Source organism: Cupriavidus phytorum, assembly GCF_003254285.1.
Classification (GTDB): domain Bacteria; phylum Pseudomonadota; class Gammaproteobacteria; order Burkholderiales; family Burkholderiaceae; genus Cupriavidus; species Cupriavidus phytorum.
Genome location: NZ_QKZN01000008.1, coordinates 134163 through 191833 on the forward strand (window position 1 = coordinate 134163; position 57671 = coordinate 191833).

At 64.1% G+C, this 57671-nt stretch carries 47 protein-coding genes and 2 pseudogenes (1 of these 49 only partly in view); 25 read left to right on the top strand and 24 right to left on the bottom strand.

The annotated features are described in order from the left end of the window. Positions 1–477, top strand: a 477-nt coding sequence (locus C7416_RS20405; RefSeq protein ID WP_146604299.1) for an EAL domain-containing protein, incomplete at its 5' end; no start/stop codon positions are given. Positions 478–617: 140 nt separating this feature from the next. Here C7416_RS20405 and C7416_RS20410 read toward each other — a convergent pair. The 4 genes from C7416_RS20410 to C7416_RS20425 all read right to left on the bottom strand — a co-directional run bounded on the left by C7416_RS20410 (position 618) and on the right by C7416_RS20425 (position 4268). Further along, positions 618–716 (bottom strand): DUF1484 family protein, encoded by a 99-nt coding sequence (locus C7416_RS20410; protein ID WP_309250942.1) that lies wholly within the window; start codon positions 714–716, stop codon positions 618–620. A 55-nt stretch (positions 717–771) separates the two neighbouring features. Continuing rightward, positions 772–1032 carry a hypothetical protein gene (locus tag C7416_RS20415; protein ID WP_258401136.1) on the bottom strand — a complete coding sequence of 87 codons (261 nt, stop codon included), beginning with the start codon at positions 1030–1032 and terminating at the stop codon, positions 772–774. Between the two features lie 36 nt (positions 1033–1068). Next, positions 1069–2274 (bottom strand): McrC family protein, encoded by a 1206-nt coding sequence (locus C7416_RS20420; protein ID WP_258401138.1) that lies wholly within the window; start codon positions 2272–2274, stop codon positions 1069–1071. Positions 2275–2384: 110 nt separating this feature from the next. Next, positions 2385–4268: an AAA family ATPase gene (locus C7416_RS20425; protein ID WP_258401139.1), complete on the bottom strand. Its 1884-nt coding sequence runs from the start codon at positions 4266–4268 to the stop codon at positions 2385–2387. A gap of 321 nt (positions 4269–4589) precedes the next feature. Here C7416_RS20425 and C7416_RS29000 point away from each other — a divergent pair, with 321 nt between their 5' ends. Further along, on the top strand, positions 4590–5270 hold the full coding sequence (locus C7416_RS29000) for a PIN domain-containing protein (protein WP_146604296.1): 681 nt from the start codon (positions 4590–4592) through the stop codon (positions 5268–5270). A gap of 444 nt (positions 5271–5714) precedes the next feature. Here the strand turns inward: C7416_RS29000 and C7416_RS20430 are convergent, their stop codons facing one another. From C7416_RS20430 to C7416_RS20445, 4 genes are read right to left on the bottom strand one after another with little or no spacing between them, the layout of a single operon-like run. Further along, complete coding sequence (locus C7416_RS20430) at positions 5715–6995, bottom strand: TIGR02679 family protein (RefSeq protein ID WP_111520611.1); 1281 nt, start codon at positions 6993–6995, stop codon at positions 5715–5717. Continuing rightward, the gene (locus C7416_RS20435; protein ID WP_258401140.1) at positions 6992–11164 is read right to left on the bottom strand and encodes a TIGR02680 family protein; all 4173 of its coding nucleotides are present in this window, start codon (positions 11162–11164) and stop codon (positions 6992–6994) included. The genes C7416_RS20430 and C7416_RS20435 overlap by 4 nt, the downstream gene beginning before the upstream one ends. Positions 11165–11175: 11 nt before the next feature. Continuing rightward, complete coding sequence (locus C7416_RS20440) at positions 11176–12444, bottom strand: TIGR02678 family protein (RefSeq protein ID WP_111520613.1); 1269 nt, start codon at positions 12442–12444, stop codon at positions 11176–11178. Beyond that, positions 12441–13967, bottom strand: coding sequence for a TIGR02677 family protein (locus C7416_RS20445; protein WP_111520614.1), 1527 nt, complete (start codon positions 13965–13967; stop codon positions 12441–12443). The genes C7416_RS20440 and C7416_RS20445 overlap by 4 nt, the downstream gene beginning before the upstream one ends. Positions 13968–14151: 184 nt before the next feature. Between C7416_RS20445 and C7416_RS20450 the strand changes: the two are divergent. Next, a pseudogene (locus C7416_RS20450) lies at positions 14152–14763 on the top strand (EAL domain-containing protein); the annotation flags it as partial. A gap of 163 nt (positions 14764–14926) precedes the next feature. Here the strand turns inward: C7416_RS20450 and C7416_RS20455 are convergent. Then, positions 14927–15256 carry a DUF1484 family protein gene (locus C7416_RS20455; protein ID WP_111520615.1) on the bottom strand — a complete coding sequence of 110 codons (330 nt, stop codon included), beginning with the start codon at positions 15254–15256 and terminating at the stop codon, positions 14927–14929. A gap of 505 nt (positions 15257–15761) precedes the next feature. Here C7416_RS20455 and C7416_RS20460 point away from each other — a divergent pair. Continuing rightward, positions 15762–17174 carry a DNA methyltransferase gene (locus tag C7416_RS20460; protein ID WP_181461284.1) on the top strand — a complete coding sequence of 471 codons (1413 nt, stop codon included), beginning with the start codon at positions 15762–15764 and terminating at the stop codon, positions 17172–17174. Between the two features lie 11 nt (positions 17175–17185). Next, positions 17186–18781 carry a TRM11 family SAM-dependent methyltransferase gene (locus C7416_RS20465; protein WP_181461285.1) on the top strand — a complete coding sequence of 532 codons (1596 nt, stop codon included), beginning with the start codon at positions 17186–17188 and terminating at the stop codon, positions 18779–18781. A 2-nt stretch (positions 18782–18783) separates the two neighbouring features. Here the strand turns inward: C7416_RS20465 and C7416_RS20470 are convergent, their stop codons facing one another. Then, on the bottom strand, positions 18784–20106 hold the full coding sequence (locus tag C7416_RS20470) for a phospholipase D-like domain-containing protein (protein ID WP_111520618.1): 1323 nt from the start codon (positions 20104–20106) through the stop codon (positions 18784–18786). A 789-nt stretch (positions 20107–20895) separates the two neighbouring features. Here C7416_RS20470 and C7416_RS20475 point away from each other — a divergent pair. Then, positions 20896–21225: pseudogene (locus C7416_RS20475) on the top strand (transposase); the annotation flags it as partial. Between the two features lie 142 nt (positions 21226–21367). Here the strand turns inward: C7416_RS20475 and gyrB are convergent. The 3 genes from gyrB to dnaA all read right to left on the bottom strand — a co-directional run bounded on the left by gyrB (position 21368) and on the right by dnaA (position 27409). Beyond that, a complete protein-coding gene (gene gyrB / locus C7416_RS20480; protein WP_111520620.1) occupies positions 21368–23893 on the bottom strand; it encodes a DNA topoisomerase (ATP-hydrolyzing) subunit B in 2526 nt (841 codons plus the stop codon). A 253-nt stretch (positions 23894–24146) separates the two neighbouring features. Continuing rightward, positions 24147–25262: a DNA polymerase III subunit beta gene (gene dnaN / locus C7416_RS20485; RefSeq protein ID WP_012351345.1), complete on the bottom strand. Its 1116-nt coding sequence runs from the start codon at positions 25260–25262 to the stop codon at positions 24147–24149. A 368-nt stretch (positions 25263–25630) separates the two neighbouring features. Continuing rightward, a complete protein-coding gene (gene dnaA / locus C7416_RS20490) occupies positions 25631–27409 on the bottom strand; it encodes a chromosomal replication initiator protein DnaA (protein ID WP_111520621.1) in 1779 nt (592 codons plus the stop codon). 811 nt (positions 27410–28220) lie between these two features. On the opposite strand from dnaA, the gene rpmH reads away from it, so the two are divergent. The 5 genes from rpmH to tam all read left to right on the top strand — a co-directional run bounded on the left by rpmH (position 28221) and on the right by tam (position 31978). Continuing rightward, complete coding sequence (gene rpmH, locus C7416_RS20495; RefSeq protein WP_008650850.1) at positions 28221–28355, top strand: 50S ribosomal protein L34; 135 nt, start codon at positions 28221–28223, stop codon at positions 28353–28355. A 61-nt stretch (positions 28356–28416) separates the two neighbouring features. Then, entirely contained in the window at positions 28417–28932 is a 516-nt protein-coding gene (gene rnpA / locus C7416_RS20500; RefSeq protein WP_373424915.1) for a ribonuclease P protein component, read from the top strand. Positions 28933–28942: 10 nt separating this feature from the next. Next, positions 28943–29224: a membrane protein insertion efficiency factor YidD gene (gene yidD, locus C7416_RS20505; RefSeq protein WP_012354399.1), complete on the top strand. Its 282-nt coding sequence runs from the start codon at positions 28943–28945 to the stop codon at positions 29222–29224. A gap of 21 nt (positions 29225–29245) precedes the next feature. After that, positions 29246–30916 carry a membrane protein insertase YidC gene (gene yidC, locus C7416_RS20510; RefSeq protein ID WP_111520623.1) on the top strand — a complete coding sequence of 557 codons (1671 nt, stop codon included), beginning with the start codon at positions 29246–29248 and terminating at the stop codon, positions 30914–30916. A gap of 291 nt (positions 30917–31207) precedes the next feature. Then, complete coding sequence (gene tam / locus C7416_RS20515; protein ID WP_111520624.1) at positions 31208–31978, top strand: trans-aconitate 2-methyltransferase; 771 nt, start codon at positions 31208–31210, stop codon at positions 31976–31978. 7 nt (positions 31979–31985) lie between these two features. Here the strand turns inward: tam and C7416_RS20520 are convergent, their stop codons facing one another. Next, positions 31986–32372, bottom strand: coding sequence for a VOC family protein (locus C7416_RS20520; RefSeq protein ID WP_012354396.1), 387 nt, complete (start codon positions 32370–32372; stop codon positions 31986–31988). Between the two features lie 39 nt (positions 32373–32411). Continuing rightward, positions 32412–32849 carry a PaaI family thioesterase gene (locus tag C7416_RS20525; RefSeq protein WP_062796033.1) on the bottom strand — a complete coding sequence of 146 codons (438 nt, stop codon included), beginning with the start codon at positions 32847–32849 and terminating at the stop codon, positions 32412–32414. A gap of 176 nt (positions 32850–33025) precedes the next feature. Between C7416_RS20525 and C7416_RS20530 the strand changes: the two genes are divergently transcribed. From C7416_RS20530 to C7416_RS20555, 6 genes are all read left to right on the top strand, one after another. Then, on the top strand, positions 33026–33844 hold the full coding sequence (locus C7416_RS20530) for a CHAD domain-containing protein (RefSeq protein ID WP_111520716.1): 819 nt from the start codon (positions 33026–33028) through the stop codon (positions 33842–33844). Positions 33845–33924: 80 nt separating this feature from the next. After that, a complete protein-coding gene (mnmE, locus tag C7416_RS20535) occupies positions 33925–35352 on the top strand; it encodes a tRNA uridine-5-carboxymethylaminomethyl(34) synthesis GTPase MnmE (RefSeq protein WP_111520625.1) in 1428 nt (475 codons plus the stop codon). Between the two features lie 17 nt (positions 35353–35369). Next, positions 35370–37007 carry an ATP-binding protein gene (locus C7416_RS20540; protein ID WP_111520626.1) on the top strand — a complete coding sequence of 546 codons (1638 nt, stop codon included), beginning with the start codon at positions 35370–35372 and terminating at the stop codon, positions 37005–37007. Between the two features lie 332 nt (positions 37008–37339). Then, the gene (locus C7416_RS20545) at positions 37340–37924 is read left to right on the top strand and encodes an OB-fold putative lipoprotein (protein WP_111520627.1); all 585 of its coding nucleotides are present in this window, start codon (positions 37340–37342) and stop codon (positions 37922–37924) included. A 32-nt stretch (positions 37925–37956) separates the two neighbouring features. Next, positions 37957–38157, top strand: a complete 201-nt coding sequence (locus C7416_RS20550; RefSeq protein WP_111520628.1) for a hypothetical protein — start codon at positions 37957–37959, stop codon at positions 38155–38157. Between the two features lie 142 nt (positions 38158–38299). After that, positions 38300–38842: an Sbal_3080 family lipoprotein gene (locus C7416_RS20555; RefSeq protein WP_111520629.1), complete on the top strand. Its 543-nt coding sequence runs from the start codon at positions 38300–38302 to the stop codon at positions 38840–38842. Positions 38843–38930: 88 nt separating this feature from the next. Here the strand turns inward: C7416_RS20555 and C7416_RS20560 are convergent, their stop codons facing one another. The 3 genes from C7416_RS20560 to C7416_RS20570 form a co-directional block, all read right to left on the bottom strand. Beyond that, positions 38931–39908, bottom strand: a complete 978-nt coding sequence (locus tag C7416_RS20560) for a M14 family metallopeptidase (RefSeq protein WP_111520630.1) — start codon at positions 39906–39908, stop codon at positions 38931–38933. Positions 39909–40256: 348 nt separating this feature from the next. Next, on the bottom strand, positions 40257–41237 hold the full coding sequence (locus C7416_RS20565) for a Bug family tripartite tricarboxylate transporter substrate binding protein (RefSeq protein WP_111520631.1): 981 nt from the start codon (positions 41235–41237) through the stop codon (positions 40257–40259). Between the two features lie 129 nt (positions 41238–41366). Beyond that, positions 41367–42332: a LysR family transcriptional regulator gene (locus C7416_RS20570; protein ID WP_111520632.1), complete on the bottom strand. Its 966-nt coding sequence runs from the start codon at positions 42330–42332 to the stop codon at positions 41367–41369. Between the two features lie 102 nt (positions 42333–42434). Between C7416_RS20570 and C7416_RS20575 the strand changes: the two genes are divergently transcribed. Beyond that, the gene (locus C7416_RS20575; RefSeq protein ID WP_111520633.1) at positions 42435–43271 is read left to right on the top strand and encodes a MerR family transcriptional regulator; all 837 of its coding nucleotides are present in this window, start codon (positions 42435–42437) and stop codon (positions 43269–43271) included. A gap of 193 nt (positions 43272–43464) precedes the next feature. On the opposite strand, the gene C7416_RS20580 is transcribed toward C7416_RS20575, so the two are convergent. From C7416_RS20580 to C7416_RS20605, 6 genes are all read right to left on the bottom strand, one after another. Beyond that, positions 43465–43629: a rubredoxin gene (locus C7416_RS20580; protein WP_111520634.1), complete on the bottom strand. Its 165-nt coding sequence runs from the start codon at positions 43627–43629 to the stop codon at positions 43465–43467. Next, entirely contained in the window at positions 43626–44501 is an 876-nt protein-coding gene (locus C7416_RS20585) for a metal-dependent hydrolase (protein ID WP_111520635.1), read from the bottom strand. Before C7416_RS20585 ends, C7416_RS20580 begins: the two co-directional genes overlap by 4 nt. 23 nt (positions 44502–44524) lie before the next feature. Continuing rightward, on the bottom strand, positions 44525–45484 hold the full coding sequence (locus tag C7416_RS20590) for an alpha/beta fold hydrolase (RefSeq protein WP_111520636.1): 960 nt from the start codon (positions 45482–45484) through the stop codon (positions 44525–44527). Beyond that, positions 45481–46371, bottom strand: a complete 891-nt coding sequence (locus C7416_RS20595; protein WP_111520637.1) for an SDR family NAD(P)-dependent oxidoreductase — start codon at positions 46369–46371, stop codon at positions 45481–45483. Before C7416_RS20595 ends, C7416_RS20590 begins: the two co-directional genes overlap by 4 nt. 61 nt (positions 46372–46432) lie before the next feature. After that, positions 46433–48025 (bottom strand): flavin-containing monooxygenase, encoded by a 1593-nt coding sequence (locus tag C7416_RS20600; protein ID WP_111520638.1) that lies wholly within the window; start codon positions 48023–48025, stop codon positions 46433–46435. Between the two features lie 257 nt (positions 48026–48282). Further along, a complete protein-coding gene (locus C7416_RS20605) occupies positions 48283–49362 on the bottom strand; it encodes an AraC family transcriptional regulator (RefSeq protein WP_111520639.1) in 1080 nt (359 codons plus the stop codon). Between the two features lie 121 nt (positions 49363–49483). Between C7416_RS20605 and C7416_RS20610 the strand changes: the two genes are divergently transcribed. From C7416_RS20610 to C7416_RS20640, 7 genes are all read left to right on the top strand, one after another. Further along, positions 49484–50089 (top strand): hypothetical protein, encoded by a 606-nt coding sequence (locus C7416_RS20610; protein ID WP_111520640.1) that lies wholly within the window; start codon positions 49484–49486, stop codon positions 50087–50089. Between the two features lie 7 nt (positions 50090–50096). Beyond that, complete coding sequence (locus C7416_RS20615) at positions 50097–51692, top strand: GMC family oxidoreductase (protein ID WP_111520641.1); 1596 nt, start codon at positions 50097–50099, stop codon at positions 51690–51692. Between the two features lie 272 nt (positions 51693–51964). After that, a complete protein-coding gene (locus C7416_RS20620) occupies positions 51965–52939 on the top strand; it encodes a TetR/AcrR family transcriptional regulator (protein ID WP_111520642.1) in 975 nt (324 codons plus the stop codon). Between the two features lie 175 nt (positions 52940–53114). Then, positions 53115–54056, top strand: a complete 942-nt coding sequence (locus tag C7416_RS20625; protein ID WP_240988126.1) for a DUF1571 domain-containing protein — start codon at positions 53115–53117, stop codon at positions 54054–54056. A gap of 159 nt (positions 54057–54215) precedes the next feature. After that, positions 54216–55571: a DUF2957 domain-containing protein gene (locus C7416_RS20630; protein WP_111520643.1), complete on the top strand. Its 1356-nt coding sequence runs from the start codon at positions 54216–54218 to the stop codon at positions 55569–55571. A gap of 34 nt (positions 55572–55605) precedes the next feature. After that, entirely contained in the window at positions 55606–56862 is a 1257-nt protein-coding gene (locus tag C7416_RS20635; RefSeq protein ID WP_111520644.1) for a DUF2957 domain-containing protein, read from the top strand. A gap of 70 nt (positions 56863–56932) precedes the next feature. Then, a protein-coding gene (locus tag C7416_RS20640) for an OmpW/AlkL family protein (RefSeq protein ID WP_111520645.1) crosses the window boundary here: on the top strand, positions 56933–57671 show its 5' portion. The gene runs 101 nt beyond the window's last position; only the first 739 of its 840 coding nucleotides appear in the window; it begins with the start codon at positions 56933–56935; the stop codon falls past the right edge of the window.

Here is a 57671-nt window from a genome sequence, read left to right on the forward strand (position 1 = left end):
GTGGAGTTCAGCGCCCCTGCGAGCGGGCCCGAGTCCTGGTCCAGCATGATCGAGCGCAGGAACGTGCCGGTGGGCAGCCTCGTCATCGAGATCACCGAAGGCTCGCTGATGGAGCAGAACGCCGATGTCATGGACCAGCTATCCCGCTTCCAGGCGGCCGGCATCGAGATCGCGCTCGACGACTTTGGCACCGGCTACTCGTCCTTGTCGTACCTGCGGCGGCTGGATATCGACTACATCAAGATCGACCAGTCCTTTATCCGTTCGCTGACGCGGGGGCCGGACGACGTGGCTTTGTGCCATGCCATTATCAGCATGGCGCATGCGCTGCGCATCCGCGTGATTGCGGAGGGGGTGGAGACGGAGTTGCAGCGGGACATTCTGGTGGCGGCTGGTTGCGATTACGGGCAAGGGCACTTCTTTTGTTCGCCGGTGGAGGCTAGGGCGTTTGAGGCGTTTGTGAGTGCGGTGACTTGAGGGGAGCGGCGCCTTTCGGGGCTTGTGACTGGACACCGAACATCAACTTGCAGCACAACCTCCAGGCCACAACCAGAACGGCGCGAGACCAGCTCGCGCCGTTTTGCTGTCAGGTCCGCATTGCGCAGGCGTGTTCCTCGTCAGGCAAGCGCCTGCAGGCGGTCGGCGGTGTCGACCAGCTGTGGCTTGAGCGGCAAAAGCAGGGCGTGGAGGCCGATTCCAGGTACGACGGTCGGCAGGCACCTCCCGACGGGGCAATGAACAGCAGCGTCACGAGGACGGTATCTCGCTTCATCACTGCCTCAATTTCGGCCCCTCATTGAAAGCCTTGAACTTCTTCACGTAGCGTGCGTTGCCATCTGTTCTTACAAAGGAGAAGTTCTTATCCTTTGATGTGAAGGCATCAATAGATGCATAGCCGCGTGCCTTCATTTGACGAACCATAACGCTTGCCAGTGCCGCCATCTCTTCATATTGGTCGCGCGTTGAGGATTCGCCATAGGCAATGGCCGCCAGCAAGCGCTCCTCCGAAGTGAGCTTGGAAGATTCTGTCATGCTCGTGCCTCGCCAGCCTTATGTATCCCGCTGCGATCAGTGGATGGCCACCGAAGGGATAGTGAATCCTACGTCACCCGGATCTATCCTCAGCGGAAAACTAGTCATCGCACCATCTACTAGCCGCCCCGACTCCAGGTCGAACGGCAGTACCCAAAGGCTCAGATCAGCGCTGAACCGAAAGGCCGGCAATGGATGCAGAAACGCCGGGCGGCGAGGATAGATAAGCGCCATCTCCCCTTTTCCCGCGAGGTACTTTTGCCCGTAGGCGTAGAGCTGATAGAAGTCCGCCTGGCTCAGACCGTAAGCGCCTGCTTTGTTTCCGCCATCCACCAACTTCCACTTCGTATCCAACACCCAACGCTGCCCTGCATGCTCAATCAACAAGTCCGGGCGCAGCTGGAACATGGTCGCACCATCGTGCTCACATAGGGATTGGCGGGAAGCCTGGGTGGTAAGGCGCGCCCCCGCCACCAAGCCGCGTTGGAGCCGAGCTGCAACATAGCGCTCAAAGAGCTTTTCCATCGGAAACAGCAAGCTGATGCCGTGCCACCTTCCGACGACAGAGACTGGCATCTGGCGCGACAGCACCAACTCGCACCATGGCTTAACGGCCTGATAGTGCGCCATCAGCCGATCAGTACGCCAACGCTTGAAGTCTTCGGCAACGTTCGCGCTTCGGGGAACGTCTTGAAGTAGCACCCGCAACTCTTGCGCGAGCCGCCAACTGGTTGGGTTCTGCGTTTGTTGACAGACGAGTTCAACAGCTTGCTTCAGCAGGCGGTTCTCGGCGCGGTCTGGCAAGAAGATGTCGTGACGTATCTGAAAAAAATGCTGGCGCCCCAGCGGCTGACGCATTTGCCGAACGGCGTCTAACTGGCCGCGCAGATGGCGCTCCTCCGCCTCAACGCGCACGTAGTCGGATCGGACACCGCGCTTCACTAAATGGTCCAGCGCGGACAAGAATTGCGCGATCACCCACTCCGTCAATGGGGAATCGAACCGTTGGAGGGCGGTCTCGCCCACCTCGCGAACAGGAAGGTCCATCGCGCCAGCAATCATCCTGCGCAACAGCTCCCGGCTCTTGCTGACGTCACAGGTGCCGTCGTCATGCTTGGGAAGAATCTCCACTCGCGTTCCGCAAGGTGTCTCGACAACACCGACGTAATTGTCGAGCCTTAACCAGCGGCGATCCTCAACTTGCAGCAGCGACGAGCCCGATGGACGCAGTTCGGCGTTCAAGCTGCATAGCCACTCAAAAGCGGTGGCAGAGACCTGGGCACGATCCAGCGTGTTCGCGGCGAGCGGAGCGGTCGTCAGTCTCGCGTACTCCCGTACGGTGACATTAGTTGTCACTCGGCCATAGCTCCAACAAGCTCAATGACCCCCGCATACGCTTCAGCGAGCAAGAATGCAGCCTCGTTGACGACCCAACGCTGGTTCTGATCCGTAACGCTAACACCCTCGCCGAAGAGCTGCGCTATGTTACTTGCCGGCTTCTGAATGAACCGGTGCGCCTGCGCCTTCCGATGATCGTTAAGCACCCATTGGATACGTTGCCAATCTTCGAAGAAATATTCCTGCAGCAATGGGATGAGCTTCGAACGGAACACCTCACCCAGCGCCTCTATCGTCGGCGTGTCGCGCAGAGACATGAAGTAGGCGTGGCCGATGCAATGGTCGCGGTCAAGCAATAGCTCGATCCGTTCGTTCATAACGCGCAGCATCGCGCCCACGTTCACGCCGGAGATATCTACCTCATCCAGCAGGTCCGGGCGCGGCGGCATCTCGCGGAAGCTGAAGCGACGCCGCAACGCTAAGTCCAGCCCAGCCAGTGATCGGTCTGCAGTGTTCATCGTGCCGATCAAGTACAGGTTCGCCGGTACGCTGAAGCGCTCCTTGGAGTAAGGTAAAGTCACCTCAAGCGCTTCCGCATTGCCTGCGCGCTTCGAAGGCTCGATCAGCGTGATCAGTTCGCCTAGAACGCGCGATACGTTTCCGCGATTGATCTCATCGATGATGAGGACTTTTGCCCCCTGCGGCGGCGGACCCGCGTCATCGACGGAAGATGTCGGCCGTATACCAGTTAGGCGTTCGACCAACGCAGGGAGGATGTTGTTATAGCCATTGACCAGGTAAGGCTCCAGAGAGGACTCGGGCACCTTTTCGAATACCCGCTTCTCTTTGATGTCTTCAATGGTCAGATCACCCCGCCGCACATAATCCGCAAGCAACTTGAGCATCCGCATGCTGAATGCCAATTCGTTGCCGTTGGGCTTCTTCAACTCCAGGACATCCGCCGATGCTTTCGTCACGCTATATGCACGGCCAAACACTTCACCCACGCGGTATGGCACATCACTCGGTGCGCGCGTACCGGCACTAGGGGATTTCATCTGGAGTAGCGCTTCCAGCTTCTCCATATCCATCGACCCCGGACTGAGCTCGTACAGCGTTCTCTGGCTAAATTGCTTTGTCATCAATTGATCGAACGGCAGGGACGGCTTATATACACGCAACCATCGAACCGTACGGCACTGCCCATAAGTGTCGCCTTGCTCATCGCGCTTAATGCTTTGGTAGGCGCCAGTTATCTCCCCGATCGCGCGGAACTTCATATTGCCGTCCGTGACCACAACTAGATCGCCAGCCTTCATCTTGATCACGAACGTGGTGACAGCGGTGACCTCATAAGCATCCTTGGCAACAGCGGTGCCCGCATCCTGGAAGCGCTTGATGATGTCATCTCGCGTCTTACTGCCGCTAAAGTCGACCAGGCCACCGTACCCAAGCAAGGCATAGCCTTTGTCGATGCACTCATCAAAAATGTACGCGTCGCTCCCGAGTGTGTTGCCCAAGGACATCTTCCATACCGTTCGGCCCTTGAGATCGAGCGGTGCCTCGGCCTGCTTGGTCACTTGCGCGGAAGCGGCCTCGCACAGGCTTTTGAAAACGCCATCAACGACCGAGTACGTCAGTTGCCCGTCCTCCGTATTCTCTGCCCGTAGCCCCTCAACGAAATCCTCGTAGCTAAAGCTCTGATGAAACGTGACGAAACGTACGTGCCCAGCAGCCACCAGGGAATCAAAGTGCCCTTTGACCGCAGCACGATCATCGCGGTTTGCGGCGATAAACTCCGGTGCCAGAATCTCCAGCGCGGCGTTAATCGTTTCGTACGTCTTTCCTGTACCCGGAGGGCCAAAAAGAATCTGATTGAGCGGGGGCAATGGATTCATATTTTTTGTTGTAACCGCGGAGCTATGACTGCGTCCGCTTCCTCCGGCACCGTCGCACGCGTCGCATAGAGGAGACTCTATACTTTGCGCCACGATCTTAACCGAGCACCGGCGACTGTTTTTGCAGAAGTATAGGGCCTGTCGCGTTCCCGCGTAGCGGATTTGTTTATCCGCCACGACATTCATTGCACGGCCACAGAGGACGTAAAAGGCCACCTGTTTGCAATCCAACTGGAGTGGGGTGCCATAACCCATGCGCGATTCAGCGTACACTTCAGCGGTACGACACCCCACCACACTCGTTGATTGCTGGCAGAGGCCATGGCGAAACATCTGGTTCTCGTCGATTTCGAGAACGTATCGAAGCTCGACCTATCTCCGCTCGACGATAGTTACGAGACTTTGATCTTCGTTGGTAGCAAGCAGCACCCCCCAAAACGGCTCACCAGACAGAACGGTAAATTCTGCCGAATCGATTTTCAGAAGATTGAAGGAAGCGGCCGCAATGCGCTGGACTTCCACATTGCGTTTCATCTCGGCCGGACATTCGAGACCGCGCGTGACCGGGTGTGCTTCGTGCTCTCTAATGACAAGGGCTATGATCCGCTGCTGAGCTATCTTAACCAGAATGGCCTCAGTTGCCGGCGCATTAGCAGTCTTGACGAGCTGGCGATACGTCAGAGCGAAGACGTATCGGGATCCCTTGCGGATCCGGAACGAACCGTTTGTCCTAAGTGCAAACGCGCAAGCACGATCGAACATCACGGTGGCAGATGGTGCACATACTGCGGCCGCTTCGCGACGCCGCCAGATCAGCAACAGTTGCCATCGAGCACGCTGCGCGAAGTTCGCGCAGCAGGCAAAGCACCGCTTAGGTTTCGACCCATCAGCTTAGGTTCAAGATCGGGCATCCGATGCTCATGCTGCAGCCAGCCAATGGCGCCCGGCGACGGGCTATATGACGATGGGGAATGGACCTGTTGGGTGTGTGTTCGTCGTTAGGTAGGGACAGCGATGCAGGCAGTCACGCGACGGTGCGTGCGCAATGTGGCGAATTACCGTTGCCGCATTCTCCTTCACGCGACCGGCGGAAGGGGGATTGAAGATGCATTGAAGGTCCGGACTTGCGGAATGCCAGCGTACCAGGATGCAAACGGCGCGAGACCAGTTGGCTGGCTAGTTTGGCTTGCTTTTGGGCTAGGGTGTGCTCTTGGGGAGCGGGGTTAGTGGGTTGCATTGCGAACCGCCTTGCATCGGTAATAGAGGATCGCAATCCGCTGTCCATCGGGTGGGCGAGCACGAAGCAGGGTTGACAGGCCGGATGCAAGGACCGGCGAGCCCGAGAGCTTGGACCTACAGCCTGTAGAAATTTACCACTGGAAGCCCGCCAGGCAGGCCTCTCGTATTCGTGCCCGCACCTCCATATCCCCTGCGTTGTTACGCCGTCTACGATCCTCCTAAGTCTTCGAGCAGCACATTCGCTACTGCCTCTTCGGCAATAGTCGTACCGAGGCGTTGCATTGCGATAGCCAGCCTGTCGTCCCACATCGCCGGTACAAAGTCGCCGCCCAGTTCGTGACGTGTCTTCGCGCAGTGTGCTTCCGCGACTTCGTAATCGCTCTCGCAGAACCGCCAGGGCGTCGCGCTCCAGGCTCGCATCACGTAGTTTCCTATTCGAAGTCCGGGCCAGTCGAAGTCGCCGTGATAGGCCAGGCGAGCGCCTCCTTGCCTCAATTGCGTTAGAAGTGTGCGTTGCGCTGCTGCAGGCATGCCGTCCGTGCAGACCAGCGGCGCGCAGCGTTCCCCAAGCAGGTCCGCAGCGATCGCCACAATGTTAGGGTTCTCGCAAACAAAGACGGTCTTGTCGCACACTGCCCAGGAAGGCGCTGCTCGCAGCAGCCGGCGCAATGATGCATAACCGGGCTCGCCAGGCGTTTGGCCTCGCGAGGCGTTGTCGATAGGCAGGTTGAGGTACAGTACCGGTCGGGCAAGTTCGTTTACCAGCACGCCCGCTCTGGCCCAGACATCGCGCACGCGTTCTTCGGATGGCTGATTCCGATCTATGTTGTTTTTGTAGCCGTCGGTTCGCAATTCCTGATGTCGCCATACGGCCAGAATGATCGTTGCAGCGGCCTCGCCCTGGTCCAGTGCATGGGCATTGCCAAGCGATTCGGCCGCCAATTGCGAGCGCGGAATCCCAGCAGCAGGCAGACGTTTGATTACCATGTCAGCCCGTCGGAGCAGCGTTCGTCCAATAGCAACGTCTTGTCGCGACAGGCGCTTTACCAGTCGTATTGCCGAGGGTGTTTCCAGCCAAGCGTGCAGGGCAACGTGCCAGGATTCGTGTGCGATCATCTGTTCCCATGCCGTCCGGACGCCAGCCCTCACCACCGCGGCGTTGACGATGGGGCCGTCAAGGATCTCCAGTGCTGTGCGGAGAGACTCCGCAATGCCTGCGGCCCGCAAGACGGCATCAATGTCGGCGATGTCCAGCTTCAGCGACTTCGCAGTACGGGGCGGGCGTCCTGTCAATATAGCCAGGGCTTCATGCTCCACTGGCGAGAGATTCGTCAGCAGCACGGAATCTGCAGTAGTGGCATCGCGGGTGTCATTGTCGACACGCATGAATACCCGCCTCAGCCGCGTCCGCAGTTCGCGGAGGGCCGGGCCACCGAGCAGTCGCTGCAGTCGAGGATCGGCGCCTGGATCTTTGCTTATGTCGGTCATGCGTCAGGGAACCTTCTGTCGGGATCACTATCCTGCCGTTTGGCGCGGCCATCCCAAGTCCAACGTGAAACGAAAACGGCGTCTATGCCCTCGCGACGCTGGAGTTGGCAAATGGATACGCCCGGCAACTCTGCATAACAAGCCCATTCACGCTCGCTGGTTATGACGAAATCCAGGTCGAACTCGCGGATCAGTCCCATGCAATGCGCGCGAGCCGCATCATCGATTCCTGCGAAGGCTTCGTCCAGCAGCATTAGCCGCGGCGCGTGCGGGCTACCCCCCCTGCCATAGAAGCTGGCGATGGCGGCAAACAGCGGCACCGTGAGTCCCAATGCCCGCTCCCCGCTGGATGCGGGACCCGACAGCTTCTGCCAAGCGCTTCCTTTGTCACGTTGCCGCTGAACCCGAAATCGATGCCACCGGCGATAATCCAGTGCGCGGGCGAGCTGGTCGTTCAGGCTTGCGCCTGACACCGTTGGGTCATTCTCTGCACGTGCACGCTCCTGGACGATCTGCTCGTGCAGCATCGTGCCGACAACGTGGCGGTCTTCGGCTGACCACAGGTCCGAACTAGTGTTGAGCAGCCTCTGGCGCGCGATGTCGAGACCTGCGGGGCCGCCTTCCTCCGGGGAAAGCGGCTGCCATTGCAATCGGTAACGCACGCCTGTCGACGTTGGACGCTTGTACAGCTCCTCATTGATGGCACCCAGTTGCCTGTCGGCGGCGCGCATCAGCCGTTGGATCTCTGACGCGATCTCTGCTTCCAAATGGTTTTCAAGAATCTCGCGTTCGCGCGCGGACAGCAGCTCGCTCCTCTGCGCGATGTCCTCAGCAAGATGAGCTGCCAGAGCATCGGGTCGCTCCGGGCGGTTTTGATAGATGACGTGGACAGTAAACCCCCAGTCGTTCGGCTCCGAGGTGGCGTGATGACCGAGGGCGCCTGCCAGCCGCTGCAGCTCGGTCAGTTCTTCGGAGACGGTCCGCTGTATGCGCTCCCAGTTGGCAGCGTCGTCCGCAATGCCTTGAAGCGCCTGCTCGGCGCGCCGTGCGACTTGCAGTGCGGGATCGATCGTCCAGACGCCGATGCCGTGGGGCAACGTGAGATCCGGGAGCGCCGATGTCAGCAGGCTGCTTTCCGCAAATCGCTGAAGGTGCTCCACCGCCTGCACGCGTGCCGCGGTGCGCTCCATCAGGACTCTCTCAGCAGTTTCTGCCATAGCACCGGCAACGGCGCGCGCTTCGCCGGTGCGCGTGCATTGGTTCTGCTTCAGATCCAGGTCGATCTCGGCCTGGCGAACGATGTCGCCTGCGTCGCGCAGATTTTTTTGCAGCGTTTCCACTTTTGCGCCGATAGTCGATTGCAGGACATCGAAACGAGTTCTTGCCTTCTCAGCGCGTTCGTTGGCCGTGGAAAGTTCCTCCTCCCGTTGGGCGAACAATGCACGTGCCTCCTCGGCACGTTCCTGTTGCACGAGATGGTTCGACCATGCATTGCACCACTCCCGGACCGCTTGTAGCAGTGCGTGAATGGCATCCGTGTAGCGGTCCACAGCGGATGCGATATCGAAAAGGTCCTCCAGTGCGGTGGGAAGCTGAAGATCTTTCGCGTCGTTTTCCAGTTGTTCCCGTGCCTTGAAGTGGTGGTCCTCGGCTTCCCGGCATTGTGCTTCCGCCTGCGCAAGGCGCCCTTGAGCATTCTGCAGCTCGCGCCCCGCGCTAATGGCGGCCAGGCTTGCATGATGGAGCGGGGCATCGGATGGAGCCCTCTCCACTTCGACTTCCGCACGGCCGCGCGCTTCCGATAGCAATTCAAATGCCTGTATTAGTTCACCCTCCTCCGCATCGATGTCCCGAAGCTGCGCGGCTATCACGGCCAGCCGGCGCTCCCGGGCCCTGGAGCGGGCGCTGTGGCCGATGTAGACGGCTTCGGCCTTGTGCCAGGCGCCCGCTAACGCCCCAAGTCGAAAGCTGCCGTCCGCACTGATCCAGGATTCCGCCGATTTGTCGTCCGTCGGCGCGCAGGATACAGCGGCAAGGAGGCGTTCGATCAGCTCCGGTTCTAACGGAGACTGCTCAGATGTTGAGGGTTCAAGTTTGGATAAGAGCGAATGCCCAGCCACGGTGGCTCGACGGTGCCAGTGCGTATCGAGGATTGGCTTCCCTGACGTGTCGGTAACGCTGCCATCTGGCGTGATCCAAGCGTCCAGCAGTCCGCTCGCCTCCAGTGCGGCTTCCAGCCCGGCACGTTCATCCGGCGTGACACCGTCGCGGAAATCGACGAGTTGCCACAGGGGCGCACCGGCACGTCCTTCCCGCACGCCAGGGCCGCGGGTGTGCGGGACCGGTGGCGCTGTGTCCTGCCCGGCGGACAGTTGTTCCTGTTCGGCGAGCAGTGCGTTGCGTCGTTGCTCCAGTTCTGCCCGGCTCGCGGCCAGGCTGGCTTGCCGAGTCGCGTATCGTACCGATGCGCGCGCGTGCGCGGAAACTATCGCCGCCTGCGCGGGATTGGAGCCCTGGGGACGCGCAGTCCAGGCGGCAAGTGCGGGCAGCACGGCGTCGCCATCGAACTCCAGTTCCTTCAGGGTGCAGGAGTGGTCGGACCAAGCGTCGACAAGCGCGCTGCCTGCCGCATCGGCCTCAAGCTCGGCCTGTTGCCGCCGTTCAGCAGCTTCCTCGGCCTCCGCCAGTCGATCACGGTGGTTGTCCTGTTGCGTCTGGAGCGTCGCCCGCCTGGTGGCTAACTGGGCGTGGCGTTGCTCCATATGCCGGATTTCATCACGACGCTTTACCGCTGCATTGCGCAGGACGGTTCCTGCCTCGGCGAGGGCCGCAGCCTGCTTCTTCGCGAGTTCGTCAAACGAGGATGTAAGGAGGAAACTCTCCGACAGTGCGAAGGTGATGCCGCCGGCTTCGGCTGCCACGGCACATTGTTCGCGCGTCAGCGCCGTCTCGTTCCGTGCGGCTTCGGCCCGCTGGTCGGAGGCCAGGCAGCGCTCTTCTTCTCGCAAGAGCTGTTGCCTCGCCATGTCGCGCTGGCGTTCGGCACTGGCTGCCTCCCGCAGCCGCTCGTCGGCATCCCTTTCAGCCTGGCTCAAACGATTGGCGTCCTGATTGGCAGGATCGCTCTGCAATGTCTCCAACCGTTCCCGTGCTGAAGCCAGGACAAGCTTCGCTGCGTCGTGGGCGGTCACTGCCTCGTCTTCAGCCTTGGCGGCATCGTTCAGTGCGCTTTGTGCCTTGTTTCGCTCTTCGCTGGCGTTGTCGAACGCCGTTTGCGCCTGGCGCAATTCACGCGCCTGCCGTCGGGTAAGCGCACCGGCATATTCGCGATACCGTCGCTCGAAATGCCTGACTGCCTGTTCGAGCTGACGGCTTTTGTCCAGTTGTTCGCGATCTTCCTCAAGCTGGTTGAGTGCCACCGCCACGTCGGCCAGCAATTCCGCCGGCATGGGCGGCAGCGCCTCCGTCAATGCGTGGGACAGGCCGGCCTCATCCGGCTTCTTCGACAACTGAGGCTGGCGAAGTTGGATCAATGTATCCATCAGGGCCTCATAGCGCCGCGGACCGAGCTGGAATAGGGCTTCGTCGACTGCGCGCCGGTAGCTACTGGCGCTTTCAAAAACCTTAGCGCAGGAATACGGCTCAAGGGCTTCACGCAGGCGTTCTCGCGTTAATACAATGCGCTGCTCGCTGGACAGCCACAAGTCTTGGCCAATGCGAGGCACTTGGGTCACGGATGTCCCGTCAATTATGAAGAACCAGCTTTCGACCTGCGCCTTGCCTGCCACGGCTGACATGCCGGCTCCCAGCGTGAGGTAGCGGGCCGTACCATCCGGCTGCCGCCAGCCGACCTCGATCCAGGCATAGCCTATGCGCCGGGGAAAGGTATCCATCAGCAGGTTCCAAGACATCTTCTTGCCGTTGTCTCCGTCCGGCTCGATGCGGGAGGACCGCAATTGAGCATCAAAGAGGAAGGGCAACGTCAGGGACAGCACCTTGGATTTTCCGGTCCCGTTGTTGCCGCGCAATAGTAGGTGGCCGTCCCGGAACCAGAACTCTTCGCTGTCATAGTGGAAAAGGTCAACAAGCCCAATTCTCAGGGGTTGCCACCGGTCGCGCAGAGGTTCTGGCAATGCAGGACGGTTGGGAGGCGGAGCATCGAACAGCATATCTGTCATGGTCAGAGAAGAGCGGCGGCTCGGGCGGTGCTGTCGGTGGAATGGCTGCGCACTTCAGGATCGCCAAGGGCGAAGCGCGCGATCGCCGGCAGGGGACGAATCTCGCGCGGGTCGCGCGCGATCAGGCCGAGCCTTCGTAGCCGGTCGAGTGCGATCTCGGCCAGTTCCAATTCGGCCCCCGGTTCGCGTGCTGATTTGCGCCAGTAATGGCCATACTTTTCAGCCGCTGCTCGAAGGTATGCCGTCACGGCATCCTGAGACGTCAATGCGCCTTCTGGTGTGTCGCGCAGCCGCGTGGCCAGGTATTCGGCGACGAGGAGTGTGGCGTGCGCCTCTGTCCCTTCGGCCGGCATGGAAAGGTCGGAAAGCTCGCCGGACTCGTCGGTAAGCGCGAGACCCTCCGCTCGCTGTTCCGCGATCAGTCCGGTGGCATCACTGAGGCGTCCAGCCATTGCACCCCGCTGATTGGTGAAGTAAGCACGTTGTTCGGCATCCAGTGAGTCAATGTAGACCACTGGATCATCCAGCAGGCGGCGCGCAAGGTGATGGCGGAGTGCGTCGCGACGCCCCTGATCGCTGTCCGGCAGATGCTCCGCAACCATTGAATGCAGGCGTGCGTCGAATTCAATGGGGGCATCGTTCGGCCGCCAGGTCGAAGGCCCACGCACTGCGGCCAGCATGCCTGCCAGGAGGCGCCGTTGGACGTCATACAGGGCATCGGATTGCGTCGCGTTGGTGGCGTGAACGAAGCCCTCCTCGTCGCCCGCAACTCGCTGCAGAACACCGAAGCTAAGAAGCGTACGGCAGACGGCAACGAGATCGCGTCTTTCCGCCGCTGTGCCCAAGGCAAACCGGAATCCGTACGAAGCAAGGACCGGGTCGGACGCCAACTGCATCAGGCGCTCACCGAGCAGACGCAACGTGATCTGAGGATCTGCCCGCTCGAGTACCGCGCATGCAAGGCATAGGAGGGCGTAGCGTTGCCTGTCGTACCCTGGCAGACCGCGGGTATCGTCGGCGAGATCGGCGGGCCGCTTGAAAAGCCGGGCGCCCTCGCGTTCGACGTGCAAGGGCCATCCGGTCTCTCGTGCAAACCAGTCGCGCAATTTGTCGGCCTGCCGTCGGACCGCCTGGAACGCCTCATGTGTTGGTGACATTAGCGGCTGCATCAGCAAGGCGCGTATTGCCTGTCGGAATTCCTCCTGCTGCTGGGCCCTTTGGAGTTCTCCAATGCGTCGACTGTCGCGGTCGGGGCGAGGATTGACACTCATGCGAATTCGTACGTCGATGAGATGGTGACAAGATGATCCCGGCCTGCAAAAGTGCCGGCCGGCGTGACGATACGCGCGTGGGAAGCGGGATCGAGTGGCTCCATCCTAATGTTGAGGAGTCCATCGCCAGTCTGGCGCTCGACGACCTGATCAGGATGGGCTTGCTCGGACAACGCTTCGCCGAGCAAGTTCAGGAACAGGCCGAATGCGTGAGGATCGAGCTCTCCGAATTCTGACAGGCGTATCGGCTGTCCGGTTGCCAGGCGCTGCCTAGCCGCTTCGACTTGGCGCGATTCTTCGGCCAACTGGGCTGCCATCAGAGCGCGCTCCGCGCTGCGGTCACGTATGCGGGGGAGCGGACCGCGCGGGGCCGCCTCACCATACTCGCGCAGCCTTGGATTGATCCGCAACGGTGGCGCATCTATCCAGGAGGTGCTCGCAGGTGGCTCCTCGTCGCCGGAAGGGTTGAGCGAGAAGTGGCGAGCGGGATGCAGGGCAAACGCAGCTCGGGCCAGCCGATGCGCTTCCGCGTCTGTGCCGCAGGCGCAGAACCATTGGGCCAGAACCCGGAAGTCGGCGGACCTGTCGCTGCGGCCGCTTCGGCGCTCGTTCAGCGCCGCAATAGCTCCCAGCAATTGCGGGATGGCCGATCGGGCGCGTGCCCGTAGCAACTCCACTTGAGGCGGCGCGTTGCCGGTCGAGAGAAACCATCCGCGCAGGCCCTTCCAGCGTTCACGCCACGCACGCCAGCGCGTGACCTTTTCGTAGGATTGGTCCTGCTCATTGTCCGGCGCAGCATCGCGGGCTTCCCGCTCCGCTACCAGCAGAAAAATGCTGTCGACTCGTGATGAAAGATCCTCGATCTGCTGGGCGATGGATTCGGAACGCCGCACGAGATCGCCTAAGAAGCGATCGAGGTACTCGATCAGCCGGCGCTTGTAGTCAATGACGGTCCCGGCCTCTGCCTGCTGAAGCTCAAGGCTGCGTGCCACGCCGGCCATGAAAGCCTGGGCATTCTCCGCAAGGCTGTGGAACACGGCGAACAGATCGCGCAGAATGGGATGCACCTTGCCAACGTCGACCTCGACAGGGTCGGTATCCAGCAAGTGTTTCAACGCCTGCAAGCGGCTCGCAATATCTTCGAGGGCGACAGACTGCAATTCGGCCCGACGCTGCAACGTTTGGTAAAACACGGCCAGACTGGCTTCGACAGCCTCGCCGCCATGGGAAAGCCGGTACAGGAACCGAGCTCGGTAGAAGTCGGCAAGAGAGGAAACGCGCGCGGTGTCAGGCTGGGACTCGAGATTTCCCCATTCGGTCAATTGCGCTAAGGCCGCGTTCACCTCCTCAATACGGGGTGCACCATCAGGCCAAGCAGCCTCGGCCAAGACTTCGTCAGGGCGCAGCTGAAGTCGATACTGTCTTTTGGCCGCAGCAAATACATCCATGATGCGGCGATACAGGTCCGACTTTTCGGCGCTCAAATGTCGGAACAGCTCGGCGGCAGTCGCTTTCTGTTGCATGGAAATACCCTTGTCACCCGTGGGCCCACCAGAAATGTTATCCAAATCATACTTTGGTGGGGATGCCTTACTGCAAGCGCTGACGTCTTTGCAACATTCGTCGTATCACATTCCTCATGGCCGACACTCTGATTACGCGCGGATTGGCGCCGGACGGGATCCTGCCTGAGGGACGGAGCACCAGTACATTGCCGTTGCGAAGGAATCCGGCCTCATCATCGACATCGGCCGCTGGGTGCTAACCGAAGCGCTGGACCAGCTTGCGCGCTGGCAGGTGCTGCTGGGCAAGGACTTCCAGATCTCGGTCAACAAATCCCCCGTGGAGTTCAGCGCCCCTGCGAGCGGGCCCGAGTCCTGGTCCAGCATGATCGAGCGCAGGAACGTGCCGGTGGGCAGCCTCGTCATCGAGATCACCGAAGGCTCGCTGATGGAGCAGAACGCCGATGTCATGGACCAGCTCTCCCGTTTCCAGGCGGCCGGCATCGAGATCGCGCTCGACGACTTCGGCACCGGCTACTCGTCCTTGTCGTACCTGCGGCGGCTGGACATTGACTACATTAAGATCGACCAGTCCTTCATCCGCTCGCTGACGCGGGGGCCGGACGACGTGGCGTTGTGTCACGCCATTATCAGCATGGCGCATGCGCTGCGTATTCGGGTGATTGCCGAGGGTGTGGAGACGGAGTCGCAGCGGGACATTCTGGTGGCGGCTGGTTGCGATTACGGGCAAGGGCACTTCTTTTGTCCGCCGGTGGAGGCTAGGGCGTTTGAGGCGTTTGTGAGTGCGGTGACTTGAGGCGAGTGGGCGTCTTTCAGTAGGTTTCGGTGGTCGGGGCTTGAGCTTGACTGGACACCGGAACGTCAACTTGCAGCACAACCTCCAGGCCACAACCAGAACGGCGCGAGACCAGCTCGCGCCGTTTTACTGTAAGGTCTGCATTGCGCAGGCCTGTCCCTCGTCAAGCAAGCGCCTGCAGGCGATCAGCGCACCGGTCGATCTGCCGCTTGAGCGGCGAAATCAGGGCGTGCAGGCCGATGCTGTCAGGGATATCGCCGGCCTGCAGGTCCAGCAAGGTCAGGACTGACTGGAAGCCGGCGCTGACGCGCAGAAGATCGTCGCTGACTTCGAGGATGTGGTCCTCAAGGGTGACGGCTTTGCTGGGTTGCGGTGGCGCAGCCTTGGCGCGGCGGCGGAACTGGGCGCGGTCAACTTTGGCCAGGTTTTCGGCTAGTTGGGCTTGCTTTTGGGCTAGGGTGGGTTCTTGGGGAGCTGAGGTGGTGCTAGTCATTGCGACCTCCGTATATGTGGGATGGAGGCCCGCTGTCCGCTGTCAACCGGGGTGGGCGGGCACGAAGCAGGATTGACAGACCGGCCACATATAAACCGGCGAGCCCTCAGGCTCCCCTGCCAAGGCCCGCCCGGAGGACGTGCGCGTAGGCGCACGGACGAGAGGATACCGCTATCTGCTTCGTCCGTGATATATGGGACAGGCTGTCAAACCTGGTCACTCATTGCTGTGGTGACCAGACCAGTTTCCGATGGCGGTCGACTACGAACAATCAGCCGAATCTCAAAGCAGCGATCGACACGATCGGATACGCTGAACATCAAGCAGCCACAGTCCTGATGCCGACCAGTCCGCGACCCTTATCCGCCGCCAGATGTAGTCAAGCTCCGAAACGGAGCTACTCACAGGACATGCGTTAATCTGCAGTGTGAAGCGTGCGCCTCATCTCTTTCGAAAGTGCGCGCGTTCCCTTGCAATCACTTAGCGTATATGCAAGTATATGCAAATGAGCGCAAATATTGACAATACACCACATCTCTCCACCGCAGAGGTCGCTAGACTTGCCGGAATACACAAGGACACTTTGCTGCGATGGCTGCGTGCTGGCTCTGTGCAAGAGCCGCGCCGTGACCGACACGGGTGGAGGCACTTCTCAACCGCCGAGGCAGAGCGAATCCGGCTTTTCGCGAAGTCAGCAGACGCGTCATTACCGACTCAGCCAAGTTTGCAATCCGATATCCCGCACTTGGGCAATTTGGACCGTATCGACTGGGATTTCGCCGGCGCAAAGACGAATTATTTGACGCATAGCATTCATCCATATCCAGCGAAATTCATCCCGCAGATTCCAAATGCACTTATTCAGGAGTTGTCAGGCGTAGGAGACACGATTGGCGATATCTTCTGTGGCAGCGGTACCACGTTGGTCGAGGCTCTAACTCTGAAGAGGCATGCTGTTGGAATTGATGCAAACCCGTTGGCCTGTTTAATTTCGAAAGTAAAAACAACCGCTCTATCCGAAGAAGACGCTAGATTGTTGGCATCATTGGCGGACGAGATTCGCACGATGGGTGAGGCGATAGACCGGAATGCAAGTTCGCCTCTATTAAACGTTGACATTTTCAAATCGAAGTCATGGCGGCCATCCTATGACAAGCTGGAATTCTGGTTTCAGCCTGATGTAATCGAAGAACTCGCCGAAATTAAAGAGCGTTGCAACGCACTTACATCAAAGAATAGTCGAGACCTGGCGCTAGTGGCTTTCTCGGCGATAATTGTTGCGGTATCCAAGCAAGACTCAGATACACGTTATGTCCGTCGGGAGAAGGGAATCCTCCCAGGGGAAACATGCAAGCGATTTGCCAGAACATTAGACCAGACGCTTCGCGTCGCGGCCGAGTTTACTGAGTTAGCAGAGCCAAGATTTAATTGCAAAATCGTCGAGGCCAGTCTTCTTCAGGCACCTGATGTTCCCCAACTCGATCTTATGGTTTGTTCGCCGCCATATCCAAATGCATATAGCTACCATTTGTATCACATGACGCGGATGCTGTGGCTCGAGATGGATCAACCGAAATTCAAGAAGGAAGAGATAGGTAGCCATCGCAAGTACAGCAGTAAAGCCAAGACCGCCGCCACTGTCGATACCTTCCGAACCGAGTTCAATGCAATCTTCGAATGGCTCAAAGACAAATTAAAGCCCGGCGGCTTTGCATGCTTCGTCGTTGGCGATTCAACGTTGCGTGGTGAGCGAATTAACAACGCTGACCTTATTAGCGCCGCTGGAGCCGGAGCAGGATTTAAAGAAGTCGCTCGATTGACACGAAACATGCAGGCCACAAAGAAGGCCTTTAATCCCGCAATAGGAAAGATAAAAACCGAGGACATCCTAATACTCGAAAATCGAGCGGGGGAATAATGCAGCAAACCATGAAGCTGAAAATCAAGCCATATATTCAGCCTTTTGAGCGCGAATTAGCTTTTCGCGAAGTAAAGGCTCTGACCGGGTCATACCCGGAGTCGCAGAGTACTGCAAAAATTTGCAATACTGATTATTGCGTAGATACAACATTGAGCCGAAGTGCGCTCGCTGACCGACTTGCGTACTGGGAGTCCATACAGGACTCTCGGGGGGTCCAAATTACCCTTCAGTCCCTAAGGGAATCCACCGTAAACGTCGTTCGCAATGGTATCGCTTTAGATTCCCTTCGCGAGCAGCTACCATTTTCCACCGAGATACCTCTTCCGAATCGGCGATGCCTGCGTTATGGCACGCATGGAATTCACGAATACAGAGGGAAATTCTTCCCTCAACTTGTTCGAGCACTCATCAATATTTCCGGGACTCGTCCGGGTGGTGTTGTTGCTGACCCAATGAGTGGTAGTGGAACTACCGTTGTTGAGGCAGTACTTGCTGGATGCCGGGGTAGAGGATTGGATATGAATCCTCTCTCAACGTTGCTAGGTAATACAAAAACCAACCTGCTTCGCGCTGATGCCGAGGCACTAGCGGCGAGTTATACGCAACTACGCGACGAACTACTCGCCGTCGAACCTCGTGTCGCAAAAAAGCTTGAACATCTTTCATCTTTGCCCGAAGAGGACCAGCGATATCTGAAGAGTTGGTTTTCCGATGACGTTCTCGCCGGCTTGGATGACATTAGTCAAGCAATTTTTCGGTTGGAGGATAAATACGCACGTGCTTTGGCTCGCATAGCGCTAAGTAACATTATTAGAAGTGTGTCTTGGCAGAAGAGCGAAGACCTTCGCATCAGAAAAGAAGTAAGACTGGACATCGAAATCGATCCAAAAAAGGAATTTTTGGAGGAGATCGGACGTTCAGTCCGAGCAGTGCTTGCATTTCTCTATCAGAACGGTTCGTTGGACGATTTAGATTTCGAGATAGCTGATGGAGATGCTAGGAGATGCGCCGAAGTCTGGGGCGAGAATAGTGTTGATGTGATAATCACTTCCCCGCCGTACGCGACCGCGCTACCTTATTTGGACACTGACCGATTAAGTCTTTGCTACTTGGGACTATTGCCGCGCCCCGAACACCGAACGCGTGACCAAGCCATGATCGGAAATCGGGAAGTTACAGAGCGCACTCGAAAGGAGCATTGGGCACGTTACTTGGCTGAAAAAAACTTTCTGCCCTCTTCTGTAATCGCTTTGATTGATCAAATTCATTCGCTCAACTCCGCGACTGAGGTAGGGTTTCGAAGGCGCAATCTACCAGCATTACTTTCGAAGTATTTTTTCGACATGAAGGAAGTAATTGTCGGAATGAAAACCAGCCTCAAACCCGGATGCTCCGCATTTGTCGTGGTTGGCAATAATCACACAATAGCGGGCGGGCATCGAGTTGATATTCAAACAGCAAACTTGCTCCAGGATGTAGCCAGCGATGTGGGATTTGAGGTCGGTGAACCCTTGTCTATGGAAATGCTGGTTTCTAGGGATATTTTCAAGAAGAATGCAATGGGTTCCGAGGAAATTTTAGTTTTCCGAAAACCTCCTCGATGAACTCATAAATAGCCAATTCTCTTTTTCGAGTTTGATATCCTTACTGTTAATTTAGGCAAAATTTGAGCGTATTGTGGCGTCCCTTTCTTTATGATTTCGAGCTCATAGGTATGCAACGATCCAGCGGGAGCTGATCGCAGCAGGAAAATATCATCTACATTACCAGAAGCCCTAATCGTTGACTCTCTAATTCGAATGTCTTTTTTCTGAGGATTAAACCACAGGGTGGCCTGCAAATCTCCGGCATGGCCTGCAAGCCTAATTCTTACATTTTGCCAGTCCAATTTTTCAAGAGGGCGTGCCACCCGATTCGCTTTTGCTGATTCACTCTTAATCCAGGCCGCATTTTTTGGTTTTGCTCTCCATTGAGCATCCACTTTGTATTTTGCAGGATCCGGAATAAATGGAGATTGCCAACCCCAGAAGGAAGGCTTCAAATCTAGAGCGCGCAGCGGAATAAATACCTCGGGAGAACGCTGTTGTGCGCCCTTAGTCGTTTGCCCCACCCCTACATCAGTGGTTTGTAAGGTCATTGCAAATGTTACCGATGGGGTTCCGTTGACGTTCGCATTCACCACTACAGGCGTTGGCACCTGCCCCGGCAAGCTCTTCGACGACTTTGTCGGCGATGCAGGTGCGCCATTTTTCAGTGCCCCATTAGATGGAGTCGGTGCCGCGGGCACTGCGAGGGACTTAAACGGTGATTTATTTGAGTCCTTGCCCGAAGAAAGACTTTTTTTGGATTGGCCAATTGCACTGCTTGCTTCTGCCTCGGTAGGAAGTTCACCACTTTCACCGAGTCGATTTATGAGCTGCTCATCCAAAAGGAGACAAATGTGCGGAGTGTGCTGACTCCATTTATTTAATATTTCTTGTATGGAATCGAAAAACCTGCAATCTTCTGCATTCCCGAAATTGAGGTGAATCTGAACGCACACTTCACTGTTTTCGTAGAGGCCTCCCTTTGTAAGATTTCCCGAACCAACTACGACAACGGCCTCCGCATCATTCCTGAAGAGATACACCTTAGGGTGGAAAGTATTTGCAGCGTTCTTATACACCCACATCTCTCCGTTCGGCTGAATGGCCTCCAGCAAGTCGAGCACCGCCTCACGCGAAGTTCCGCCATGGTCTATTCCCACGGAGATGCGCACCGTAGCATTTTTTGCAAATTTCTCCAAACCTGGCTTGATATATTGAGTACCGGATTTCTTCGCAAACGCTATAGCAGCTTGGAACTCAGTCCATTTCGAATTATTGAATTCGGATGTTAGAAAATCGCCCAGACGAAAATCGTGATCAGGCTGTGCTATTAGGGTAAGCATGTCGCTAAAAAGTTATATCCACTAATTGTCTCAACGTACCATCAGTCTGCTGGCCGAGGGCGCCTTTTCATCAGTCGAGGTGCTGCCATCGGTGCCTACGGATACTACATCGCTTTTTGATGCCGCGCTAATAGATGCCAGTAAAGGACATCATGAAGGTCTTCCCGACGAGATAGCTTATACTGTTACCCTGATTGCCGGCCCTAAGGGAGGCGCTTCACAGTAAGGGGCCTCATACCGGCAGAAGGTGTAGTCGTTGCAATGGGTGCTCATTGGTGCTTGCGACGGAAATTGAGCAAATGTTGGCGGCGAAAGCGAGCTGCACGCGAGTTCCATGGGAACTCGCGTTTTTTTGTCCGCCTTGCAGCACGGCCCAGATACGACGCCAATTGGCTAACAGCCTGTTAGCCGCATAAGAAGGAGATTCTTTTCAGAGGGGGAGGATCTTTCGTCGTACGGGAAACTGGTCTGGGAGGATGCAACGAGGGCTGCTTAGCGTCTTCTGGTTATGGGCGCCCTCGCCGTGGAAACAAGACGAGCCAGGCCGCCGATCGTGAACTGCCGACCATTCCCAAGGATCTGATCGCCCATTTCGCAAAGGGCCCGATGACTGCGGAGGCCGTGCAGGACGCCTCAATGGCATTCAAGAAGACCCTTGATTGAGCAGGCCTTGAGCGCCGAGCTTGGCCATCATCTGGGCTAACCAGGCTGGCGCAGAGCGCCCGGCCGGCACAGCCAACCAGCGCAACGGCAAGAGCGCTAAGACGGTCTTAACAGTACGGCACCGAGGGCTCGCCCGAGTTCATCAGTTCTGTCACCGATGCGGTCATGGACGGGGCCACCACCTGGCAAGCCCGCCCCGCTGGAGGCGATGTACCCGGTGGTCTTGTTCGACGCGCTGCGGCAAGATGCGCGAACATGGCGTGGTACGCAACAAGGCCGTCATTGGCGTTGGGCGTGCTGCCCAACGGCACACGCGACATCCTGGGCCTGTGGATCGAGAGCACCGAAAGCGCCAAGTTCTTGATGAAGGTGTTCAAGTACCTTAAGACCCGTGGCAAGCACGACATCCTGATTGCGGTCCCTGATGTTCAACGCATGATTGGAAGGCTGCCATGAACCAGTTTGCGATTCTCCATGAGGAACGGCGCTTCACCCACCCGCATCGCTGAGATAATGCTGGCTCACCGGCTAAGTTGACGGTGAGCCTTTAACTGCTCTGAACACAAAAATTGCTGACAGGCCCTAACAAGGAACACCATCAAACATCAATATTCCGCGCGACAAGGGCGTTGGACTCAATAAAGTTCCGTCGCGGCTCCACCTCGTCCCCCATAAGGGTGGTGAAGATTTGGTCAGCAGCAATAGCATCCTCAATCTGCACCTTCAGCAGACGTCGTTGGGTAACGTCAAGGGTGGTCTCAAACAACTGCTCAGGGTTCATCTCACCAAGACCCTTATAGCGCTGACGAGAAACGCCACGCTCGGCTTCAGCAAGCAACCACTGCATCGCTCCGTGAAAGTCGTTGACAGTCTGATCGCGCAACTTTTCCCCTTCACCCCGCTGCACCTTAGTCCCTTCCGGCGTCAGCCCCTGGAAAGTCTTCGCAGCATTGGAGAGCGCAGCGTAATCCGCCCCATGAACAAAATCAGCATCCAAATGCGACAACCGCACGTTCCCATGATGACGCCGCGCAATCATCAGCCGATGCTTGTCAGTCTTTTCGTCAAACTGGGCATACACATCAGCAGTGCCATCATCATTCACCGCAGCCCCAATCAACGTCTTGGCATGCATCTCCGCCAGCTTAGCCTTCAACGCCACCGCTGAAGCCTCCGCCGCCGCAGCACTATCCAGATCCAGCGTCACCCCATCCGCAATAGCCCGCAGCGCGTCGGTATCCACAACCCGCGATAAGCGCCCAATCACGCCTTCGGTCAACTGGTACTGACGAGCCAGTTCAGTCAGCGCATCCCCACTGATTTCTGACCCATCCGGCCGCACCAACGCCGCCTTCTCCATCGCCAACTTCAACAGATAAGCATTCAGCTCGACATCATCCTTGATATACCGCTCATCCTTCCCATGCTTGATCTTGTACAGCGGCGGCTGCGCGATATACACATACCCACGCTCGATAATGTCCGGCATCTGCCGATAGAAGAACGTCAGCAGCAGCGTGCGGATGTGCGAGCCGTCCACGTCCGCGTCGGTCATGATGATGATGCGGTGGTAGCGCAGCTTGTCCAGGTTGTAGTCGTCCTTGCCGATGCCGGTGCCCAGCGCGGTGATCAGCGTCAGCACTTCCTGGCTGGACAGCATCTTGTCGAAGCGGGCGCGCTCTACGTTCAGGATCTTGCCCTTGAGCGGCAGGATGGCCTGGAACTTACGGTCGCGGCCCTGCTTGGCGGAGCCGCCTGCGGAGTCGCCCTCCACCAGGAAGAGTTCGGACTGGGCGGGGTCTTTTTCCTGGCAGTCGGCGAGCTTGCCGGGCAGGCCCATGCCGTCCATCACGCCCTTGCGGCGGGTCATTTCGCGGGCCTTGCGGGCGGCTTCGCGGGCGCGGGCGGCGTCTACGATCTTGCCGCAGATGGTCTTGGCGTCGGCGGGCGTTTCCAGCAGGAAGTCGGTCAGGGCCTTGCTGACCAGTTCTTCCACGGGCAGGCGCACTTCGGACGAGACCAGCTTGTCCTTGGTCTGCGAGCTGAACTTGGGCTCGGGCACCTTCACGGACAGCACGCAGGCCAGGCCTTCGCGCATGTCGTCGCCGCTGGTTTCTACCTTGGCCTTCTTGGCGATCTCGTTTTCTTCGATGTACTTGTTGATGACGCGGGTCATCGCGGCGCGCAGGCCGGTCAGGTGGGTGCCGCCATCCCGCTGCGGGATGTTGTTGGTGAAGCAGAGCACCTGCTCGTTGTAGCCGTCGTTCCACTGCATGGCCACTTCCACGGCGATGCCGTCTTTCTCGGCGTTGGCGTAGAAGATGTTGGGGTGCAGGACGGTCTTGGCGCGGTTGATGTACTCCACAAAACCCTTCACGCCGCCGGAGAAGGCAAAGTCTTCTTCCTTGCCGGTGCGTTGGTCGGTCAGCTTGATGTGGACGCCGTTGTTCAGGAACGAGAGTTCGCGGATGCGCTTGGACAGCACCTCGTAGTGGAACTCGACGTTGGTAAAGATTTCTTCATCGGCCAGGAAGTGGACTTCGGTGCCGCGCTTGTCGGTGGCGCCGGTGATCTTCATCGGCGAGACTTCAACGGGCTGGCCGTCGGGGCCGGGCACGGTCTCGATGATGCGGTTCTGCACTTCGCCCTTGGCGAATTCGATCAGGTGGACCTGGCCGTCGCGGCGCACGGTCAGGCGCAGCCACTTGGACAGCGCGTTCACGCACGACACGCCCACGCCGTGCAGGCCGCCGGAGACCTTGTAGCTGTTCTGGTTGAACTTGCCGCCGGCGTGCAGCTCGGTCATGGCGATTTCGGCCGCGCTGCGCTTGGGTTCGTGCTTGTCGTCGAACTTGACCAGCGGCGGGATGCCGCGGCCGTTGTCGACGATGGAGATCGAATTGTCGCTGTGGATGGTGACCTGGATCTCGGTGCAGTAGCCGGCCAGCGCTTCGTCGATGGAGTTGTCCAGCACCTCGAACACGAGGTGGTGCAGGCCGGTGCCGTCGGAGGTGTCGCCGATATACATGCCCGGGCGCTTGCGTACCGCCTCCAGGCCTTCCAGGATCTGGATCGAGGAGGCTCCGTAGGTGTTTTCCTGTTGCGGTTTCTGCTGTTCGGTCATGTCTTTCCTACTTGCGGCGAATGCGGAATTCGGGCCGGGCGGGCATGGCTGGCATGCCGGCGGCGGGGCGCGATGGGTCCGCATGGCGGGTTACTAAAAACGGCAAAAGGGGCGGATCGTCGTAACGATCCTGCCCCCGCGGCGGGATATTCATCCCCTGGACGTACCGGCCGGGGCCGGGTGTCGTAGCGTGCCGTTTGCTGCTCCGGTTGCTGTCTGCGCTGGTTGTGGCACAGGTCCTGTCACCGGATCATCAGATGCGCATCGGCATGACGACGTACTTGAAGTTGTCGTCGTCCGGCACGGTGATCAGCGCGCTCGAATTCGAGTCGCCGAGGCTGACCTGCACCTGCTCGGTCTTCAGGTTGGCAAGCACGTCGAGCAGGTAGGTCACGTTGAAGCCGATATCGAGCGCGTCGCCCGAGTAATCGAGTTCCAGCTCTTCCTGCGCCTCTTCCTGGTCGGCGTTGGTGGAGCTGATCTTGAGCATGTGCGTGTCGAGGATGCAGCGCACGCCCTTGAATTTGTCGGTGGTCAGGATCGCGGTGCGTTGCAGCGCCTGCTGCAGCTGCACGCGGTCGATCGCGAATGCGTTCTTGTAGCCCTTGGGAATCACGCGCTGGAAGTCCGGGAACTTGCCCTCGACCAGCTTGGAGATCAGTTCGATATTGGCGAACGTGAACTTGACCTGGTTGGCGGCCAGCTGCACCGTGACCGGATCGTCGTTGTCTTCCAGCAGGCGCTGCAGTTCCAGGATGGTCTTGCGCGGGATGATGACTTCCTGGCGCGAGCCGACACCGGCCGCTTCGTTTTCCAGCTCGACGCCGCAGTAGGCCAGGCGGTGGCCGTCGGTGGCAACTGCCATGACCTTCTTGCCTTCGACCACCAGCAGCATGCCGTTCAGGTAGTAGCGGATGTCCTGCTGCGCCATGGCGAAGTGGACCATCGCCAGCAGGTGCTTGAAGGTCTTCTGCGGCAGGCTGACGCTGGCATTGAATTCGCTGGCTTCGGCCACGGTCGGGAATTCTTCGGCGGCCAGCGTCTGCAGGGCAAAGCGGCTCTTGCCGGATTGCACGGTCATGCGCTTGTCGTTGAGCGACAGGGCGACGTCGCCGTCGGGCATGGCACGCAGGATGTCCAGCAGCTTGCGCGCGGCCACGGTGGTGGCGACGCTGTCATTGCCGACGCCGCATTCCGCATGCGTGGTGATCTGGATTTCGATGTCGGTCGACAGGAAGGATACGTTCGACCCGGACTTGCGAATCAGCAGGTTGGCCAGGATCGGGAGGGTGTGGCGGCGCTCCACGATGCCGCTCACGATTTGCAGCGGACGCAGCAGGTTGTCTCGCGAGGTTTTGACCAATTGCATTGAATTTATCCTTCGTCGTTTGTAATCGGCGACCGCAGAACGCAAACAACTCCAAATTCACTTAGGAATCAAGGAGTTAATGTGCCATTGTACCAAGGATAAGCCGCTGCGGTGAAGCGGGGCGGGACCGGCCGGCGGGCCAGCTGTGCCCAAAAAGCCACGCTGGCGCCAATCGTTCTTGCCATCCCGTCCCGACTCACCGCAAAGCCTTATCAGTGGCCACTTTCCGGACACTTGCCCCGGCGTCGCTGACGTTAATTCCCCAGGCGCCACGGGATGTCCGTGGCGCGCACCCTACAGTATGCCAGCCCGGCGGGGCTGGCCCTTCAAAACGCCGTCCCGGGAGCCGCCCCGGGACCAGCCGGCGATCAGCCCTTGAGCGTCTGCTCCAGCACGTGCAGCTCGTGGTTGAGCTGCGCATCCTTGCTGCGTTCGTCGGCGATCTTGCGCACGGCGTGCAGCACGGTGGTGTGGTCGCGGCCGCCGAACAGCTCGCCGATCTCCGGCAGGCTCTTCTGCGTCAGCTCCTTGGCCAGGTACATCGCGATCTGGCGCGGCCGGGCAATATTGGCAGGCCGCTTTTTCGAATACATGTCAGCGACCTTGATGTTGTAGAAATCCGCGCAGGTCTTCTGGATGTTCTCGACCGAGATCTGGCGATTCTGCACGGTCAGCAGGTCCTTCAGCGCTTCGCGCGTCACCTCGATGGTGATGTCCTTGCCGTGGAAGTTGCTGAACGCCAGGATCTTGCGCAGCGCGCCTTCCAGCTCGCGCACGTTGGAGCGCAGGTGCTTGGCGACGAAGAAGGCGACTTCTTCCGGAACGTTCACGTTCTCGGCGGCGGCCTTCTTCATCAGGATCGCCACGCGCATTTCCAGCTCGGGCGGCTCGATCGCCACGGTCAGGCCGGAATCGAAGCGCGAGATCAGGCGGTCATCGATGCCGGTGATTTCCTTGGGGTAGGTATCGCTGGTGATGATCACCTGCGCCCGGTTGGCGATCAGGGCCTCGAAGGCATAGAAGAACTCTTCCTGCGTGCGGTTCTTGCCGGAGAAGAACTGGATATCGTCGATCAGCAGCAGGTCCAGCGAGTGGTAGTAGCGCTTGAACTCGTCGAAGGCCTTGCGCTGGTACGCCTTGACCACGTCGGACACGTATTGCTCGGCGTGGATGTAGCGGATGCGCGCGCGCGGGTTCTCCATCAGCATGTGGTTGCCGATGGAGTGGATCAGGTGGGTCTTGCCCAGGCCCACGCCGCCATAGAGATACAGCGGGTTGTACGACTTGCCCGGGTTGTTGGCGACCTGGATCGCGGCGGCGCGCGCCAGCTGGTTGGCTTTACCCGTGACGAAGTTGTCGAAGGTCAGGATCGGGTTCAGGCGCGAGCGCTCGTGGACCGTGTCGCTGGGCTGGTGGCCGGGCATCGGCGCGGCGTTGCCCATCGCGGCATGCGGATGCTGGCCCTGCTGCGGCGCGCGGTAGGAGCGGGCGCTGGCTTCGGCGGGGTCCATCTGGACCACGTCGATCTCGCCCAGGTCGGCGTTGTGCTGCTGATGGTGCTGCGGATGGTGCTGGCCGGGATGCTGGCCCATGCCCTGGCCACGCGCGCCGGCCGGAACCGGGGCGGCGGAGGGCATGCCGGCCGGGTTGCCTGTGGGGTGGCCATATGACGGCTGGCCCAGGCCGTACGCGGCCGCGGTGGGGTATTCGCCATAGCCGGGCTGCGTCGGCTGGCCCGGCATGGCAAACGGGGCCTGGCCGCCCATCGATTGGCCGGGTTGGGCGCCGGGATAGCCACCCATGCCCGTACCCGGTGCTGCGTGATGCTCCATGCGGTCCATGCCGCCGGCGCCCATGCCGGGCTGGGCCGGCTGCATATAGGCAGCGGCGCGGCCGGAGGCGGCGGGGTCGAGCACGAACTGGACACTGACCTGCGCTTCCCAGTATTCGCAGGCGAGGGCGGTGATGCGCCCCGAAAACTGGCTCTTGACCCAGTCGAGCTTGAAACGGTTGGGCGCAGCAATCCGCAGCGCATGCGTTTCTTCATCGAACGCAACGGGCGCCAGCGGCTTGATCCACGTTTTGAACTGTTGCGGCGTCAGCTCGCGCTCGAGTTGCGCGGCTGCCGCCTGCCAGAAATCTTGCATTGTTTGTTGTTGAGTAATCGCATCCGGCACCGCTGCGTCAGCAGCACTGGGTACGCCACGGGCGGCGTATGCGCCGCGCATTCCGGACCGCCTCGGCCGTATTGGGAATCGATTCCCTCCGCCAAGGGCACCGCGGCATGCCATGCCGCCGGCAGCGAACCTTCTGGCTCGCCGCACTGGCGTGCGTAAACTCATGCGTTGTCGCGGTGGGGGCCCGGGTTGCGCCTGCGCCACGCAGCCCGTGTTGTGTTTGGACCCGGATTGTACCCCCGCCCCTGAGTTATCCACAAAGGATAAGTCTGTGGACAACTTGTGCAAATGCAGTGGATTGATGTGCACAACCCCTGCTGCGATGCGGGTTTCCGGGGTGCGAAAAAGGGCAAAAATTCAGGCAAAACAGGGACTTCGCCTGTGGATGGATGCAATAGAGGTGCCCCTCGGGTCACACGCAGTTACCCACTGGTCGTTGTGGACAATGGGCCACCACGGGGCACATGGCGGTGTGGCAATTGTGCCGGTGCACACAGACCTGCGCCTTGACATCGCCGCTGAAACTGGGTTAAATGCCGGGTTCTGCGATGCGGCAGGGGATCACGTATGCGCATCGCCGGGTCTGGCCTGTTCGTGCCGTCCGCGCCCACAGGCCACGCCTGCATCGCGCCGCCGGCCGGCAGCAAGACAGAACCAGAATCGTCGGCAACACCGCGGCAGTTCCTTGCCAGCGGCAGCCCCATGCGAACCATACGCGGCGGCCACGGCTCCCCGGCACCGGCCGAAGTCAGGCGCGCCCAGATCAACCAGAGAGTGCAACATGAAACGTACCTACCAACCTTCCGTTACCCGCCGCAAGCGTACCCACGGTTTCCGTGTCCGCATGAAGACCCGCGGCGGCCGTGCCGTCATCAACGCACGCCGCGCCAAGGGCCGCAAGCGCCTGGCCATCTAAGGGCCGGGCGACCGGTCCGGACCGCGGCAACGCGGTCCAGGCCAACCGCCTCGCTGTCCGGATGGCCGGTAGCTTGCCGCAGGGTGCAGTGTTCCCGCTAGCTTTGCCAGGCGTGTCTACCTTTGCCTTTCCCAAAGCCGCGAGGCTGACAAAGACGGATGAGTTTTCATCCGTTTTTGCTTTGCGGCCCCGGCGGCGCAGCACCCACTTCGTGCTCTATGTCCGCCCCAACGACCGGCCGGAAGGCCGCCTGGGCGTGGTGGTGGGCAAGAAGTTCGCGCCGCGCGCAGCCGAGCGCAACCTGGTGAAGCGCATGGCGCGCGAGTTGTTCCGCCAGCGCCGCGAACAACTGGTGGGTCGCGACGTGCTGCTGCGCCTGCAAGCGAAGTTTCCGCGCGCGGAATTTGCGACGCGCGCGGCGGTCCGAAGGGCATGCGCGGCGGAAATCGCCAGCCTGCTCGAGGTAGCAGCAAAGCCACTGCCGCCACCCGCGCCGCCTGCCTCGCCCCCGGCACCGCCCACCGCGGCGCCGCCGGCGAGCCCCTCGCCAAGCCAGCCACCAGGCCAGCCAGCCTGACCGCCCCGCCATGAAGCGAATCCTGCTAGCCCTGCTGCGCGTCTACAAGATCGCCCTCAGCCCTTACCTGGGCTCGCAGTGCCGCTTCCTGCCGACCTGTTCCGACTACGCCCGCGACGCCATCGTCCATCATGGCGCCGCGCGCGGCAGCTGGATGGCCGCCTGCCGGCTGTGCCGCTGCCATCCTTTCGCCCAAGGCGGGTATGATCCCGTGCCGGGCACGGAAGCTGACACGCCAGTCCATGCCGCCACAGGCCATGCGCCCGTGGCAATCCGTCTGCCCAGACCCTGATTTTTCCGACCACAGCCAGACATGGATATCAAACGCACCATCCTCTGGGTCATCTTCTCGATGTCCCTCGTGCTGCTCTACGACAACTGGCAACGCGCCAACGGCCATGCGTCGATGTTCTTCCCGAGCACGACGCAGCAGCAGGCCGCTTCGGCGCCGGCCGCCAGCGGCGCGGCCGCGCAGGGCGACGTGCCCAAGGCCAACGTCCAGCCGGGCGCAGCCGCCCCGGCCGCGGGCGCCGCGCCGCAGGCCGTGGCCCAGCCCACCGGCGAGAAGATCGTGGTGACCACCGACACGGTGCGTGCCGAGATCGACACCGCCGGCGGCATCGTGTCGCGCCTGGAGCTGCTCAAGGAGCATGAGAAGGACGGCAAGCCGGTGGTGCTGTTCGAGCGCGACAACGTGCGCACCTACATGGCCCGCTCGGGCCTGATCGGCGGCGACCTGCCCAACCACACCACGCTGTTCACCGCGGCCCCGGGCCCGCGCACGCTGGACGGCGCCGAGCAGCTGCAGGTGGTGCTGAGCGCCGAGAAGAACGGCGTGAAGCTGGTCAAGACCTACACCTTCCGCAAGGGCAGCTACGTGGTCGACAGCAAGTTCGACGTGACCAACGCGGGCACCGCGCCGGTCTCGCCGACGCTGTACCTGGAACTGGCGCGCGACGGCAGCAAGGTCGAGCAGTCGCAGTTCTACAGCACCTTCACCGGTCCGGCGGTCTACACCGACGCCGACAAGTACCACAAGATCGACTTCGAAGACATCGCCAAGGGCAAGGCCACCGTGCCTGCCGCCGCCAACAACGGCTGGGTGGCGATGGTGCAGCACTACTTTGCCTCGGCCTGGATTCCGCAGACCGGCAAGGAACGCACCTTCTACGTGCAGCAGATCGATCCGCACCTGTACCGCGTGGGCATCCAGCAGCCGCTGGGCGAACTGGCCCCGGGCGCGAGCGTGAGCACCGATGCGCGCCTGTTCGCCGGTCCGCAGGAAGAGCACATGCTCGAGAAGATCGCCCCGGGCCTGGAGCTGGTGAAGGACTACGGCTGGCTGACCATCCTGGCCAAGCCGCTGTTCTGGCTGCTGGAGAAGCTGCATGGCTTCCTGGGCAACTGGGGTTGGTCGATCATCGCGCTGACGGTGCTGATCAAGCTGGTGTTCTTCCCGCTGTCGGCAGCGAGCTACAAGTCCATGGGCAAGATGAAGGACCTGCAGCCGCGCATGACGTCGATCCGCGAGCGCTACAAGAACGACCCGCAGAAGATGAACCAGGAGATGATGGGCCTGTACCGCACCGAGAAGGTCAACCCGCTCGGCGGCTGCCTGCCCATCGTGATCCAGATTCCGGTGTTCATCGCGCTGTACTGGGTGCTGCTGTCGTCGGTGGAAATGCGCGGCGCGCCGTGGCTGGGCTGGATCAAGGACCTGTCGGTGCCGGATCCGTTCTACATCCTGCCGATCGTGATGGCCGTGTCGATGTTCGTGCAGACCAAGCTGAACCCGACCCCGCCGGATCCGGTGCAGGCCAAGGTGATGACGATCATGCCGCTGGTGTTCTCGGTGATGTTCTTCTTCTTCCCGGCCGGCCTGGTGCTGTACTGGGTGGTGAACAACATCCTGTCGATCGCGCAGCAGTGGCAGATCAACCGGATGCTGGGCAAGGGCAAGGCCGCGGTGGTGGCCAAGAGCTAAAGCCTGTTGCAAGATGCGGTGATGGAAAGCCCGGCAGAGATGCCGGGCTTTTTTGTTTTTGCTGAGGGCTGAGCGCTTTCGCGATCCCGACGGTTTGCTCCCCTCTCCCGCGCGCGGGCGAGGGGCCGGGGGAGAGGGCAGGCGCTGGCATACCGACGCGCTTCACTTCGTCGACACTCCCGCCCTCTCCCCCACCCCTCTCCCGCAAGCGGGCGAGGGGAGCCTGGTTCAATCGGCGTTGGCTACGGCAGGCGTATGCTACTGGCCTGCCCTTACCGTCAGGAGACCCCCATGAGCTGGTCCGCCCACCAATACGTCGCCTTCGAAGACGAACGCACCCGCCCGGTCCGCGACCTTGTCGCTGCCATTCCCAACGAGATCGCGCGCAGCGCGGTGGATATCGGCTGCGGTCCCGGCAACTCCACCGAGGTGCTGATGGCGCGCTATGCCGGTGCCTCGGTGACCGGGCTGGACAGCTCGCCGGACATGATCGACGCCGCGCGCAAGCGCCTGCCCGACGTGCAGTTCCGCGTGGCCGACATCGGCGCCTGGGACGAGGCCGGCCCGTACGACGTGATCCTCGCCAACGCGGTGCTGCAATGGCTGCCCGACCACGGCCGCCTGTTCCCTGAGCTGGTCTCGAAGCTTTCCCCGGGCGGCACGCTCGCCGTGCAGATGCCGGACAACCTGGAAGAACCCGCGCACCAGCTGATGCGCCGGGTGGCGGCGGAAGGCCCGTGGGCCGAAAAGCTGGCCAGCGCCAGCAAGGCCCGAGCAGAACGTGCGCCGGCGCGCTGGTACTACGAGCTGCTGCGCCCGCTATGCCAGCGCGTGGACGTGTGGCTGACCACCTATCACCATCCGCTCGCCGGCGGCGCGGCCGCGGTGGTGGAGTGGTTCAAGGGCAGCGGCCTGCGGCCGTTTCTGCAGCCGCTGGACGAGGCCGAGCGTGCCGCCTACCTGGCGCGCTACCAGACCGAGATCGCCAACGCGTACCCGGCGCTGCCGGACGGCTCGGTGCTGCTGCCGTTCCCGCGCCTGTTTATCGTGGCGACGCGCTAAAGGCGCGTTACGCCGGCTTGTGGCAGACCGCCTCGATGTTGTGGCCGTCCGGGTCCAGCACGAAGGCGCCGTAGTAGTCGGGGTGGTAGTGCGCGCGCACGCCCGGTGCGCCGTTGTCGCGCCCGCCCGCGGCCAGTGCCGCGCGATGGAACGCATCGACGGTCGCGCGGCTGTCGACGCGGAATGCCACGTGCACCGGCGGCTGGTTGGGCGTGCCGCGGTGGATCCAGAAGTCGGGATGGCCGGGCGTGCCAAAGCCGGCCACGTCGGTGCTGCCAGTGACGCTGGCCGGGAATTCCTTGTCCAGCACGTAGCCGATGGCACCCAGCGCCGCCTGGTAGAAGGCGCGGCTTTTCTCGTAATCGCTGACGCTGACGCCGGTGTGGTCGATCATGGGTGGCTTCCTTTGTCGATGGTTGGAGCGGGCGTTTCCTCAGGCCAGGTCCAGCACGCTCATGGTGGCGTTGAGCCGGCTCACCAGCACGGATTCGCCGTGGACATCGGCAAACACGTCGGCCTCGACCACGATGATGGAGCGGCCGGACTTGAGCACGTCGGCGCGGCAGCGCAGCCGTTCGCTGCGCACGGCACGCAGCAGGTTGATCTTGAACTCCGCGGTGACCACGTGCTGGCCCGCTTCCAGGATGGTTGACGCCGCGGCGCCGGCGGTGTGGTCGGCCATGGTGGCCTGCACGCCCGCGTGGACGATGCCACCGTGCTGCAGGTGGCGCGCCGTGATGGCCAGCGTCGACTCGCACCAGCCGGGCCCGCAGTCGGCCAGCGCGATGCCGACGTCGTTGACGAAGGCGGCCTGGCGGAAGCCGGCCTCGATGGTGTCGCGCAGCAGCAGCCGTTCCTGTTCGGTGGTCATGGCGGTCCTTGTGGGTGGGCACTGGTCCTGGCGGATCTGCGCATTCCAGCGTGAAGGCCGCGGCCTGTCAACCAATCGCAAGAGGCGCTGGCGCCGCTTCCCGCCCAAGCGCGTGCTGTCGCCTACACTGAAGGCATCTGCGTCCCGCGTGCGCGCCTGACCGCATGCAGTCCGCCATGAACGCCGACGCCCATTCTCCCAAGCTGCGCCGCAAGACGCGGCCCGCCGCTGCCTTTGCCGCGCTGGCGCAAGCCAGCCTGGCGCGCATCGACGCGCTCCTGGACCAGCTGCAGCACCGCGACGACCCGGAAGACCTGCACCAGCTGCGCATTGCGCTGCGCCATGCGCGCGCGGTGGTCTGGGCCATGGGCCCGGCCCTGCCGCGGCAGGGGCGCGACCGCTGGAAGCGCGACCTGCGCACACTCGCGCGTGCTACCAGCGCGGCGCGCGACTGGGACGTGTTCCTGGCCGAGACCATCGGCCCGGCGCGCGAACAGGAGCCTGACGACACGGTACTGGCCGCCATTGCCGACACCGCGCGGCAGCGCCGCAACGCCGCGCGCGAAGCGATGCTGGCGGCGCTGGCTACCTACCGCGACTGGCCGCTGCCGGCGCTGCATCGCGACCTGGCGCACCTGGCGCATCTTGCCGGCCGCGCCCGCAACGACCGCGCCCGCCTGGCGTCGTTTGCACGCCAGCGTGTGCGCCGTGGCCGCAAGCAGCTGCGGGCGCTGGCGAGAAGCGCCCGCGATGGCGATCCCGTCGCGGTGCATGCGCAGCGCATCGCAGGCAAGCGGCTGCGCTACGTGATCGAGGCGCTGGCGCCAGTGCTGCCGGCACGCTATACCAGGCGCCTGCACCGCAAGCTGGTCAAGCGGCAGGCCCGGCTGGGCCGGCAGGTCGACGGCATCGTCGCGCGCCGCCTGCTTGCCGAATGCCTGGCGGTGCAGGCGATGCCGGACGATGCGGCGCCGCCGCTGCCCGGCGCCAGCTGACCGCTCCGCCAGCCATGGCGGCCCGCCCACCAGGTGCCACGCCAACCGCACCCGCGCACCCGATCTGCGACAATACCGCCATGACTGCTCCCCAGCTTCCCATTGCCGCCATCGCCACCGCGCCCGGCCGCGGCGGCATCGGCGTGGTGCGCGTGTCCGGCCCCGATGTCGGCCCCGTGATGCGCGCCGTCTGCGGCCAGGCACTGAAGCCGCGCCACGCCACCTACCTGCCGTTTCTCGACGGCAACGGCAAGGTCATCGACCACGGCCTGGCGCTGTATTTCCCGGCGCCCAACTCCTATACCGGCGAGGAAGTGCTGGAGCTGCAGGGCCACGGCGGCCCGGTGGTGATGCAGATGCTGCTGACGCGCTGCCTGCAGGCCGGCGACGGCATCGGGCTGCGCCTGGCTGAGCCCGGCGAGTTCACGCGCCGCGCCTTCCTCAACGACAAGCTCGACCTGGCCCAGGCCGAGGCCGTGGCCGACCTGATCGAAGCCAGCACCGAGGCCGCGGCGCGCTCGGCCGCGCGCTCGATGGAGGGCGAGTTCTCCAACGCCATCCGCAAACTGGTGGACAAGGTCATCCACCTGCGCATGCTGGTGGAAGCCACGCTGGACTTCCCCGAGGAAGAGATCGATTTCCTGGAGCAGTCCGACGCGCGCGGCCAGCTCGCCACCATCCGCGATGAACTTGGGGCGGTGCTGGCGCAGGCGCGCCAGGGCGCGCTGCTGCGCGAGGGGCTGTCGGTGGTGCTGGCGGGCCAGCCCAACGTGGGCAAGTCGTCGCTGCTGAACGCGCTGGCCGGCGCGGAACTGGCCATCGTCACGCCGATCGCCGGCACCACGCGCGACCGCGTGCGCGAGACCATCCAGATCGACGGCATCCCGCTGCATATCATCGACACCGCCGGCCTGCGCGAAGACGCCCACGACGAAGTCGAGCGCATCGGCATCGAACGCACCTGGGACGCCATCCGCCGCGCCGACATCGTGCTGCACCTGGTCGACGCCACCGACTACCTGCGCCACGGCCTTTCCGAGATCGACGACGCCATCGACGACAAGCTCAGCGGCCAGCTGCCGCCCGGCGCGCCGATCGTGCGCATCGTCAACAAGATCGACAAGGCCCCCGCGGTGGGCGAGATGATGTTCGGCGGCAACCGCCCGCACGTAGTCGCCGCCAACGGCCCCAATCCGACCGAGATCTGGATCTCGGCGCGCACCGGCGCCGGCATCGAACTGCTGCGCCGCGAACTGCTGCGGCTGGTGGGCTGGCAATCCGGCAACGAAGGCACCTTCCTCGCGCGCGAACGGCACCTGACCGCGCTGCGGCAGGCGCAATCGCACCTGGACGTCGCCGCCGAACAAAGCCAGCGCCAGGCCCAGGCGCTGGACCTGTTCGCGGAAGAACTGCGGCTGGCGCAGGAACACCTGAACAGCATCACCGGCGAGTTCACCAGCGATGACCTGCTGGGGACGATTTTTACGCGGTTTTGTATTGGGAAGTAAATGCGGAGAGCGCGTCGGTGAGCCAGGAAGGACAGCTGCTTGACTACAAATCACTGCGCGTCGTATCGGACAAGACTGCCGACTGGCAGAGCCTCGCCAAGGATTGCGTCGCATTCGCCAACGCCACCGGTGGACACCTGCACATTGGCATCGAAGACGATCAAAGCCAGCCGCCGCCTGGCCAGCGCATCGCACCTGACCTGCCCGACTTACTGCGACGCAAGCTCTCCGAGTTGACCGTCAATGTCTCCGTCCTTCCGACGGTAGTAACTTCGCAAAATGGCGGACAGTACATTGATCTGACCGTTCCTCGCTCGGCATCGATCGCCTCGACCACAGACGGCCGCTATTACCTTCGCATCGCCGACCAATGCAGGCCGCTTGTTGGAGAAGAAGTAGTGCGACTGGCGTCTGAACGAGCGGCACTTCCATGGGAAACACTGACCAGCCTCCAAATACCTCGCACTGAGGCAGACCCGGTACAGTGCGAGCGATTGATCGCGGCATTGCGCGCCTCCGATCGCGTCAAGCCGTCTATCAAGGAGAAAACGGCCGATGAAACGCTGGACCATTACCAGCTTGCACGCGGCCCATACCTGACCCATCTCGGGATCCTGTGTGTGGGCCGCCAGCACCACCGCGCCCAACTCGGCTCAGCACCCGTCATACAGTTCATCAAGTTCGACGCCCACGAGAAAAAGGTCAACAAGCTGGTCTGGGACGATCACACCCAGAGCCCTATGGCACTGATCGACAGTGTCTGGTCAGAGGTGCCCGACTTTCGCGAACACTATGAATTGCCGGATGGTCTGTATCGGCAACAGCTTCCGGCTTTCGACGAGGTAGTCATTCGTGAATTGCTGGTGAATGCGCTCGTGCATCGCCCTTACACACAGCGAGGGGATATCTTCCTCAACCTGCACCCGGAACGGCTCGAGATCGTCAATCCGGGCCCATTGCCACTGGGCGTCACGCCGCAAAACGTATTGCACACCACGGTCCGCCGCAATGAACATCTGGCGCGATTGTTCCACGATCTCAAATTGATGGAGCGGGAGGGCAGCGGCTTCGACAAAATCTATGAGGTCCTGCTCTCGCAAGGCAGGCCCTTGCCAGAAGTGCTGGAGTCCTATGACCGGGTGCAAGTCACCGTGCACCGTCGCATTCTCAAGCCTGAGGTAATTGACTTCCTCGCCAAGGCCGACCAGGCCTACCAACTGACGCAACGTGAGCGCATCACCTTGGGTCTGCTCGCTCAGCATGACGCACTGACGGCGCGGGAACTTGCTGCGGCGCTAGAGTTGCCTGGCACGGAAGCGCTGCATCCCTGGACTTCGCGACTTCTCAACTGGGGCATCGTTCATCGGGCGGGACGCACCCAGGCCACGCGCTACTTTGTCGCACCGGAACTGCTGCGGACCCTGCAATTCTCTGTCGGTACCACCCTGAAACGGATTGAGCCACACCGCCTTGCCGCACTTATCCAGGAGGATTTGCGCAGATACCCGCTATCCTCCATTGGCGACATCCACCATCGTATCGGCGGAGAAATCCATATCCGGCAGATCAAACGGGTGCTGGACGGCCTGGTCGCCCAAGGGGAAGTGAGCATTAGCGGCGAGCGGCGATGGCGTCGGTACCGGGTCGGGCCGTGAGGCAGTTCTATCGACCAAGGCGGCCGATATCTGCGAAAAAAATGGCCAGGCGAGCTGCTCACGATCGGAAAACCCTATACAAATCAATGCCCTATATCGACCACGCCATGCCTGGATGGTTAATAGCAAGCTAATAGCAGGTTGATACCAAGGCATAGCGCGGCCAAGGAAAAGTTGCGCCTGACCCTCATCACCATCGGCACCCGGGGCGACTGCCGCTCGATGGCCGCGCTGGGCCTTGACTTGGCGATTGCGGGCTTTTACGGCAGGCAGGGCGCATAATTCGCCTTTCGCTTTTTGCCTTCCGCTTTCACTACGCAGGACCCCTCCCGATGTTGAACCGCACCCAGCAGATCCTCATTGCCATCGTCGCCGTGGCCGTCCTTGGCATGTTGTGGTTTGCCGGCAATGACCGCCGCGACGATGTTGGCGGCGCCATGCTGCCCGACGCGCCGGCCGATGCGCAGGCGGCGGCCAGCGCGGTGCCGGCGAGCGAGGTGCGCGGCGTGCCGCGCAATGGCACGCTGGACCCGGTCAGCATCGACCCGCAACGCCCCGGCGACCGCCTGCCGCAGCTGCAGGCCGATGCGCTGCTGGCTGCCTACCGCGACAATCCCGGCAAGGCGGACCGCGACTACCTTAACCAGTACCTGATCGTCGAAGGCGTGGCCAGCGGCATCCGCCGCGACGGCGAGCAGGTCTTTGTCGATATCCGCACCAACGACCCGGGCACGAATGTGCGCGCGCTGCTGCTGCCACGCCAGATCTGCGGCCCGGCCGGGCGCGAGTGCGAAGTGGAAGCCCGCGCCACCATGGTGCGGCGCGGCCAGAAGGTGGCGGTGGAGTGCAACGGCGCGGGCCTGGCCGACGGCATGCCGCTGCTGCGCGACTGCCTGCTGCGCGGCGGCGCCAACTGATCGCACCCGCGAGGATTCCGGAGTTACCCGCCATGCAATCCGTGCTGTCCGTCCTTGCCATCCTGATCATGGTGGCGACCCTCGTCGGCGTGATCTCGCCCGCCTGGCTCAGCCAGACGCTGTTCGGCGGCAAACCCGTGACGCGCGTGCAGGTGGCGGTGGTCGGGGTGTGCCTGGCGGCGCTTTGCCTGGTGCTGGTGGGCCGGCTGGCGCAGGGCGGCCCGGGCGGCTGAGGCGTCATCCGCCACGCCAGAAGCGGCCGGTTTGCGCTTCTGTTCGGCCGATTGGATTTGCCTGCGGGCGCCTACAGTGTGCAGGTATGCGGTGGCCATTGCGCCTTGTCGTGGCGCGCCGCCCAGCCCTCCAGGACATTCCATGAACCATGCACTGCTGGCGGCCTGCGCGGGCCTGCTGCTGACCGCCTGCTCGACCTACCAGGCCGTGACGCCGGTCGACCGCCTTGACCCCAACGATCCCGTGGTCGCGTTCCAGCTGCCCGCTGGCGGCGGCCCGCTGGGCAACTACGGCGCCCACGGCACGCTGCTGTGCGTGGTGGTGAACCCGGTCAGCGGCAATGACTTTGTCGAGGACTTCCTGTCGTCGCTGCGGCGGCGCAATTTCGAGGTGAAGGTGCTGCAGGCGCAGACCTCGATCGCGGCATGCCCGATGGTGGCGCTGTACACCGCGCGCAGCGCCTGGTACTGGAACACCTACCTGAACAACGCCGACATCACCGTGTTTCTCAATGGCGACCGGGTCGGCAAGGCGATCTACAACGCCAACCGCAGCGCCGGCGGGCTGAACCTGAGCAACTTCGTGCAGCCGTCGTCCAAGCTCGATGAGCTGGTCGAGCAGCTGTTCCCCGGCATGCTGCCGCCTCCGCCGCCGGCGGACACGGCGCCCGCGCCAGCGGCCTAGCCGATCTGCAGTCAACGGGAGGGCCGCGCCATGACTCTGTGCGCAGCATCCCGCCGGGCGCAGCCGCGCCCGGCGCAGCGTACCCGGGTCAGCGCTCCAGCCGGCCCAGGCGCACCACGGTCACGCCCGGGCGCAGCTGGCGCAGCGACGGCATCACCAGCACGCAATCCGGATACGGCGTCACCACCGGCGCGCCGTCGCGCCAGCCGATTACGGTCCCGGCCTCGGTAAAGGTCTCGAGCCCGGTGTAGGGGCCGGCAAAGCGGAAGTCCATGCTGGTGGCCACCACCGGCTCGGTCACGCGCACCACGCGCTGCGCGGCGGGCAGCGGCTGCAGCCAGCCCGCGGGCAGGTCGCCTTCCGCGACGATGCCGGCATGCAGCAGGAAACGCGCGGTACTGTCCCGCGCCACCGTCACGGCGGCGGGCTCCCAGTGCTGGCCGCATTCGATCAGCAGCGCGTTGCGCGGGCTGGCGGCGTCGCCAAAGCCATCGTAGTCGCGCATGCGGCGGCCTTCGGGATGGCCTTCGTCGACGATCACATCGGCCGGCGCACCGAGCGCGCGCGACAGGGCGATGCCTTTTTCCAGCGGGCCGGAGACGATCAGCGGCCGGCTTTTCTCATGCATCGAATGCAGGTCCAGCAGCAGGTCGACGGTATCGATCACCGGCCGCATCGCGCGGGCGCGGCGCAGTTCCGAGGAATCGAGGCTGGCGTCATCGAGCACCCTGGCGGTCCACACCCGGTTGAAGTCCTGGTCGACGTAGCGCGAGGCATCCGGGCTGGCGGGATCGAAGCGGTGGTACGCGTCGACATTGGCAAAGGCCAGCGTCAGGCGGCCGCGGCGCGGGCGCAGGCCGTGGTCCAGCAGCGCCTTGACGGCGATGGCGCCGCAGACCTCGTTGCCGTGGGTCAGCGCGTTGACCATCACGTGCGGGCCGGGCTGGCCGCTGTCGAAGGTGTAGAGGTAGGGGATGCCGGTGTTGCCGGCGGCGTAGGGACGGATGTCGGGGAAGGCGACGTCGACGGGGTAGGCTTCGAGGGGTGCGGTGGGCTGGTGGGTCATGGAGTCGGTGTGTTCGGGGTGCCTGGCGGGTCGGTGCCTGCCGGGTCGATTTGATAGGGACAGGAAGTTTGCGGGGCCGCCGCAGCATGGCAAGCGCCGGCCCTCTCCCCCGGCCCCTCTCCCGCAAGCGGGAGAGGGGAGCAGACCGGCGGTTCAGAAAGGCTCTCGCGCTCGTCCATGCTGATGGCGGCTTCTTCTCCTGCGGGCCGGAGAAAGAAGAAAGCGGCGGATTCAGGAAAGCACCGGCTCTTCGCTGCCGATGGTGTTCTCCCCTCTCCCGCGTGCGGGAGAGGGGCGGGGGAGAGGGCAGGCGCGCGCAGGAGCGACGCCGCCTCCCCATGCTGCTGCTTACTGCTGAATCCCCGCCGTCTGCACGATGGTGCGATAGCGCCCGGTCTCGCGCTTGATGAAGCTGCCGAACTGCGCCGGGTTGGCGGGCGCCACTTCCACGCCGGCCTCGGCCAGCTTCTTCTTGACGTCCGGCATCGCCAGCACCGCCTGCATCTCGGTGTTCAGGCGCTCGACCACCGGCTTGGGCAAATTGGTCGGGCCCATCAGGCCGAACCACACGCCCATGTCCACGCCCTTGAGCGCCGGCGTCTCGGCCAGCGCGGGCACGTTCGGCGCCACCGGCGAGCGCTTGGCGCCGGTCACGCCGTAGGCCTGCACGCGGTTGGCCTGGATATGCGGCAGCGCCGACGACAGCACCATCACCGCCAGGTCGATCTGTCCGCCAAGCAGGTCGGTCGCCATGGCGGAAGCGCCCTTGTACGGCACGTGCGTGATCTCGACCTTCCCCTGCTGCTTGATCAGCTCGCCCGCCAGGTTCAGCGGCGTGCCGACGCCGGACGAGGCATACGACAGCTTGCCCGGCTGGGCCTTGGCCAGCGTGATCAGCTCGGCCGCGTTCTTCGCCGGCAGGCCCGGCTTGCCGACCAGCACCATCGGCTGGGTGCCGACGAAGGTCACCGGCGCCAGGTCCTTCTCGCCGTCATAGCGCACCGCCGGGTTGGTCAGGCGGGCGATCGACACTTCACTGCCCGAGCCCATCAGCAGCGTGTAGCCATCGGCTTCTGCCTTGACCACCTTGGACGCGCCGATGGTGCCGCCGGCGCCGCCCAGGTTTTCGATCACCACGCTCTGGCCCAGGCGCTTGCCCAGTTCCGGGGCGATGGTGCGGGCCACCAGGTCGACGCTGCCGCCGGCGGTGTAGCCGACCACCAGCGTGATCGGCTTGGTGGGCCAGGTGGCGGCGGCGGCGCTGGAAGCGGCGCCGGCAGAGGCGGCAAGGCAGAGTGCGGCAGCGGCCGCGCGCAGGGTGGTCTTCATGGTATTGGCTCGGGGTCCCGGAATCATGGTTGTGGACCGATGTTAGAAGCGCGGCACCGGCGCGGCGTGCGGCTTTGGCAACCACGGTTGCCGATTCGGCAATGGCACCAATGTCAGCGCAGGGACGGCTCAGCGCGGCGCCTGCACCGCCGCCTGCCAGAACGCCTCAGCCAGCGGCCGCATCGGCGCGCGCGGGCGGTACAGGCGGATGTCGAGCGCCAGGTCGCCGCCGTCGCCACCATCATCCTCGCGCGGGGCGGCGATGGCGCGCACCAGCCGGCCGTCGCGCAGGTCGTCGGCAATCAGCCGCGCCGGCAGCCAGGCCAGGCCCATGCGCTGGCGCACCATCTCGTGCACCGACTCGGCAAAGTCGCTGACCGCGATCACGTCCAGGCGCGGCGCCAGCTTGCGGCGCGCGATCTCCTGGTTGACCATGCGCCCCAGCGTCAGGGTCTCGGCGTAGGCGATCATCGGCACCGGCCTGGCCGCGGTCTTGCCGGCGGGCTTGCCTGTCCCCAGCCGGTGCAGCGGCGCGCCGCGCGCGTCAGCGGCGCTGACGCACACCAGCCGCTCCACGCCGGCCAGGTGGAACTGGTAGCGCGCGTCGTCCAGCATCACCGGCAGGTCGGGCGGGCTGTAGCACAGCAGGAAATCGGCATCGCCCTCGGCGAACATCGCCAGCGCGTCGTGCATCGGGAAGGTCGACAGGCGGGTGCGGAAGCCGGCCGCCGCGGGGTCATGGCGCAGCGCCTCGCGCAGGCTCGCGAGCCAGGCCGGCACCATCGAGCGCGCCAGCGTCTTGCCGGTGGCGATGGTCACGGTGCTGGCGTCGGCGCGGTGCGCGGCGCGCAGCGCCAGGCGGGTGTCGTCGAGCGTGCGCAGCGCGCTCTGCGCCGCTTCCAGGAACTGGCGCCCCTCGGCGGTCAGCCGCACCGGGAAGGCGCTGCGGTCGATCAGCGGGGCGCCGGCCCAGACCTCCAGCGCCTGCATGCGCCGGCCAAAGGCGGGCGGGGTCACGTTGCGCAGCTCGGCGGCGCGCGCGAGGCTGCCGGCCTGGGCCAGGCAGACGAAGTCTTCGAGCCAGCGGATATGCATGGGAAACGAGCGCTCGGGAGATGGGGAAAGGGGCAATGCCTTCATTATCGGCAAAACCCGCCGCGACTTTGCCTGCCGCGTTCCTCGGTTAGAATTTTTCGCATGACACTGACCCGGCGCCGCCAACCCTCGTCTTCGCCCCGCCAGGGGTCCGCCGCATCCGGACCGCCGGCCGCCCCGGAATACACCATCGACGAACTCGCGCGCGTGGCCGGCACCACGGTGCGCAACGTGCGCTCGTACCAGGACCGCGGCCTGATCGATCCGCCGCAGCGGCGCGGGCGCGTGGGCATCTACACCCAGGCGCACCTGGGGCGGCTCAAGCTGATCCACCACCTGCTGGCGCGCGGCTACACGCTGGCCAATATCACCGAGCTGCTCAAGGCTATCGTCGAAGGACACGACCTGCGTTCGATCCTGGGGCTGGAAACCGCCATCAGCAGCCCGTGGACCAACGAGACCCCGCGCCACTATTCCTACCTGGCGCTGGCGCGGCTGTTCGGCCGCGCGATCTCGCGCCCGGCGCTGGCCAAGGCGATCTCATTGGGACTGCTGGAACCGGACGGACTGGGCTACCTGGCGCGCAGCCCGCGCGCGCTGGCCGCCGGCGCCGAAATCGCGCACGCGGGCTTTGCGCTGGAAGACGTGCTGGAGATCATCGCGCAGTCGCGCGGGCATTTCCAGGCGGTGTCGGACCAGATCGTCGCCACCGTGGTGCGCGAGCTGGATCGGTTCGGCGAAGGCAAGCTGCCGCCGCCACAGGACGTGCCGCGGCTGGTCGACATCCTGTGGCGCATCCGCCCGCTGGCGCTGGTGATGGCCGAGACCGAGATGATGCGGGCGCTGGAGATCTCGGCCAACAAGTACCTGGGGGATCGGGTGGCAGCGATCATCGAGCATTTGCACGATGAGGAGGGCGGGGGCGGCGGGAAGCCTTAGCGCGCCGACGGTTTGCTCCCCTCTCCCGCGCGCGGGAGAGGGGCCGGGGGAGAGGGCAGGCGCTGGCATACCGCAGCCTTGAACTTCGTGGGGACACCGGCCCTCTCCCCCACCCCTCTCCCGCAAGCGGGAGAGGGGAGCTACGCCGTCAGCTTGTGAAGCGCCTCAGCTCTTATCCAGCTCACCGCCACGCCTATACCGCAACCATGTCGAAATCCGCTTTCGCCATGCCGCAGTCCGGGCAGCTCCATTCCGGCGGGACCGCGCCCCACGGTGTGCCGGGCGCGATGCCGTGCTCGGGCATGCCGAGCGCTTCTTCATAGATGAATCCACAAATGCGGCACTGCCAGATGGTCATGCCGTCCCCCGCAGCGAAGGTGCGCGGGTGGAGACGCCGGCGGCGCGCGCGGTGTCTTCGATCTCCCGCACCAGCGGATCGATGCGGGCCAGCTCGGCACGGTTGTCGTCGTCCCAGGGGTGGAAGCCGGGGCGGAAGTAGCTGAGCCATTCCGGGATCATGCGCGGCAGCGCGCCGGGCGATGCCCACAAAAAGCGCAGCGCGGTGCCGAACCCGCTCAGCTTGTTGCGGCAACCCTTGTCGCCCATCACCAGCGCGATATGGAACACGAACACCATGGCCCAGAACGTCACCGTGGTGGTCAGCATGGTGAAGGTGCGCACGAAGTAGCGGTACGGGCCGGGCTTCATCACCGTGTTCCAGACGTCGTAGGCCACCGCCTTGTGCTCGGTTTCCTCCAGCGCGTGCCAGGTCCACACCTGCCGGTAGCCCGCCTGCGAGTCCGCGCCCAAGTGGCGCACGTCCTTCAGCACGCCGCCAGCCAGCATCGCGGTGTAGTGCTCCAGCGCGATGGTATGCGCCAGTTGCCATGACTTGGGCAGGATCTTGCGCAGCAAATCCAGCAGCCACCACACCGCACGGTCCAGCGCCGCGGCGGGCAGGCCGGCGTCTTCCATCAGCCGGTTGTAGAGGATGTGCTCGCGCGTGTGCATCGCCTCCTGGCCGATAAAGCCGGCGATGGCGCGGCTCAGCTCGGGGTCCTGCACCTGGTCGCGGTAGTTGCGCACGCTGTCCATGAAGAAGCGCTCGCCGGCGGGGAAGAAGATCGACAGCGTGTTGAGGAAATGGGTGACGTGGCGGCCCCGCTCGTGCCAGTCGCTGATGCGCTCCGGCGGCAGGTGGGGATGCACGTCGCGGCGGACTGGCATCATGGCGGTCTCCTTGGATGGCAAGCTCATTGCGCTAAAAAGGGCAGCAGGTCTGCGGTCACGCGTTGCGGGTCTTCTTCCATCGGCACGTGCCCGAGCCCCGCATAGCGGCGCAGCTGCGCGCCGGGGATGCGCTCGGCGAAGGCCTGCGCGTGCGCGGGCGGGATCCAGCGGTCGCGCTCGCCCCACAGCACCAGCGTGGGCGCCCGCACGCCGCCGAGCAGGTGGGTGTCGAGCTGGGCGAAGTCGAGCTTCGGCACCATCTTGCCGACGGCCTCGCGGCTGCCTTCGGCATAGAAGAAGTCGACGTAGCGGCGGAAGGTGGCTTCGGGCACGCGCGCGGCATCGCCGTAGACGTCGCGCGTGGCGGCGCGGATGATGCACTCGGGCAGCAGCCAGGGCGCCGACCAGCGCACCGGCGCATGGCGGAACAGGTCGATATAGATCGGCAGCTTCATCGGGAAGCCGGCGGCATCGATCAGCACCAACTTGTCGACCGCGCCCGGCCGGCGCACCGCGAGGTCCCACGCGATCAGCCCGCCCAGCGAATTGCCGATGACGCTGGCCCGGCGCACGTCCACCGCGGCGAGGAAGGCATCGATGAAGTCGCGGTAGCGGTGCACGTCCATGGTCTCAATGCGCCCGCGCGCATCGCGCAGCGGTCCGGTCAGCCCGAACGGCGCCAGGTCCAGCCGCAGCACGCGATAGTGTTGCGCCAGCGCCGGCACGATGCCCTGCCACGTATGCAGCGACGCGCCGAAGCCGTGGATCAGCACCAGGGTCTCGCCATCGGCGGGGCCTTCGTCGGTGTAGTGCACCATCGCATCGAGCACGCGCACCCAGCGCGAGGCAGGCAGCGCATGGCGCTGCGCCAGCGTCGCGCGCGACAGGCTGAACAAGCCCACGCGGCCCTGCCCGAACCAGCGCGTCAGCGTGCCCGGCGGCGCCAGCAGCGCGGCGTCCGCTTCCATCGCGAGGCGGCTCACGGGCGCTCTCCCTGGCCCACCGGGGCGGGCGCGACCACGTTGCCGAGATCGCGCTTGCGGCGCGTCTCGCGCACCACCAGCGACTGGTAGGCGGCCGGCAGCAGCCGCGCCATGGCGTCGGCGGCGTAGGCGTCGGGGCCGATCAGCACGCGCCGGCGGTTGCGCCGCACGCCTTCCAGGATCACGCGCGCGGCCTTGTCGGGCGAGGTGATGAAGAACTTCTCGAACTCGTCCTTGCCGTGCTGCGCGTCGCGCACCAGGAAGCCATTGACGCTGGCCGAGACCCGGCTGGCCTGCGCGATATTGGTCTTGATGCCGCCGGGGTGCACGGTGGTGGCCGACACGCCGCAGTCCATCAGGTCCAGTTCCTGCCGCAGCGATTCGGTGAAGCCGCGCACCGCGTACTTGCTGGCGTTGTAGGCGCCCATGCCGGGCTGCGCGAAGATGCCGAAGATGCTTGAGGTGTTGACCACATGGCCGTCGCCGCTGGCCTTCAGGTACGGCAGGAAGGCCTTGGTGCCGTAGACGACGCCCCAGAAGTTGATGCCGATGATCCATTCCAGGTCGTCGTAGCTCATGCCCTCGACCGTGCTCGACAGCGCCACGCCGGCGTTGTTGAAGATCAGGTTGACGCGGCCGTGCGCGTCGGCGGCGGCCGCGGCCCAGGCGTAGACCGCGGCGCGGTCGGCCACGTCGACGGTGTGCTGCGTGACGCGGGCGTGCGGGGCCGCCGCCATGGCCTGCGCCGCGGTTTGCGCCAGTCCGGCCTCGTTACGGTCCGACAGCGCCAATTGGCAGCCCTCGCGCGCCAGCGCCAGTGCCAGCGCGCGGCCGATGCCCGAGCCGGCGCCGGTGATCGCGGCAACCTTGTTGCGGAAGTCCTTCATGTCCGGTCTCCTTCCGGTGTGCGTCGTTGTTCTGGGTGTAAGCGTGGGAAAGGCGCGTCCGTCATGCACCGGCAGCACTGGCGATGTCCGCCGGCTGCCGCGCGGCCTCGTCCGGCACGGCGCGGCGCACCGGGTACAGGTCGTAGTCGGTCATGCGGAAGCTGGCGGTGGCACGGCGGAACTGCCAGGTGAAGCCAGGCCACAGCGTGGTGTTGCGGCCGCTGCGCGGGTCGATGTACCAGCTGGCGCAGCCGCCGGCGGACCAGATCGCATGGCCCAGGCGCGCCTGCAGCCGTTGGTTGAAGCGGCGCTGCACCGGCTCGCGCACGTCCACCGCCTGTACGCCGTCGCGGCGCATCTGGCGCAGCGCGTCGGCGATATAGGCCACCTGCGACTCGATCATGAACACCATCGAGCTGTGTCCCAGGCCGGTGTTGGGGCCGACCACGAAGAACAGGTTGGGAAAGCCCGACACCGTGGTGCCGAGGTAGGCCTGCGCGCCGTCGCGCCAGGCATCGACCAGGTCGATGCCGCCGATGCCGGCGATCACGCCGCGCGGCAGCGGGTCGGTGGCATGGAAGCCGGTGCCGAGGATGATGCAGTCCGCCGGCCGCCGCGTGCCGTCGCGCAGCACCACCGCGTCGCGCTCGACCCGTGCGATGCCGGCGGTGACCACGTCGACGTTGTCGCGCGTGAGCGCCGGGTAATAGTCGTTGGAGATCAGCACGCGCTTGCAGCCAATGGTGTAGTCCGGCGTCAGCGCCGCGCGCAGCGCGGGGTCGCGCACCTGCCGCGCCAGGTGGCGGCGCGCGACGCGCTCGACCACCTTCATGATCTTCGGATGCAGCACGAAGCCCAGCACGCGCGACTCCAGCATCCAGTAGATGCCGGTGCGCACCAGCGTCTGCGTGAACGGCAGGCGTCGGAACAGCCAGCGCTCGGCGGCGCTGACCTCGCGGTCGGGCTTGGGCATGATCCACGGCGGGGTGCGCTGGTACAGGTCCAGCTGCGCCACCTGCGGCGCGATCTGCGGCACGAACTGGATCGCGCTGGCGCCGGTGCCGATCACCGCCACGCGCTTGCCGCCCAGCGCATAGGCGTGGTTCCAGTGCTGCGAGTGGAAGCATTCGCCTTCGAACGTGTCCAGCCCCGGGATGTCGGGATACGACGGCCGGCTCAGCCCGCCCATGCCCGACACCAGCACGCGTGCCCGCACCACCTTGCCGTCGGCCATCTGCAGCCGCCACAGCTGCGCGGACTCGTCCCAGGCGGCGTGGCGCAGCTCATGGTGCAGGCGCAGGTGCTGGCGCAGGCCGAAGCGGTCGGTGCAGTCCTCCAGGTAAGCGCGGATTTCCGGCTGGGTCGAGAACATGCGCGACCAGTCCGGGTTGGGCGCGAAGGAAAAGGAATACAGGTGCGACTGCACATCGCAGGCGCAGCCGGGGTAGTGGTTGTCGCGCCAGGTGCCGCCGACCGAGCCGGCTTTCTCGAACACAAGGAAATCGCGCTCGCCGCGCTCGCGCAGCCGGATCGCCATGCCCATGCCGGCAAAGCCGCTGCCGATGATGGCGATGTCGGTGTGCTCTGGGGCAGGGGGTGACTGTGGCGGCCACAGCGGCGACAACGCCGGCGGCAACTCCGCGGGTGCATTCATGCGCGCTCCTCACCTTTACGACAGTGTTTATTGTGACATTGATGGATGTCATCGTAGGAAGCGCGGCCGGGGTGGTCAATGCCGTGAATCGAAGGATGGTTCTAATTTTTGTGGTTTGCCAGCGGCGCCTGGCGCACATCAAACGGCGACAGAAGGCGGCATCGCGCCTTGCCACGGCGATGGCCGCGTGCGTTTGAAACCGCAGGATTTTTTCGCAGCTTCGCCGATGACGAAGGCGTGCCCGCAACAAACGGGCGTTAGGAAGTCCGGCCCTTGCGCCAGCCCTGCGGCGTTTCACCGGTCCAGCGCTTGAACGCGTGGGTGAAGGCGCTCTGTTCGGAATAGCCGAGCCGCATCGCGCATTGCGCCAGGCTCAGGCCGGGTTCGGCCAGGTACTGTTGGGCCAGTGCCTGCCGCACGTTATCCACAAGCTGTGAATAACTGATGCCCTGCGCCTGCAGCCGGCGCTGCAGCGTGCGCACCGGCAGGCCCAGGTGCGCGGCGACGTCGGCGATCGGCACCTCGCCATGCGGCAGCCGCGCGCGGATGCAGGCACGCGCCTGCGCCAGCGCGTCGGCACCGGCGGGCACGATCTGCTGCAACTGCGAGTCGGCGATGCGCGTCATCTGTGCCTGCATGCCGGCATCCGCCTGCAGCGATGGCAGGTCCAGCAGGGCGCGGTCGATATGCATGGCATGGCGCGCGGCATTGAAGACCACGGGACAGCCGAACACCTCGGCATGCAAACGGGTATCGGCGGGAGCGGCGTGCGGGAATTCGACCTGCGTCGCCACATGCTGGCTGCCGATCAGCCAGCGCGCGAACACCACCCAGGTGGCCATATGCAGCTCATGCGCATGGCGCGACAGCGGCCCATGCCGCGCTTGCCACGTCATGCACGCGGCCTGCGGCGTTTCGATCAGGCGGGTGCCGCCGATGTCGTTGGCCAGCACTTCATAGCGGATGCCCTGCAGGATGGCACCGCGCACGGTGGGCGTGGTCAGCACCACGTAGCCCATCTCGGCATAGTGGCGCGGCGCGAAGGCGGCGCCGGCGCGCAGGCCGACATCGGCATCGCCGGTGGCCTGCTCGAGCCAGTCCAGCAGCGCGAGATAGGCCGCGCCGGGAATGCGCGTGGCGGTCTGCGCCTGCGCGCCCGCGTCGAGCACCTCCGGCGGCACGCCGACGGCGCGCAGCTGCTCGGCCGGGGCAATGCCCTGGCGCTCGCCGTGGTCGAGCACGGCGCGCAGGTAAGCGAGCGAGACGGAGCCTGATGTGGTGTCGGCCTGCGTACCACCGGCACTGGCACCGCCATCGGGCGGAGTGGCGCGTGGCATCAAATCACCTGTCATGCGGGATCAAGACCGGGCACCGATCTTTATCCAAACTCCGGCTAGCGTCAATGCGGGCCTGCCCGCCCAGCACAGCGAAGACAAGAAACCGACGCAAGGAGACCCGATGCGCCCCAACCCTCATCACCGCCGCGCGGTGGCCGATGCCGATGCGCTGCACGCGCTGACGCGACGCGGCTTCCTCAAGGTGGGCCTTGGCTTCTCGGCCGCGCTGGCGTGTACCGCGCTGGTGCCGTCGCTGGCCGGCTGCTCGTCCGCCGATCCCGCCCCGCAGGCGGGCAGGTCGTTTCTGCTTTCGGACGACGTGGCGATGTTCCGCGCGCTGCTGCCGGCCATCGTCACCGAACTGGCCGAAGCGCCGCCGCCGCGCCAGGCCGCGCTGGCGCACGACGCGCTGCGCAATATCGACGCGACCTGCGCCGCGATGGGCGCGGGCGCGCAGGCCGAGCTGCGCAAGCTGTTCGGCCTGCTGGCCAGCACCCCGCTGCGCTGGGCGCTGGCCGGCATCCGGCAGGACTGGAGCGCTGCCACGCCGGCGCAGGTGCAGGCCTTCCTGGCGCGCTGGCGCGCCAGCCGCCTGGCCACGCTCAATGCCGGCGCGCTGGTGCTGGTCAAGCTCACCAGCGTGGGCTACTACGCGCTGCCGGCCGCGTGGGCCGGCAGCGGCTATCCCGGCCCGAACGCGGCCGTCTACCGGGCGCTGCACGCCTGATCCCGCCATGGCCATCGACAATCTCTACGATGCCGGCATCGCCGCGGGCTGGAAAGTCTTCGACGCCAGCACCTTCACCGCCACGCGCACGCTCGATGCCGACGTCGTCATCGTCGGCAGCGGCGCCGGCGGCGGCATCAGCGCCGAGGCGCTCAGCCGCGCCGGCCTGCGCGTGGTGCTGCTGGAGGAAGGCGCGCTGCGCACCTCGGACAGCTTCCGCGACATGGACGAGAACCGCGCCTACCGCGAGCTGTACCAGGAGGCCGCGGCGCGCACCACCGCCGACGGCGCCATCGCCATTCTGCAGGGCCGGGCGGTCGGCGGCAGCACCACGGTCAACTGGTCGTCGAGCTTCCGCACGCCGCCGCAGACGCTGGCGCACTGGGCCTCGCACCACGCCGTCACCGGCCACGGCGAGGCCGAGATGGCGCCATGGTTCGACAAGATCGAGGCGCGCCTTGGCATCGCTCCGTGGGCGCTGGCGCCCAACCCCAACAACGACGTGCTCCGGCGCGGCTGCGAGACGCTGGGCTGGGAATGGCACGTGATCCCGCGCAACGTCAAGGGCTGCTGGAACTCGGGCTATTGCGGCTTCGGCTGCCCGGTCAACGCCAAGCAATCGATGCTGGTGTCGACCATTCCCGCGGCGCTTGCCAGCGGCGCAACGCTGGTGCACCGCGTGCGCGTGCGCACGCTGGACCATGACGGCAAGCGCGTGCGCTCGGTCACCGGCCAAGCGCTGGGCGCCGACGGTTATACCCCGACGGGCGTCAGCATAGTTGTGCGAGCCAGGCACGTGGTCGCCGCCGGCGGCGCCATCAACACGCCGGCGCTGCTGCTGCGCTCGCTCGTGCCGGACCCGCATCAGCGGTTGGGCGTACGAACGTTTATCCATCCGGTGAATATCAGCATCGCAAAGATGCCAGAGCGCATTGATCCCTATTATGGCGCGCCGCAGTCGGTCGCCTCCGACCACTTCCAGTGGCAGCACGGCGCGACCGGGCCGATGGGCTACAAGCTGGAGGTGCCGCCGATGTTCCCCGGCATCAGCGCGGGCGTGGTCAACGGCGTGGGCGAGGCGCTGCGCCGCGACATGGCGCAGCTGCCGCATACCAACGCGATGCTGGCGTTGCTGCGCGACGGCTTCGTGCCTGACAGTCCGGGCGGACGCGTGCGCCTGGCGCCCGACGGCAGCCCGCTGCTCGATTACGAGATGACCGACTACGCCTGGGACGGCGTGCGGCGCGCGTGGCTGAGCATGGCGCAGGCGCAGTTCGCCGCCGGCGCGGAACGCGTGCGGCCCGCGCATGTGGACGCCGCCGACTACCGCAGCTGGCCCGAAGCGCGCGAGGCCATCGCGCGGCTGCCGCTCAAGCCGTTCCGCACCGCGCTGTTCACCGCGCACCTGATGGGCGGCTGCGGCATGAGCGACGACCCGCGCGGCGGCGTGGTCGACAGCCGCGGCCGCCATCACCAGCTGGCCAACCTGTCGGTGTTCGACGGCTCGGTGTTCCCGACCAGCGTGGGCGCGAACCCGCAATTGTCAGTGTTCGCGCTGAGCGCGCAGAACGCCGACACGCTGGCGCAAAACCTCACGTCATGATGGATTCGCGCGAGTCCGGCACTGCCTTGTCTGGCTGCGCAGCCATGCGGCCAGCGTGCCCGCTGCATGGCGCGGCAGACAATGTCGTGCGATTGCCAACACAACATCGGCTTTTAGAATGCCCATTCCAATTCAGGTCTTGTGAAACGCCCGAAGCCGTGGATAGGCTTCGTACAGCTGTTTCAAGCATCCGTATGCCGTCAGAGCAGGGAGCGGACAGCGCAGCAAATTGCACAGGGGTTTATCGCGGTACAGAAGAGAGAAGCGCCCCCATGAAGACCGGCAAAAGCTCGGCAGGAGACACCAAGGCCCGGATTCTCGACGCCACGGAAAAGCTGTTCACCGAGGTCGGCTACGAAGCCACCTCGCTCAGGCAGGTCACGTCGCGCGCCATCGTCAACCTGGCCGCCGTGAACTACCACTTCCGCAGCAAGGACATCATGATGCACGCCGTGCTGAGCCGGCGCCTGGACCCGCTCAACGCGCGGCGCCTGGCGCTGCTCGATGCGTGCGAAGCGCGCTGGCCCGGCCACGCCATCCGCTGCGAACACGTGATGGGCGCGCTGTTCGTGCCCGCGCTGCAGATGGCGCGCGACCCGGCGGTGGGCGGGCCGTCGTTCCTGCGGCTGCTGGGACGCGTGTATTCCGATACCTCGCCCTTTATCCAGCAATATCTGCTGGAGCACTACGCGCCGGTGTACGGCCGCTTCTTCGATGCCTTCGCGCGCGCCATTCCGGCGCTGCCGCGGCACGAGCTGGGCTGGCGCCTGCAGTTCGCGCTCAAGGCCCTGGCCGGCGTGCTCGCCGGCGAAGAACTGGCGAGCCTGCTGCCCGCGTTCACCCAGGGCCGGCAGATGAGCGATGCGCACGTGCTGGCCCAGCTCACGGCGATGGTCGAGGCCGTGCTGAACGTGGCGCAGCCCGGCGCGGACCAGCTCTCGGCGCTGCAGTCGGTGTTCGAGCTGGGCGAAGAGCAGCAGCACGCGGGGCAGCACAGCGAGCAGCGCGCCAGCAGCCCAGCCAATGATCCGGATGCCAGCGTGGCCGCGACCGCGGCCACCATGGATGAGGCGGCCAGCCATGCCGCCGCCGCCCTCGGCAAGGCCCGCACCAGCGCACGCATCGTGCGCAACGCGGGCACCAAGCGTGCCGCCGTGACCAGCGTGCCGGTGCGCGGGCGCGAGCACACCGTGAGCTTTCCCAGCAACCCGCTGGATGACTGGATGCGAATGCGCACCAGGACATAGCGGCACGCGCCGAGGCCGGTTACCGCCGGCACGGCGCCACCGCGCTCGCGCAACCTGAACCGTCGATCCACCCAGCGGGGCCGCGCCGCGGCCTCGTGGACCCCGTGCGCCCGGCCGTGTGCCGCCAGCGCTGCGGTGACCTGTTCGTTTTGCCCGTCTTGAGGAGGAAGCTGCCGTGTCTGTCCATCCGCCTATCCGACCATCCAATCGACCACTGATCAAATCGCGCCACCTTGCCGCCGTCGCCGCCGCCATCATCGGCCTGCTGGCCGCGCCGCTGGCGCATCCGCCCGTGGCCATGGCCCAGCCGGCCAGCGCTGCCGCCGCAACCGCCACAACCGGCACGGCCTATGACGGCCTGCCCTCGGCGCAGCAGGCCGCGCTGTTCTCGCGCCAGGTCGCCAGCGGCGAGCTCGCGCGCCTGTCCGATGCGCAGGTGCTGGCCGTGTTCCAGGCGCTGCAGCCCGACGCGCTGCTGAAATGGGCACGCGCCGAGATGAACCGCTATCCCGAATACGAGTACTGGATGTCGCGCCAGGAACGGCTCAACGGCCAGTGGCAGGAACAGCCCGCGAAGATGCAGATCCGCTACCGCCATGCGCCGCGCCAGCTCTATGCGAAGTGGCTGCCGGGCGGTGCGCAGGCGGGCCAGGAAATCCTGTATGACGAGACCCGTCGCAAGGACGAGATGTACGGCCACCTGGGCGGCGTGCTGGGCTTCACCTCAATGTGGATCGCGCTCGATGGTTCGCTGGCGCGTTCGCAGTCCAACCATACCGTGCGCGACCTGGGCTTCCAGTATGTGCTGTCGATGCTCGAGCGCGACGCGAAATCGCTGCGCGCCGCGGGCCTGTCCGAGAAATACGGCAAGGCCGAGATCGTGCAGGAGCAGGGCGTGCGCATGGTGGCGCTGACCTGGGACCTGCCGGCCGGCGCGCCGCAGTACTACGCCAAGCGCGTGCAGCTGATGCTGGACCTGAAGCATCCGTATATCCGCGTGGAGACCGCGTGGGATGCCGACGGCAACATGGTCGAGAAGATCGTGTTCGACAAGCTGGTGCGCAAGAGCTTCGAGGCCTCGGCGTTCGACCCGGCCAATCCCGAGTATCGCTTCTGACGCGGCCCACGCCGCGCGCGGCCGCGCCCGTTTGGAACGGCCGCTCTATTGACGCTGAAACCCGCGTGCGGCGACAGTCGCCGCACACGACAGGATCCGGACGCAGAGCCGGACGACCGATCCGGCAACAGGGGTCGCAGCAAAAACAGGAGACAGGCAATGACCATGTCGAGGCTTTGGCGCAGGACTTTGGTTGTGACAGGGGTGAGCGTTGCCGCGGCGCTGGCCGGCTGCGGGGGTGGCGGCGGCGATGAGGACGCGCCGCGCGCCGGCACGCAGGCACCGCCGCAATGCGCGGACACCGGCACGTGCCCCGCGCAGGGGCCGGTCACCCTCGGCGGCCCGCCGGGATCGCTGTGCCCGGCGGCGCTGGACTACAGCACCACCTTCACCGGCGGCTCCGGCGCGGGCGAACTGGTCAGGCTGCGCTTCGATACCGCGGCGCGCACCTACCAGCTGGAGATCATCGAGTCGCCGGTGCCCAAGCAGCCCGGCAGCGTCAGCCCGACGCGCGCGGGCGTGACCTTCACCGGCACCTTCGCCAACCTGACCTCGCTGCCTACCGCCGAGCAGAACCGCTGCGCGGTGGCGCTGCAGACCGCCACGGCATCGGACGGCGTCTCGCAGGCGAATATCGACAGCGCCAAACCGCCGGTGATCTTCCTCGGCAACGGCGTCGCCGGCGGCGGCATCCCCGGGGCCACCATCTCCTATCCGGGCGTACTCGGCCTCGGCGCGATCCCGGCCACCACCTTCCCGTTCTATCCGGTGCTGGCGTTCGCGCAGACCGAGACCGATTTCGCCAAGGTGGCCGGCACCTACAACCTGCTGGGCTACCACCAGGTGCCGTCGGGCGGCACGCTGACCGCCTCGAGCCACTTCACGCCCGCCACCGCGCAGACCACCGAGACGCTCAACGCCGACGGCAACTGCACCACGGCGAGCGGCAGCTGCCTCAGCACCGGCAACAACTGGAAGCTGCGCAGTGCCGACGGCGCGTTCGAGAGCAGCAATGCCGACGGCAGCCGCCGCTATCCGTCGTTCCACAGCCAGGCCATCACCGCCAGCAACGCCAGCCGCGCCAAGGGGCTGATGGTGGTGGGCAAGCTCAACGGCGCGCTGGTGCCGCTGCTGGTGCGCACCGGCTATGCGCAGATCTCGCTGCTGCCGCTGACGGTCAATGTCGACGATGAATCGGGGCTGGCGCTGATGGCGCCGGCGACGATGCTCGCCAGCGGCCGGCTCGACGGCGGCTATATCGGCTCGGGCAGCGACTTTGCCTACACCGCGTCGCTGGTCAAGGGCGCGCGCGTCGACCTGCTCGACCCGATGACGATGAACCAGACCGGCGGCTTCCAACTCGACTTCACGCAGGCGGCGGCGGGCATGTTGAACACCACCGACAACAGCGGCACCTCCGGCGCGCTGATCGCCAGCGGCCGCGTGTTCAGCCACTTGTCAGGCAGCGGCGGTGCGAATCCGACCTTCCGTGTCGGCGTGCTCGCGGCGCCCTGATCGCAGCGCAGACAAAAGCAACGAGGAGACAACCATGCAGCCCCAACGAAACAACCTGCCGGCGCGCACGCTGGCCGTGGCCGCCACCGCCATGCTTGCCGCCTGCGGCGGTGGCGGCGGCGGCGACGACGCCCCGGCCACGCCCACGGCCGCGCAGACGCGCCTGTGCCCGGCCTCGCTCGACTACAACACCACCTTCACCGGCGGCACCGGCTCGGGCGAGCTGGTCAAGGTGCAGATCGACACCACCCGCATGACCTGGCAGGTGACCTTCCTCGATTCCTCGGTGCCGCGCCAGACCGGCACCGTGCAGCCCACGCGCAGCGATCCTACCAACGGCCTGAACGTGATGCGCGGCACGCTCAAGGCCGAGACCGGCCTGCCCACCGAGAAGCTGAACCAGTGTGCGTTCGAGCTGAGCGGCGCCAGCCTCGATCCCAACCGCCCGGCCAAGCTCTTCGTCGGCGAAGGCGTGGCGGGCGGCACCATCCCCGGCGCGCGCATCCAGTTCAACGGCGTGCTCGGCGCCGGGGCGGTGCCCGATACCACCTTCCCGTACTTCCAGTTCATCGGCTTCGCGCAAACCGAGACCGACCTCTCGAAGATCGCCGGGCAATACCACGGCACCGGCTTCCACGAGGTGCCGTCCAAGCAGTTCCAGCTGGTGGCGCAGGACTACCGCATGGCGCTCGCCGCCGATGGTTCGTTCACGGTGTGCGACAACGCCACCAATACCTGCGAGCGCAAGGGCAACAACTTCGTGCCGCAGCCCAGCGGCGCGCTGCTGTCGACCCACTACAAGGCCGAGAGCCAGCCGCCCACGCTGGGCAGCACGCTGGGCAAGGCCTACCTGATCGTCGGCAAGCTGCGCGGCCAGCTGGTGCCGATCATGATCCGCGTGGGCTATGCCAACGACTCGCTCGCCAACGGGCCCCTCGGCGCCGACGACGAGATCGGCATCGGCATGATGGCGCCGGCGGTGGCGGTTACCGAGGGCACGGTCAATGGCGAATACGTCGGCGTCGACAGCAACTTCAACTACCGCGTGACGGCGCTGGTGGGCGCCGCCGCGACCATGATGGATCCGTTCCGGCCGTCCGATGCGTCGCTGGCGATCCCGTACCGGCTCGACTTCGCGCAGCAGGTGCCGGGCATGGTGCGCACCTCGCGCCGCGAGGCGCCGGCGGGCTCGGCGCCGACCGGCAAGCTGATGTTCACCGGCGGCGTGTTCGGCTTCCTGGAGCAGCGCGACAACGGCCCGTACTTCACCGTCGGCGCGTTCGTGCAGTAAGCCGGCCCAGGCCCGGGGCCATCGCAGCCCCGGCGCCTCCATCGATACATCACTGACCCGGGGACACAACATGAAGACCTTGCACCTGACGCTTGCGCTGGTGCTGGCCGCGCTGGCCAGCATCGCCGTGCCTGCCCACGCCCAGAAGAAGGGCGACAACGTGGTCTCGGCCGGCTGGTTCCATATCCGGACCCACGGCCAGAGCGACCCGCTCACCACCTCGCTGCTGGACGTGCCGATCAACTACCCGCTGGGGCTGCCGTCGAGCTTCACCGCGCCGGGCAGCAGCATCTCGTCGTCCAACGCCAATACGCTGGGGCTGACCTTCAGCCACTTCGTCACCGACCATATCGCCATCACCGCGGTGGGCGGCATCCCGCCCGAGTTCAAGCTCTATGGCCATGGCGAGCTGATCCCGCCCGGCCCGGCCGGCGCGCTCGGCCGCCAGAGCCTGGGCGACCCGGCGCTGAACCCGATCATCACCAAGGCGCGCCAGTGGAGCCCGGCGGCGATGGTGCAGTACCACTTCCTGGAGCCGGGCACGCGCTTCCGGCCATTCCTGGGGCTCGGGGTCTCGTACAACTTCTTTACCAACATCGAAGTCAATCCGGCCTTCGCCAGCTCGGTCAACAACAACCTCGGCGCCATCCTGGCCGCGGGCGCGGGCATTCCGGGACCGACCTCGGTCAGCGCCGATGCGTCGTCGTCGTGGGCGCCGGTCTTCAATATCGGCGGCACCTACAACTTCGACGAGCACTGGGGCCTGACCGCGGCGGTGACCTACATTCCGCTGAAGACCACCTCGACGA

What these genes read in the sequence shown, in the direction of transcription:
- C7416_RS20440 (WP_111520613.1), bottom strand. Translation starts at nt 12,444, where the DNA reads ATGAGTGTCAATCCTCGCCCCGACCGCGACAGTCGACGCATTGGAGAA.
- C7416_RS20465 (WP_181461285.1), top strand. Translation starts at nt 17,186, where the DNA reads ATGAAGCTGAAAATCAAGCCATATATTCAGCCTTTTGAGCGCGAATTA.
- C7416_RS20615 (WP_111520641.1), top strand. Translation starts at nt 50,097, where the DNA reads ATGGCCATCGACAATCTCTACGATGCCGGCATCGCCGCGGGCTGGAAA.
- C7416_RS20460 (WP_181461284.1), top strand. Translation starts at nt 15,762, where the DNA reads ATGAGCGCAAATATTGACAATACACCACATCTCTCCACCGCAGAGGTC.
- C7416_RS20415 (WP_258401136.1), bottom strand. Translation starts at nt 1,032, where the DNA reads ATGACAGAATCTTCCAAGCTCACTTCGGAGGAGCGCTTGCTGGCGGCC.
- C7416_RS20470 (WP_111520618.1), bottom strand. Translation starts at nt 20,106, where the DNA reads ATGCTTACCCTAATAGCACAGCCTGATCACGATTTTCGTCTGGGCGAT.
- C7416_RS20525 (WP_062796033.1), bottom strand. Translation starts at nt 32,849, where the DNA reads ATGACCACCGAACAGGAACGGCTGCTGCTGCGCGACACCATCGAGGCC.
- C7416_RS20455 (WP_111520615.1), bottom strand. Translation starts at nt 15,256, where the DNA reads ATGACTAGCACCACCTCAGCTCCCCAAGAACCCACCCTAGCCCAAAAG.
- C7416_RS20620 (WP_111520642.1), top strand. Translation starts at nt 51,965, where the DNA reads ATGAAGACCGGCAAAAGCTCGGCAGGAGACACCAAGGCCCGGATTCTC.
- C7416_RS20530 (WP_111520716.1), top strand. Translation starts at nt 33,026, where the DNA reads ATGAACGCCGACGCCCATTCTCCCAAGCTGCGCCGCAAGACGCGGCCC.
- C7416_RS20520 (WP_012354396.1), bottom strand. Translation starts at nt 32,372, where the DNA reads ATGATCGACCACACCGGCGTCAGCGTCAGCGATTACGAGAAAAGCCGC.
- C7416_RS20560 (WP_111520630.1), bottom strand. Translation starts at nt 39,908, where the DNA reads ATGACCCACCAGCCCACCGCACCCCTCGAAGCCTACCCCGTCGACGTC.
- dnaN (WP_012351345.1), bottom strand. Translation starts at nt 25,262, where the DNA reads ATGCAATTGGTCAAAACCTCGCGAGACAACCTGCTGCGTCCGCTGCAA.
- C7416_RS20570 (WP_111520632.1), bottom strand. Translation starts at nt 42,332, where the DNA reads ATGCATATCCGCTGGCTCGAAGACTTCGTCTGCCTGGCCCAGGCCGGC.
- C7416_RS20575 (WP_111520633.1), top strand. Translation starts at nt 42,435, where the DNA reads ATGACACTGACCCGGCGCCGCCAACCCTCGTCTTCGCCCCGCCAGGGG.
- C7416_RS20585 (WP_111520635.1), bottom strand. Translation starts at nt 44,501, where the DNA reads ATGATGCCAGTCCGCCGCGACGTGCATCCCCACCTGCCGCCGGAGCGC.
- C7416_RS20605 (WP_111520639.1), bottom strand. Translation starts at nt 49,362, where the DNA reads ATGCCACGCGCCACTCCGCCCGATGGCGGTGCCAGTGCCGGTGGTACG.
- tam (WP_111520624.1), top strand. Translation starts at nt 31,208, where the DNA reads ATGAGCTGGTCCGCCCACCAATACGTCGCCTTCGAAGACGAACGCACC.
- C7416_RS20595 (WP_111520637.1), bottom strand. Translation starts at nt 46,371, where the DNA reads ATGAAGGACTTCCGCAACAAGGTTGCCGCGATCACCGGCGCCGGCTCG.
- yidC (WP_111520623.1), top strand. Translation starts at nt 29,246, where the DNA reads ATGGATATCAAACGCACCATCCTCTGGGTCATCTTCTCGATGTCCCTC.
- dnaA (WP_111520621.1), bottom strand. Translation starts at nt 27,409, where the DNA reads ATGCAAGATTTCTGGCAGGCGGCAGCCGCGCAACTCGAGCGCGAGCTG.
- C7416_RS20435 (WP_258401140.1), bottom strand. Translation starts at nt 11,164, where the DNA reads ATGCTGTTCGATGCTCCGCCTCCCAACCGTCCTGCATTGCCAGAACCT.
- C7416_RS20545 (WP_111520627.1), top strand. Translation starts at nt 37,340, where the DNA reads ATGTTGAACCGCACCCAGCAGATCCTCATTGCCATCGTCGCCGTGGCC.
- C7416_RS20565 (WP_111520631.1), bottom strand. Translation starts at nt 41,237, where the DNA reads ATGAAGACCACCCTGCGCGCGGCCGCTGCCGCACTCTGCCTTGCCGCC.
- C7416_RS20550 (WP_111520628.1), top strand. Translation starts at nt 37,957, where the DNA reads ATGCAATCCGTGCTGTCCGTCCTTGCCATCCTGATCATGGTGGCGACC.
- C7416_RS20445 (WP_111520614.1), bottom strand. Translation starts at nt 13,967, where the DNA reads ATGCAACAGAAAGCGACTGCCGCCGAGCTGTTCCGACATTTGAGCGCC.
- C7416_RS29000 (WP_146604296.1), top strand. Translation starts at nt 4,590, where the DNA reads ATGGCGAAACATCTGGTTCTCGTCGATTTCGAGAACGTATCGAAGCTC.
- C7416_RS20610 (WP_111520640.1), top strand. Translation starts at nt 49,484, where the DNA reads ATGCGCCCCAACCCTCATCACCGCCGCGCGGTGGCCGATGCCGATGCG.
- rpmH (WP_008650850.1), top strand. Translation starts at nt 28,221, where the DNA reads ATGAAACGTACCTACCAACCTTCCGTTACCCGCCGCAAGCGTACCCAC.
- yidD (WP_012354399.1), top strand. Translation starts at nt 28,943, where the DNA reads ATGAAGCGAATCCTGCTAGCCCTGCTGCGCGTCTACAAGATCGCCCTC.
- gyrB (WP_111520620.1), bottom strand. Translation starts at nt 23,893, where the DNA reads ATGACCGAACAGCAGAAACCGCAACAGGAAAACACCTACGGAGCCTCC.
- mnmE (WP_111520625.1), top strand. Translation starts at nt 33,925, where the DNA reads ATGACTGCTCCCCAGCTTCCCATTGCCGCCATCGCCACCGCGCCCGGC.
- C7416_RS20580 (WP_111520634.1), bottom strand. Translation starts at nt 43,629, where the DNA reads ATGACCATCTGGCAGTGCCGCATTTGTGGATTCATCTATGAAGAAGCG.
- C7416_RS20430 (WP_111520611.1), bottom strand. Translation starts at nt 6,995, where the DNA reads ATGACCGACATAAGCAAAGATCCAGGCGCCGATCCTCGACTGCAGCGA.
- C7416_RS20425 (WP_258401139.1), bottom strand. Translation starts at nt 4,268, where the DNA reads ATGAATCCATTGCCCCCGCTCAATCAGATTCTTTTTGGCCCTCCGGGT.
- C7416_RS20555 (WP_111520629.1), top strand. Translation starts at nt 38,300, where the DNA reads ATGAACCATGCACTGCTGGCGGCCTGCGCGGGCCTGCTGCTGACCGCC.
- rnpA (WP_373424915.1), top strand. Translation starts at nt 28,417, where the DNA reads ATGGCCGGTAGCTTGCCGCAGGGTGCAGTGTTCCCGCTAGCTTTGCCA.
- C7416_RS20630 (WP_111520643.1), top strand. Translation starts at nt 54,216, where the DNA reads ATGACCATGTCGAGGCTTTGGCGCAGGACTTTGGTTGTGACAGGGGTG.
- C7416_RS20635 (WP_111520644.1), top strand. Translation starts at nt 55,606, where the DNA reads ATGCAGCCCCAACGAAACAACCTGCCGGCGCGCACGCTGGCCGTGGCC.
- C7416_RS20600 (WP_111520638.1), bottom strand. Translation starts at nt 48,025, where the DNA reads ATGAATGCACCCGCGGAGTTGCCGCCGGCGTTGTCGCCGCTGTGGCCG.